Source organism: Rhizobium sp. P28RR-XV (assembly GCF_012641385.1).
GTDB lineage: Bacteria > Pseudomonadota > Alphaproteobacteria > Rhizobiales > Rhizobiaceae > Rhizobium.
Map to the genome: position 1 here is coordinate 1 of NZ_JABAIG010000009.1, position 56,656 is coordinate 56,656.

A 56,656-nucleotide genomic window follows, 5' to 3' on the forward strand; every position below is an offset into this window, starting at 1 on the left:
CGCATCGGTCTCGACGCTCTCAGGGAGTGGATCATCCACAATCCGGAAAAAGCCTTCTCTGCATGGACGCAAAATGCCCCCAGAAGACCCCTGAGAAGTCCGAGTAAAGTTTGAGTCGTGTACTGTGTTCCGTGAAGAGCTGAACCGTTCTAGCCTGCCTTCGCCACCATTGTCTGGAAGAAGCGCTCAAGGTGATTGATCACATAACCATTGAAGTCAGCGATCTGCAGAAGAGCAAGTCGTTCTATGAGAAGGCCCTGGAGCCGCTAGGGTATCGCCTTTCCTTCGGAAAGGAGGGCGTATTCTGGGCATTCGATGTGGGCGACGAGAGCTTGTTCGAGATCCAGCACACCGGCAGCAAACCGCCTTTGACGCGTTTGCATGTTGCTTTTCGCGTTCAAACCAGGGCGGAGGTCGACGCCTTTTATTCCGCCGCTCTTGAGGCGGGTGCCAAGGACAACGGCGCTCCCGGTCCGCGTCCCGAATATACGGCGAATTACTACGCCTGCTCGTTCTCGATCCTGATGGCTACAATATCGAAGCCATGATCAACAAGCCGGGGTCTTGAGGCCGGATCAAGGTCAAAAACGGCCCCTCGTCTTCAGCGTCTCCGCCAGCGTTTCGCCGAAGATCGAAATCGGCCGCGCCAGCCGTCCCGCCGGCGGGCGATGCACCAGCCAGTTGACGACTTTCGGGCTGAAATCGGGCGGCTCGATGATCTCGACCGCATTGCGCCAGCGGCTGTCGGCCAGTGCGGCAGGTGTCAGCACGCCGATGCCGAGGCCGCGCGCCACCAGTGACATGCGCAGATCGGCGCTCATCGCCTCGACGGCGACCTCGAAGGGCAGGCGCTCGGCTTCGAAGCGGTGATGAATGAAGGCGCGGAAGCCGCAGCCGCTCTGGTTCATGATCCAGGGGAAGCGGGAGAGTTCTTCAAGCTGCGGTGCCTTGGGGACGCCAAGCGACGGCGCGGCGACGAGGATGACGCTGTGGACCCCGAGCACATCGCCGACGACATTATCAGGCGGCTCGACGCCCTCCGCTAGGCAGACGGTGGCCGCATCCAGTTGGCTATGCGCGACTTGCTCGATGAGTTGTGGCGACCAGCCCGAGACGATGCGCAGCGTCAATTGTGGAAACTGGCCGCGCAGCTGGTCGAGCGGAGCCGAGAGCGCCGCCTCCGAGAGATAGGGCATGATGCCGAGGCGGAATTCGCCACCGATCGCACCGCCGGGCGAAACGCCAGCCTTGAGGTCGTCGAGCGAGCGCAGGACGCGGCGTCCATGCTCATAGGCCTCGCGCCCCGCCGCCGTCGGCTTGAGGGGCTTCGATTGCCGGTCGAGCAGGGCAATGCCAAGGCTGTCTTCCAGATTCTGGATACGCCGGGTGATGCCGGGCTGCGTCAGATTGATGCGCGCTGAGGCGGCAACGATCGAGCCCGTTTCGACCACCGCGACGAAAGCTTCCAGATCGTGAATGTTCATGATGAACGAACTCGCATAATCATTATCATTTTATTTCAATTGCCGCATTATGCAGCAAGGCGATAAACATGACAATCAATATTATCAGAAATCATTGGAGAGGTCATGTCCCAGGTGCCCGAATGCATTGCGAGTGAAGACGAAGACGATGCGCTAGAGGCCGTTGCCGCTCCCTCGACATTGCTGTTTGCCGTCGCCACCGGTGTCATTGTCATCAATCTTTTCGCGCCGCAGACGCTGGTCGGCATCATCGGCCCGTCGCTGGGCTTTTCGGAAAGCGGCGCCGGTCTGGTGGCCATGGCGTCGCTGCTCGGTTATGCCACCGGCCTCTTTTTCCTCGTGCCGTTGGCGGATCTGATGGAAAACCGGCAGCTGGTGTTGCGCATGCTTCTGTCGGCCTTGGTCATGGCCGTTGCCGCCACCCTCGCGCCGACGGGTTGGAGCCTTCTGATCTTCCTCTTTCTGCTGGGCGCGGCCTGTTCGGCAATCCAGATCCTCGTGCCGATCGCAGCAGCCATGGCGCCGCCAGAACATCGCGGCCGGGTGATCGGCAATGTCATGAGCGGCCTGATGGTCGGCATATTGGTGTCCCGACCACTGGCGAGCCTGATTGCCGATTTCTGGGGCTGGAGGAACTTCTATGCCATGAGTGCCGCAACGCTCGCGCTTTTGGCGGCTATGCTGGCCTTACGCCTGCCCGAACGGCGGCCTTTGGTCAGTACCAGCTATAGAGCCCTAATCGGCTCGCTCTTCCAGCTGCTGCGGGAAGAGCCGGTGCTGCGGCTGCGCGCCTTCACCGCCGCCATGATGATGGCGAGCTTCAGCCTCTTCTGGACTTCCGTTGCCCTGCGTCTGGCGCAGCCGCCATTTTCCCTTGGCCAGTCCGGCATCGCTCTGTTCGCGCTGGTCGGGGCGGGCGGCGCCGCCGCCACCTCCGCTTTTGGCCGGATGGGCGACCGCGGCTGGACGCGGACGGCGACGCTTGCCGCGCATCTGATCGTGCTCGCCGCCATGGCGCTGGCCACCTGGGCCGGCGAGATAAGCACCGGTGACTCAGTTGTATTGCTAATCTTTCTGGGTCTGAGCGCCGTGATGCTCGATGTCGGTGTGACCGGCGACCAGACGCTCGGACGTCGCGCCGTCAATCTTTTGAAGCCGGAAGCAAGAGGGCGCATTAATGGCCTCTTCGTTGGCATCTTCTTCCTCGGCGGCGCCCTGGGCTCGGCGCTTGCCGGTACGGCGTGGGATTTCGGCGGTTGGATTGCCGTCTGTGCGGCGGCGGCTGGCTTCGGGCTGATTGCCTTGATCGCCGGCCTTGCGGCGCGTGCATGAACTATGCGGAGAGGGGACAAGCATTTGCAGCCTCGCCTCCGCATCGCCATCGTCATGCCCTAACCCTTCAGGTGGGCGTCAGACGGGTATGACAGAAGGCGCCCTTGTCAGGAGCGTCTGAATGCGCGGCATTGCATGGTTTTACAGGTTGAGAGCAATCTTTCGGAGCGGTGTGCTCAAGATCGCTCGTAGTACGAAAGTTCCGTTCGGCACCAGGATCATCTGGAAGCGCGGCGATGTTCGTATTGGCGAGCGGGGGAGTTTCCGCAAGGGTGTTGTCATCGACGCGCAAGAAGGCAGCATCGAAATCGGCAATCACGTTTCCTTCAACGATTACAGCATTTTGCTGGGCCGCGGCGGCATCTCCATCGGCAACGACGTGCGCATCGCAGCACATGCGATGGTCGTCTCTTTCGATCATAATTTCGATGATGTTTCGCAGCCTATCCGCCTTCAGGGCGTGACGAAGAAACCGATCGTCATCGAAGATGACGTCTGGATCGGGGCGGGAGCCAAGATCCTCGGCGGCGCCCATGTCGCCAAGGGATGCGTCATCGGCGCCAATGCCGTCATCAAGGGAAAAACCGAGCCCTACGGCATTTATGTCGGAGCTCCGGCAAGACTTGTGAAGCGGCGCGGAGAAACCGGCGATCGCGGATCGGGAAGGGTCGAACAATTCGCCCGCGCAAAAAAGTAGTCGCGGGCGCTGCCGCCATCCCTGCCAAGCGCGATATTCCCCCTGCGGCATGACTCTGCTAAATCATATCGGTGAATCAGAAATGTGCATCCACGACAGGAGGCCGATCAAGACCATGCGTGTTTGCCTTTCGTGGCCGATCTCCATGGCCCGTCTTATGATGCATGCGGCATTGATCGCCGCCTCCTGCGCCTGGCCGGTTGCCGCCCAGGAGGCGAAACCACCGAACCTGCCGATCCTCTTCGATGCGCGCGAACGCCTGCCGAAACCCGATCTGTCGACGCTGGTCAGGCTGCGTTTCCTGACCTCGATCGATTTTCCGCCCTTCAACTTTCTCGATCAGAACGGCAAGCTCACGGGCTTCCATGTCGAGCTTGCCCGCAAGATCTGCGACGAACTCGATATATCGGACAAGTGCCAGATCCAGGCCTTGCCCTTCGATGAATTGCAGGGCGCACTTGCGGCCTCGCAGGGCGATGCGGTGATCGCGGGCGTCGCGGTCAAGCCCGAGCTGCGCAAGAGCTTCGCCTTCTCGCGCCCCTTCCTGATGCTGCCGGCCCGCTTCATGCGCAATCTCAAGGCATCGATCAGCGGCACCACGGCTGCGTCGCTTTCGGGCCATTCGGTCGGTGTCGTCAGGGCTACGATGCATGAAGCCATGCTGGCCGCCTTCTTCCCCGCAATCAAGCCGGTGCCGTTCGACGACAAGGATACACTGCTCGCGGCCGTCAAGGATGGCAAGATCGATGCCGCCTTTGCCGACGGTCTGCAGCTTTCCTTCTGGGTCTCGTCGCCGGAGGCGGAAAAATGCTGCGCCTTGTTTGATGGCCCCTACCTGTCGCAGCAGTTCCTCGGCGAAGGCATGACCATCATGCTGCGCCAGCAGGATGCCGATCTGACGGCCGCGATCAACCACGCCCTCGCCACGCTTTCGCGCGACGGCAGGCTGCAGGAAATCTATCTGCGCTATTTCCCTTACGGGCTCTACTGATCAGAGCAATTCCAGGAAAGTAACCAGCTGTTTTCTGTCCGGAATGCGTAAAGCAGGAAAATGCTTCAGGCCTTGCGATAGCGGGCAATGGCGCTGCGTTCTATGGCGGCGCAGGTGAGCTTGTCCAGGCCAAAACGGTCGCGAAGCAGGCTGAGCAGGCGCAATTCCTCGGCCTTGACCGACAGGTCGGCCGAAGCGACTTCGACGGCAAGCGCATAGGCGGTGTCGTAAAGGCGCGCCGGCAGTGTATCGCGCACGGTTTCGAGCACGATATCCAGGCCCTCATTGTTGGAAAGCAGCTTGGCGCAATCGCGGGAGACGGAAATCAGCTTCTCGTCGTCGAACCCCTTGAAAACAGGCAGGGCGTGAATGAGCTCTCCAATGCGGCTGAGTTCCCGGTCGTTCATCGTGCGGTCGACGGCCGAGGCCAGTACCATGACGTAGATCAGGGCCTCGTGAGCGGAAAGCGGCTTGTTCATGACAGGCGAAGTCCTTTGAATTTGGCAGACTGAAAAGTCGCGCGTCTCATGGCAAAAGTTACTGCATAATTCCTTAAATCGAAATCGATTTAAGGAATTATGCAGCAGGTTTAAAGTGCTACGGCGACCTTTGCTCGTCACATATGACGCGCGGCGCTGTAGTGGCGGAAGCAAGCGTCAGATCGGATTGAGCGGATTTTCCTTGGCCGGCGGCGGCGCAAGCGTCGATTTCCCGTTCTTGCGTGGATCGTCTCCGTACATGCCGCGCTTCTTCTGCTTGGCCTCGTCGACAAGGGACGCAAGCGGCGAGCCGGGTTCCGGATCAGCCCAGCCGAAGCGGACGAGCCAGGCGCTGAGATCGACGCGGACATAGCGGCACTCGCCCTTGACCATGCCCTTCCAGGCGGGGTCCGGCACATCGCAATCGATGGAGCGGCCGCGCAGATACATGCGGAAGGCCGTGCGCGCGGCCTGGCCGCAGGGCCAGCTGTCGCCGCTCGGGCCGGTGCACATCCGGTCGACGTCGGTCGGAATGATCCCGCTCAGCTGCACGCTCCTGCCGGCAAGGGTCAATATGCCCGCCTGGTCGGCGAAGGGGCGGACAAGCTCGATCGTCGTCTGCCCCTGCGGCTTGGATGCCGGATCGAGTGAAGTCTGTTGCGACTCGGGCTTGGGTTGGGCCTGCTGCGGCAACTGTGGGGGAAGGGTCCGATGTTCGGCTGCCGACATTTCCCTATCGATCTGGTCGGCCGGTATCCGGTTGTCCGAGACGGGGTCGGCTTCCGCCTGCTCGGCAGTGGCCGCTTTGTTCGAGGCGGCCTCCGTTGGTTGAGGCGTCTGGGCGGCCGCCACCGCAATAACGGATAATTCCGGATTGCTGTCGGTGGCCGTTGCTGGCTGGGTCGTCTTTTCGTTCGTGGCTTCTTGCGTGGAATTGGCCACCTGCGCTGCCGACTGATTCTTTGGTTGCGATTTGTTCGATGCCGTATCGCCCCGCTTGGCCGTTTCGGCGGGCTTCACTGCCTCGGCAACCTCTGCGGGCATTGCGTCGGTCCCGGCAGTCTCCGTTGGCGCGGTCGTGATGGACTTGTTCTCAGCCGTCGTCGCGCTGCCGCCTCGACCAGGCAGGGCGAAGCCATGCTCACCGATTTGAACCGCGACGAGGGTCAACCAAGAACCGGCGATCGCGCTTACCACGCCTGCAAGCCAAATATTACGACGCATAACGAGAAAACTTTCCTATTGGCTGGCCCATATGATCCGGGCAATCCATTCCACATCCGCAAGATCGAAGCTGCGGTTGGGGTGTTCGGAGTTGAGCGACAGGAGTTCTATCGACTTCGCGCTCTGCCGCAGCAGGACCTTGGCCATAACCTCACCCTCGCGGGTCTTCACAACGACACGGTCATTTTTCCTGATCTGAGCGCCTGGCTCGACGATCAGAATATCCCCGTCGCGATAGAGCGGCAACATGCTTTCGCCCTGGACCTCGAGCGCATAGACACCAGCCCTCTGCCCGGCCGCAACGGGAAATTCCACCATGTCCCAGCCCTGACCGGCCGGAAAGCCGCCGTCGTCGAAGAAGCCGCCGGCGCCCGCCTGGGCAAAGCCGATCAGCGGTATGGCATTTCCAGCCGGCGAAATCCCGTGCATTGTCTTGGTGCCCGACGGTTCGCCTGGTCGGATGAAGCTCAGGAACTGATCTAAGCTGGCTCCGGTCGCATCCAGCACCTTGGCGATCGATTCCGTCGACGGCCAGCGCAGGCGCCCGTCCTGGCTCAATCGCTTCGACTTGTTGAAGGAAGTGGCGTCAAGTCCGGCGCGGCGTGCGAGGCCTGAAGGGGTCAAGGCATGCCGCTCGGCAAGCCGGTCGATCGCACCCCATATCTGCTCGTGTGACAGCATTGCCGCTCAGGATCCGTGCGCCGGCTCGCCCGGCGCTCAACTCTTCAAAAGGTTAACCGAGGCATGTTGGCGAGTAAAGGCCGGCATAGGAATAGGATCCTTTATCCCGTGCTTTCACCATGCGGCCTTTTGCCGGCTTCAGGTCTTCTGCGGCTGCGGCTTGGTGTCCGGCTGCTCGTTTTGGAATTCCTTCGCCATGCCCATGAAGCCGCGCATGAATTTCTGCATGATGCCGAGCGTGCGGTCGACCTCGGCGTCACTGGGCAGGCTCGATCCCTTGTCCGAAGCGACCGTCTTTTCCAGCTTCGTCACGCGATCGGCGAGGCGGTCGAGTTCGTCGTCATAGGCGGCGCGCTCGTCGGCGGCCATGCGGCAGACGAGATTGCCGCCCTGGTCCTGGCAAATGGACATGGCGCCCGTCTGCTTGTCGAGGCGGATGAAATGATCGCCGCTGCGCTCAAGCTGAAAGCGCGCCGCGTCAGGTTCGGCTGAAAGAGCCGGCGTGGACAGAAGAAAAGCAGCGGGCATCAGCATGGCCGCTAGACCGATTTTCAGTTCCTTCGTCATGTCATCCTCCGGATTTTCTGCGTTAAATCCTAAATCCATTACGGAAACCGTGGACATGGGCTGCCGTTTTCGTGCAAAGCCCTATCAGGACAGCTTTACATGGGGATGATGACTGCCATGCCAGTGGTTTACAAGATCGTGCCGGACACGCTCTGGCAGCAAGCCAGACAAACCGGCGTTTTTCATGGCGCGGCGATCGATCTGACCGACGGCTTCATTCATTTCTCTACCGCGAAGCAGGCAAAGAAAACCGCGGAGCTTTATTTCACGGGGCAGACCGGCCTATTGCTGGTGGCGATCGACGGCGACGCGCTCGGCGACAAGCTGGTGTTCGAACCCTCGCGCGGCGGCGATCTCTTCCCGCATCTCTATGCGCCGCTGCCGCTTTCGGCCGTGCTCTGGGAAAAGCCGCTGCCAATTGGCGACGATGGCGCGCACGTCTTTCCGGAGATGGCGGAATGATCGGCGCCTTTCGTGATCTCGGCCGGCGCGGCCTGTTCCTGTTCGATCCGGAAACGGCGCACGGCATGTCGATAGCGGCGCTGAAATCCGGCCTCGTACCGGCCTGCCGCGTCAGCACCGATCCCCGCCTGCGCCTGACCGTGGCCGGCCTCGATTTTGCCAATCCCATCGGCATGGCGGCCGGCTATGACAAGAATGCAGAGGTGCCGGAGGCATTGCTGAAGCTCGGTTTCGGTTTCACCGAGATCGGTACGGTGACGCCGAAGCCGCAGTCAGGCAATTCGCGCCCGCGCATCTTCCGCCTGGTCGAGGACGAGGGCGTCATCAACCGCCTCGGCTTCAACAATGAGGGTCATGAAGCAGCGTTTCAGCGCCTAAAGACGATTCGCGGCAACGGCATCATCGGCGTCAATATCGGCGCCAACAAGGATAGCGCCGACCGTATCGCCGATTACGTCGCCGGCATCCGCCGCTTCTATTCCGTGGCGCGTTATTTTACGGCCAATATTTCCTCGCCGAATACGCCGGGCCTGCGCGATCTGCAGGCGCGCGAAAGCCTGTCGGCCCTCTTGTCGGCCGTACTTGCGGCCCGCGACGAGGAAGCGGTAAAGGCCGGTAAACGTATCCCCGTCTTCCTTAAGATCGCGCCGGATCTGACCGAGGAGGGCATGGACGATATCGCCGCCGAAGCCTTGTCTCACGGGCTCGACGGTCTGATTGTCTCCAACACCACGCTTTCGCGCGACGGGTTGAAGGACCAGCGACAGGCCAAGGAGGCCGGCGGTCTTTCCGGGAAGCCGGTCTTTGAAAAATCGACCGCGGTGCTGGCCAAGATGCGCCGCCGCGTGGGCGCGGCGCTGCCGATCATCGGCGTTGGCGGCGTGTCGTCGGCGGAGACCGCGCTGGAAAAGATCAAGGCCGGCGCCGATCTCGTGCAGCTCTATTCCTGCATGGTCTACGAGGGGCCGGGATTGCCGGGCCGGATCGTTACGGATCTCTCGAAGCTGCTCGATCGCGAGCGTGCCGGTTCGATCCGCGACCTGCGCGATACCAGATTGGATTACTGGGCGAACCGGAACGTCTGATCGGCCCGCTTCTTCAAGCCCATGGCCAGGAAGATGCCGCGAAACAGCAGGAAGGCGTTCATGGCCATCCAGAGGCCATGATTGCCGAGCGTCGGCACGAAGACGGCCAGCGCCATCAGATAGCCGCCGAAGGAGAGCAGCATCTTGTTGCGCATCTCGCGCGACCATGTGGCGCCGATGAAGACCCCATCCATCAGGAAGGCGAGCGCGCCGGTCAAGCCTGTGATCGCCGCCCAGGGAAGGTAGGTTCCGGCCGCAACGCGGACCTCTTCAGAGGTGGTCAGCAGGCGGATCAGGGTAGGGCCGACGGTGAAGAAGAAGATGGCGGCGGCAAGCGCCAGCCCGAAGGACCAAAGCCCGGTCAGCTTCAGCCCGCGCTCGAAGGCCGGCCGATAATTGGCGCCGATCGCGCGGCCGGTGATCTGCTCTGCGGCATTCGCCAGCCCATCGAGATAATAGCCCGACAGCAGAAAGAAGTTCATCAGCACCGCATTGGCGGCCAGCATCACGGCGCCGAAGCTGTTGCCGATGCGCGTCATCAGCGTGAAGGCGCCGATAAGCACGAAGGTCCGGATCAGGATATCGCGGTTGAGCGCGAACAGTTGCGTGAGCTTGGCGCGTGAGAACAATTCCGCCCGCGGTGGGCGATCCTCGCCGGCAAAGCCGCGCAATACGATTCCAAGCCCCAGCAGCATGCCGCTCGCTTCGCCGATCAGCGTGCCCCAGGCAACGCCGGCCACACCCCAGCCGAGCCAGAGGCCAAGCAGCACGGCGAGCACGATATTGACGCCATTAATGACCGTCTGCAGCAGTAGCCCGATGCGGCCCTGGCCGCGGCCAAGCACGAAGCCGAGCAGCGCGTAATTGGCAAGGGCTGCCGGCCCCGAAAGCATGCGGATGGAGAAATAGGTCCGCGTTGCCTCGGCGATGCCGCCTTGCGGCCCCATCAGCGTGATGCCGAGCCAGAGCAGGAGGGGCGACAGAAGGACGATCAGGAGGCCGCAGCCGAGCGCCGAGATCAGGGCGCGCCAGAAGACGGCCTGCTGTTCGTGCTTATCGTGGCGGCCATAGGCCTGGGCGGTCAGTCCCGTCGTCGAGGCGCGCAGAAAATTGAAGCTTGCGAAAATGAGATCGAAGAGCACCGCACCGATCGCAAGCCCCGCCAAGGCGTCTGCCTGACCCATGTGGCCGACGACGGCCGTGTCGACCAGACCGAGCAGGGGTGTCGTCATGAAGCCGAGCGTCATCGGAAGCGCGATTGACAGCACAAGCCGATGCGTCACGTCGAAGGGCAGGACCCTTACGCTCCTCTGCTGGACATCCATGTTACCTTACGCCTCCTCAGTTCGAGGAAAGCACCATGGACCAATAGGGCCTGTCACCGGAAGAGGGGGTATAGGCAAGAGCGACGCCGAGGCCGTCATATTTGCCGAGCATGTTGTGCAAATGCTTCGGCGAATTGATCCAGGCCGTCACCGCGGCGCTCACGTCGTGCTGGCCTTCGGCGATGTTCTCCGCTGCCGGCAGCTTGACGCCGCTTGCCTTGACGCGCTTGCCGAAATCGTCGCCGATACCGATCAGGTGTTCCATCTTGCCGGCATTGGCCATGCGCCGCGCCTGATAGACGGCGGCGGTGCTGGCGGCGCTATCGATCCTCAATGGCGGCAGGCCGTTCTTGGCGCGAAGCGCATTGACAAGTGGCAGGGCCGAAGCGGTTTGGTCGCTGGCCGGGATATTGGAAACCCGGGCAGGCGGCGTGGCGCAGCTGGCGACGGATGCGGTGAGCGCAAGGGCGGCGAGGCGCAGCGCATCGCGGCGCGTGTAGGTCAGTGTCTGGGAGGTCATGTCAGCGGCGATAATTGAACAGACGAAGGATGATAAAGATGGGAATGACGATGGATGCGCCGAGCAGCACATAATCGCCGAACTCGCCGAGCGCAGCGAAACCGCTGTGCCAGAGGTCGAGGAAGAAGCGGCGGACGCCATAGAGGAAATCGAGCGGCCGCCAGCCGAAGAACTTCATCACGAAGCCGACGACGAGCGACACGATGATGAGCTTCACCAGCGTGCGGCCGGGCGAGTCGCCAAGGAATCTGTTCACCTGATCGGACATGCAGACGTCTCCATGATGGCAGTCGGTGGTGCTTGAGATAGGGTCGGGGCCTGCGACTCGCAAGCACTTTTGCCAGGCGCGCATCTCAAACAAGCGTCTGCCTGAAATAGGACTTGAGTTTTTTTGTGGCCGCGTTCAAAGGCGAGCGTCAAACAGGATGAAACACATGCTGCCGAGCCAGCTTTCCTCCGGCGATGTCATTGCCGACCGCCGTGCCGATTATGCGAAGATGCTTGCCGAAAGCGGCGAGCCGGCGAGTGCTTCCGAGCTGATGGAGCAGGCGCTGGAGCTGGCGCCGCGCTGGGCAGCGGGCTGGTTCACGCTTGCAACCTATCGCGAGAAGGCCGGCGATGCGCCGGGCGCGATCGCCGCGCTGAACGAAGTGCTGGCGCTGGATGCGGGTGACGTCTTCGGCGCCCGCCTGAAGCTTGCGGTTCTCGGCGGCGCCGATGTACCCGACCAGCCGCCGAGCCTCTATGTCGAGCGGTTGTTCGATGATTATGCCGACCGTTTCGAAACCTCGCTTGTCGGGAAGCTCGGCTATAGCGTGCCCGGCAAGCTTGCGGCGTTGATTGCCGAGACCGCCGGTCTTCCGAAACATTTCCGCCTCGCCGTCGATCTCGGCTGTGGTACCGGCCTTCTCGGTCCGGAAATTCGCGCCCATGTCGATTTGCTTGAGGGTTACGATTTGTCGAAGGGCATGCTGGCCAAGGCGGCTGAAAAGGGCGTCTACGACCATCTCGGCCAGGCCGACCTGTCGCAGGAGCCGGAGCTGTCAGGCGTTTTCGATGCCGGGCTGGCGCCCGGCCGCGCCGATCTGATCACCGCCGCCGACGTGCTGATGTATCTGGGCAATCTGCATGGCGTGATGGCGATTGTGCGCAAGCTTTCCGCCGATGACGCCGTCTTCGCTTTCTCGGTCGAGGATGCGCAGCAGCCGGACGGCTATGTGCTGCGCGACTCGCTGAGGTTTGCGCATTCGGAAGCCTATATAAGGGAAATGCTGGCCGATCACGGCTTCGTCGTGCGGGATCTTACCCGCAGCGTCATTCGCATGGATGGCGGCAAACCGGTCCATGGCATTCTGTTCATTACCAGTAAATCGGCTTGATTATTCGAATCTTGCGAATTTCAAATAGGTCAGCATTACTTACGTATTTTCGCTTGCTTATCGCCTGAGTTTTCAGCAAAAAGCCTTGAAACACAGGGGAAAGCACATGGCGAACGCGAAGAGCGCTTTTGGCGTCTGGAATACATCCGCGACCCGGCATTCGTGGGTCGAGGACATTCAGGGTATCATTTGCGGCAGCCTGATTTCGTCGCTCGGGCTGTTCTGCCTTTCCAGCGCCGGTCTTTTGACCGGCAGCACCGCCGGCATCGCTTTTCTGCTGCATTACGCGATCGGCGTGAATTTCGGCCTGGCCTTCTTCGTCGTCAACTTGCCCTTCTTCTATCTGTCGCTGAAACAGCTTGGCCCGGCCTTCACCATCAAGACCTTCGTCGCGATCGCCCTGACCTCGCTGCTGACCAACCTGCAGCCGCTCCTCTTCGATGTCGCGCATATCAATGCGCTGTGGTCGGCGGTCCTCGGCGGCATTCTGCTCGGCTTCGGGCTGCTTGCGCTCTATCGCCATCGCGCCAGCCTCGGCGGCGTCGGTATTCTCGGGATTTATCTGCAGGAGCGGTTCGGCATCAGGGCAGGGCTGGTGCAGCTTGCGATCGATCTATGCGTGCTCGCGGTCGCTTTGGCGGTGACCACGCCCTTTGTGGTCATCTGCTCGGTGATCGGGGCAATCGCGCTCAACCTCTTCGTCGCGATCAATCATCGTTCGGATCGCTACATCGCCCTGTGACTGGGCTTGTAATGGACGGGTGCCTTACTGCTTGCGGCCGGGATCGGTCTCGGTGATCGCCTCTTCGTGATACCAGCTGTCGAATGCAGCCGTCGCAATGGTCGGGCCGATATCCGGGGTAAGGTTCACCTTCGGGCGCTGGCTCGCCGCCGTGGCGCGGGCCTTGACGGGAAATTGATAGATCTTTGCCGTTTCGCTTTGAGCACTGATTGCCATTCGATGTCTCTCCCTTTTGGTGTCTAAGCGGGCGCGCTTAAAGAGACAGCTCATATATAACAAAGTCGAATGCGGATTTCAGCATTTTGCTCAAAAAAAATGCTGAACGTTGAAATTATAGGCAATTTCATCGCCATTACATTGCGTTACTCTAGTATGCGCTGCCGATTTTCCGGGCCAGGCCGAATCGGCGGGCCTGCGACAAGTTGGCAGCTTTCGGCAGTTCCCCGGTTTTCGACTCGAAAGGAAATCCGGCGTTTAGCTCGCTGAAACCGGTAGGAGAGCGGCAGACGTGCAAAATCTTTAACGGTCGCGTCGGCATTTCCCGGCGATCTGGCACGGCAAATGCATCTCCCCTAGCAGCCGTTCGTAGCGAGGAATTTTCCGGCGGGCGCGCCGGGCCAAGTTTTTCCTACTTCGCTTGATTAACTGTTATGAGGTGCGTAATGACGAAATTTAAGCTCGAGTATATCTGGCTCGACGGGTACACCCCGGTACCGAACCTGCGCGGTAAAACGCAGATCAAGGAATTCGACGCATTTCCGACGCTCGAGCAGCTTCCGCTTTGGGGCTTCGACGGTTCGTCGACGATGCAGGCGGAAGGCCGCAGTTCCGATTGCGTGCTGAAGCCCGTCGCGATCTATCCGGACCCGGCCCGTACCAACGGCGCGCTCGTCATGTGCGAAGTCATGATGCCGGATGGCGTTACCCCGCATTCGTCCAACAGCCGCGCCACCATCCTCGACGACGAAGACGCTTGGTTCGGCTTCGAGCAGGAATACTTCTTCTACCAGGACGGCCGTCCTCTCGGCTTCCCGGAATCCGGCTACCCGGCTCCGCAGGGTCCGTACTACACCGGCGTCGGCTACAAGAACGTCGGCGATGTCGCCCGCGAGATCGTTGAAGAGCATCTCGACCTTTGCCTCGAAGCAGGCATCAACCACGAAGGCATCAATGCCGAAGTGGCCAAGGGTCAGTGGGAATTCCAGATTTTCGGCAAGGGCTCCAAGAAGGCCGCCGACCAGATCTGGATGGCACGCTACCTGCTGCTGCGTCTGTGCGAAAAATACGGCATCGACATCGAGTTCCATTGCAAGCCGCTCGGCGACACCGACTGGAACGGCTCGGGCATGCACTGCAACTTCTCGACCAAGTTCATGCGCGAAGTCGGCGGCAAGGCCTATTTCGAAGCCCTCATGGCTCAGTTCGACAAGAACCTGGATGCCCACATCTCCGTCTACGGCCCGGACAACCATCTGCGTCTGACCGGCAAGCATGAAACGGCTCCGTGGAACAAGTTCAGCTATGGCGTTGCCGACCGTGGTGCTTCGATCCGCGTTCCCCACTCCTTCGTCAAGAACGATTACAAGGGCTACCTCGAAGATCGTCGTCCGAACTCGCAAGGCGACCCCTACCAGATCGCTTCGCAGGTTCTGAAGACCATCTCGGAAGTTCCGACAGCTGGCTTCGGCTCGGTTGCTGCCTAATAGCTTTCATGCTTGCCTGCCAAGCACGAGAGAGCCAATAAATGACGCGGGGCCTTCGCCCCGCGTTTTTCGTTTTGGAATTTTATCAGGCGCGGCTGTCGCTCAGTCCCTCTTGGACCTCCGCTGCTAACCCCCCACGGTCCGTCATTCTCGGGCTTGACCCGACGGATCCACGCCCAAGCTACCGACCATGTGAGAGGGTTTTTGGTGTGTATCGCATCAAGGATGCGCTCTCGCCGGCGGCGTTTTTGCCGCGCTGACCTCCCTGTGCCTGGATCCTCGGGTCAAGCCCGAGGATCACGGCGTTCAAGGGAGGGCTCTGGGCATAACATGCTCAGAGAAGTAGGCTCAAGCAGCCTTGCTGGCCGCATCCAACGGATGCTGCGAGCGGAAGCCGACGGCAAGGCGGTTCCAGATATTGATCGTGCCGATCGCTACCGTGATCTTGACGATCTCCTCTTCGCTGAAATGCTGCTTCAGCGGCTCGAAATCGGCGTCCGGTATGCCGGTCTGGGCAATCTTGGTGACGGAGTCGACCCAGCGCAGCAAAGCGCGCTCGCGGTCGTCATAGACGGGCGATTCCCACCAGACGCACATCAGGTTGATCCACTGTTCGCTCAAGCCATCGTGCCGGGCTTCCTTCACATGCATGTCGACGCAGTAGGCGCAGCCGTTGATCTGCGAGGCGCGAAGCTTGATCAGGTGGATGAAGCGGCGCTCGAGTCCACAGGACTGGACGAAATTTTCCAGCGCGACGACGGCCTTGTAGGATTCGGGCGAGGCTTTTCCGAAATTGAAACGAGGATGCATGGTCTTCTCCTTGGGTTCAAGTTTTTGAAGGTTCAGCTTTTGTCTTGCGCTCATGAAGCGCGAGAAAGGCGCAGCCTCTCGCGGCTATGCCGCCGTCCGTATCCGTCTCTGTCAGATCGATCAGCACGTCGGCGATGCTCGTTTTGGCCAGTTCAGCCCGATAGACGCGCTCGGCCGCCAGCATGGCGGCATTGATGCCGCAGGGCTTGGTAAAGTAACGTCCCGGCAGCGGATTTGGTCCGCGTTGCCGGATTTCGGCGCAGCGAAAGGCAGGCGCCGGACCTTCCGCTGCCAGCACGATGTCAAGCAGGCTGATCGCCGCCGGCTTGCGCGCCAGCCGGTAGCCGCCCTTCGGGCCCGGCACGGTGTCGAGAATGCCGGCGCCCGAAAGACCCTGCAGATGCTTCAGAAGATAGCTGACCGAAACGCCGTGAAATTCCGCAAGGGCAGCTGCCGAAAGCACGCCGCCATCGGACAATCCCGCCAGCATGCCAACGCAATGAATGGATTGTTCGACACCGTCTCCGAGCTTCATTTTCAGCCTCTCTAATCGTGGATAATTTTTATCCGTGATTATGATGGGAGTCAAGTTGGAAATGCGAACGTCCCGACACGCCGTCATCCTCGGCCTTGGCAAAGGAACGTCTAACTCGTACTCGTGCTTCTCCAATCCCCCGCTTCCTATCCTCCACATTTCAACTACATTCAGCCCGTGGACCAGATCGACGCCGACCGACCCCTTGCCCTGCCTGCCCCCTTCACCCGCTGGTTCGCGGAAAAGGGCTGGCAGCCGCGCGCTCATCAGCTGGAATTGCTAGCCCGCGCCGAAGCGGGTGAAAGCACGCTGCTGATTGCGCCGACCGGAGCGGGCAAGACGCTCGCCGGCTTCCTTCCGTCGCTGACGGATATCACCCGGCGCGGCAAGATCCCGCCGGGCTCGGCTTTCACCGGCATCCACACGCTTTACATTTCGCCTTTGAAGGCGCTCGCCGTCGATATCGAGCGCAACCTGATGAAGCCCGTCTCGGAAATGGGCCTGCCGGTGTCGGTCGAAAACCGCACGGGCGATACGCCAAGCGGCAAGCGGCAGCGCCAGAAGCTCAATCCGCCCGATATCCTGCTGACGACGCCCGAGCAGGTGGCGCTGCTGCTCGCCAATCGCGAAGCCGAGCGCTTCTTCAAGGATCTGAAATACATCGTCTTCGACGAGTTGCATTCGCTCGTCACCTCAAAGCGCGGTCATATGCTGTCGCTGGGCCTTGCTCGCATCCGCAGGCTGGCGCCCCGCGTCCAGACCATCGGCCTTTCGGCGACGGTTGCCGACCCCATGGACCTGCAGAAATGGCTGGCGGCGCAGCAGCCGGGGGAGGAGCGCCATGCCGGCCTCGTCATCGTCGAAGGCGGTGCCAAGCCGGATATCTCGATCTTGTCGACGGAAGAGCGCATCCCCTGGTCCGGCCACTCCGCCAAATATGCGATCCCCGATATCTATCGCGAGCTGAAGGCGCATCGCACGACGCTGCTCTTCGTCAACACGCGCTCGCAGGCCGAAATGCTCTTTCAGGAGCTATGGTCGGCCAATGACGACAATCTGCCGATTGCGCTTCATCATGGCTCGCTCGATGTCGGCCAGCGCCGCAAGGTGGAAGCGGCCATGGCGGAGAACCGGCTGCGTGCCGTCGTCGCCACCTCGACGCTCGATCTCGGCATAGACTGGGGCGATGTCGATCTCGTCATCCATGTCGGTGCGCCGAAGGGTGCAAGCCGCCTTGCCCAGCGCATCGGCCGCGCCAACCACCGCATGGACGAGCCGTCGAAGGCGATTCTGGTGCCGGCCAATCGCTTCGAGGTGATGGAATGCCAGGCAGCGCTCGACGCCAACTATATCGGCGCGCAGGATACGCCGGCGATCGGCGTCGGCGCGCTCGACGTTCTCGCCCAGCATGTGCTCGGCATGGCCTGCGCCGAGCCCTTCGATATGCTCGAACTTTATGATGAGGTGCAGAGCGCCGCCCCCTATGCCGAGCTCTCCTGGGAAACCTTCGAACGCATCGTCGATTTCGTCGCCACCGGCGGCTATGCGCTCCGGACCTATGAGCGCTATGCCCGCATCCGCAAGATGGCGGACGGGCGCTGGCGTGTCTCCAATCCGCAGGTCGCCCAGCAATATCGCCTGAACCTCGGCACGATAGTCGAAGAAGCGATGCTGAACATCCGTATGGTGAAGCGCAATGCGCTTGGTTCGCTCGGAAGAGGCGGTGCGCCGCTCGGCAAAGTCGAGGAATATTTCGTCGAGCAGCTCTCGCCCGGCGATACCTTTCTCTTTTCCGGCAAGGTGCTTCGCTTCGAAGGCATCCGCGAGAGCGAATGCCTGGCCTCGCAGGCCTTCTCGCTGGATCCGAAAATCCCTTCTTATGCCGGCGGCAAGTTTCCGCTGTCGACCTATCTCGCCGATCAGGTGCGGGCGATGATCGCCGACCCCGACCGCCGGCACCGCCTTCCGGATCAGGTGCGCGACTGGCTGGAGATTCAGAAGGACAAGTCGCTGCTGCCAAAGCGCGACGAGTTTCTCATCGAGACCTTTCCGCGCGGCAGCCGCGCCTACATGGTTGCCTATCCTTTCGAGGGGAGGCTGGCGCACCAGACGCTCGGCATGCTCCTGACCCGGAGGCTGGAGCGGGCGGGCGCCAAGCCCATGGGGTTCGTCGCGACCGATTATTCGCTCGGCATATGGGGGCTGGAGGATATGGGGCTGATGATCGCCAACAGGCGGCTCAGTCTTTCCGACCTCTTCGACGAGGATATGCTCGGAGACGATCTCGAGGCCTGGCTCGACGAATCCTTCCTTTTGAAACGCACCTTCCGCAATTGCGCCGTGATAGCCGGCTTGATCGAGCGCCGGCATCCGGGGAAGGAAAAGACGGGCCGCCAGGTGACCGTCTCGGCCGATCTGATCTACGACGTGCTGCGCAGCCACGAGCCAGACCATATTCTGCTGCAGGCGACGAGGCAGGATGCGGCAACCGGACTTTTGGATATTGGCCGTCTTGCGGATATGCTGAAGCGAATCAAGGGCCATATCACCCATCGCGCGCTGGACCATATTTCCCCGCTCGCCGTGCCGGTGATGCTGGAAATCGGCAAGGTGCCGGTGCCGGGCGAGGCTCACGATGTCCTGCTTGCCGAAGCGGCTGACGATCTGATCCGCGAGGCGATGGAATAGAGTATGATGCCGAGCCGATGGGCGGCGCGGCACCGTGCGAACGGACGAATGAGGATAGACCGACGTGATCAACAGGCTGGCGCTGGCGCGGGACTTGAATGGCCAAGACGCCGGTGGACGTGCGTTCGCCGCGGGCGTCGAAACCGTCGTTCAAGGCGTGGCCGCCGTCTGCGATCCGATGGGTGCACTCCATCTGCCGGATAGCGGCATTCTCGTCGCCTCCGATCTGCATCTGGAAAAGGGCGCGGCCTTCGCCCGTCGCGGCATGCTGCTGCCGCCCTACGATACGCTGGCGACGCTGACCGTGCTTGCCGCCGTCATCTCCCGCTACGATCCGAAGCTCGTCGTCTCGCTCGGTGACAATTTCCACGACCGGGTCGGTTCGCGGCATCTGCCGGAAGAGTTTCGCAGCCTCATCGTCAATATGGCGCGTGGCCGCGAATGGATCTGGATCAACGGCAATCACGATCCGGACGGCACGGTCGATCTGCCTGGGCACTCGGTCGACGAAATGCATTATAGCGGATTGACCTTCCGCCATGAACCGAGGGTGGGGCGGCAGGCCGGCGAGATCGCCGGCCATCTGCACCCCTCCGCCACCGTTCGGAGGCGGGAGAAATCGGTGCGCCGCCCGTGCTTCGCAACGGATGGCGCCCGCCTGCTGATGCCAGCCTTTGGCGTGATGACCGGCGGCCTCGATCTTCGTCATAAGGCCATGGCCGGCCTCTTCGAGCGGGAAAGCCTGATCGCCCACCTGCTCGGCCGCGACCGCATTTATTCCGTAAGGTTCGGCAACCTCTCGGCCTAAGCTACTTCGCGGGTTCGTAACGCAGGATGACGGCCCCCGTCTTGAGGGGCGTGGAGTCGATGAGCTTCATCGGCCGTTGTTCGGCTGCCAGCTTGAAGTGCGGATTGCCCGATCCCAGCACGACGGGAACGAGGCAGATCCGCAGCTCGTCCACCAGCCCCGCCTTGAGGAGCACATCCGTCACCTCGGCGCTGCCGAAGACGAACATGGTCTTGCTAGGCTCTTCCTTTAGCTTCTTCACTTCAGTGACAATGTCACCGACGACGCGGGTATTGTTCCAATCCGCCTTGTCGAGCGTCCGCGAGGCGGCAATCTTGGCGATGCCGTTCATGTAGGCGGCGATATCGGATGTTTCCGTCGCGGTCGGCCAATAGGCGGCCATGCCTTCATAGGTCTTGCGGCCGAAGATCAGCAGATCGCCTTCCTTGCCGAGCTCTTTCGCATAGTGTTCCAGCTCATCGCCCCAGGCGAGCATGTGAAAATCGAGGTCCCAGGGCTTGTTTCCTTCGAAATAGCCGTCGAGCGTCATGAGATTCCAGATAACAAGCTTCCTCATCACTTTTCCTCCGTTTTGATAACCATGTCATAATTAAAACTGGTTGCTAAAAGCAAGTAGTTGCAAGCTAGTCAAACTGATGGCAAAATGCAAGTGGTTTTTGGAGATCATTATGGACGCGCTGCATCGTTCCGGCTGCCCGATCAATCTGACGCTGGAAATCCTCGGCGATCGCTGGAGCCTGATCGTCATCAGGGACATCATGTTCGGCAATCGCCGGCATTTTCGCGAGCTGCTGCAGAAGTCGCAGGAGGGGATCGCCTCCAATATCCTCGCCGACCGCCTGAAGCGGCTGGTGGAGCGCGGCCTGCTGACCCGTGGGGATGATCCGACCCACAAGCAGAAGGCCATCTACAGCCTGACGGAAATGGCGATCGATCTCGTGCCGCTCTTTGCCCATATGGGCGCCTGGGGGCGCAAGCATCTTCCGGTGTCGGAGGAACTGTCGATCCGGGCGGAGCTTCTGGAGAATGGCGGTTCGACGCTCTGGGAGGATTTCATGGACGAGCTGCGCGTCAAGCATCTCGGCAAGGAGCTGCCGCCAGGCACCCCTTCGGTGCTCGGCCGGCTGACCGAGGCCTATCTCGAAGTCGTCAATCGCAGGAAAAGCGGCTGATCAGTTCTTCCGGAACATGAAGCTCGCACCCCATCCGGTGACGAGGGCCAGCAACACGGAGAACACGCCATAGGCGATCGGTTGCTGGTGCGCGGCATCGGTAATGGTCTGTTCTATGCCTGTTTTGATGACGCGCAGCGGTAAGGATTTCTCGCTCAGGAACTTGCCGCTCTTGAAGAGGTAGGCGCGCACCGTGTGCACGCCATTCGGCACATCGGCGGGAATTCTGAGCGTCGCCTTGAACAGCGAGGAGCTGACGAAGCGCACGCCTGCCGGGTCGCTTTCATAAAGGCCGCCTGTCTTCTGCAGCCGCCGGAAGGCGTTGCGGAATTCCGGTACATCCCCGACATTGCCGACGAAGCCGAGCGGCGTCAGCGGAATATGCTCGACGCCGATACCGCGATCGCTGAGTTCGAGCGGTGTGGTGATATTATCGACGGCGCGCGTGCTCGACAGCGAGTAGGCTTCCGGCACATGCTCGAACGTCATCGAACGGGTATTGACCCAGATGCCGAAGACCCGTTCCTTCCGGCGCACCGTGGCGTTTTCGCGCGGGCCTTCCAGCACGACGACGATGTCATACTGGCCGATCGCCAGAAGCAGCTGGTCGGTATTGGACAGGGCGCCGAAAATCGTCAGATCGGCGCCGGTGAAATCGGAAGTGATGGCGATCTCGCTCGTCGAGGTGCCGATCTCCATCGTCTCTCGCGCCGTGGTCGAGGTCGTCGGCTGGTCGAGCATCACCTGCGCTCGGGCCATAAGCGGCGCAAGCAGCAGTGTCACGGCGATGAGCAGCCCGAAACCTCTCATCGGCTCACGCCCTCCATGACGACCGAATAGAAATCGGCCGGCGTTACCACCAAGGCGATCGCCAGGCGAAGGCCGACGGCCAGGACGAGCAGGCCGAGTAGGGCACGCAATTGCTCGCCGCGCAGCCTCTGGCCGACGCGCACGCCGTATTGTGCGCCGATCACCCCCGCCACCATCAGCAGGAAGGCCAGGACGACGTCGACGGAATAATTGGTGGCCGCCTGCACGATGGTGGTAAAGGCAGTCACGAAGATGACCTGGAACAGCGAGGTGCCAACGACGACATTGGTCGGTACGCGCAGCAGATAGATCATTGCCGGGACGAGGATGAAGCCGCCGCCGATACCCATCGGCGTCAGCATGCCGACGAAGAATCCGAGGCCGATCACCGGGATGGCGCTGAGATAGAGCTTGGATTTCTTGAACCGCAGCTTCAGCGGCAGCCGCTGCACCCAGTTGTGGTGGCGCGGCTTGCCGGTCGAAGGCGGCAGTTTGCCGGCCGCCCGGCGCATGGCCCTGACGCTCTCCCACAGCATCAGCGTTCCCACCGTGCCGAGCAGCAGCACGTAGATCAGGGAAATGATCAGGTCGATCTGGCCGAGCCGGCGCAGCAGGACGAATAGCCAGAGGCCGAATGTCGCGCCCACCAGGCCGCCGGCAAGCAGGATCGCGCCCAGCTTCAGGTCGAGCGAACCGCGGCGGAAATGCGTGAGCGCGCCCGAAACCGAGGAGGCGACGACCTGGTTGGAGCCGGTGGCGACCGCGACAACAGGTGGGATATTGTAGAAGATCAGGAGAGGCGTGATGAGGAAGCCGCCGCCGACGCCGAACATGCCGGAAAGAAACCCGACGGCGGCGCCCATGCCGAGAATAAGGAGGATATTCACCGACAGTTCTGCAATCGGCAGATAGATCGTCACGCGCTGTTCCCACCTACAGGCGGCCGATGGCCGAGCCTGAACCATTTTCCCCTTTTAAACGGCGGATTCTAATCTGAAATCCTTGCCAGAGCCTTAGGAAAAGCCGTGCCGTTTCAGTTTTCGAATAGCCGGGCTCACTCTAGCGCGGCTTTTTTCGCATTTCTGTGACGTTGCGCTCGGAGGGGAAGAATGACGTGGAGTGAGGCTGCGCGAGCCCTGCCAAATGAAACATGCCGGTGTGGTCGCACCGGCATGTTCGATAAGCTGCTTTTCGTAAAGGATCTCGGGCCTACTTGTTGCGGGCCAGAAGCTCCTTGACCACCTGATCGGTCACCCGTCCGTCCGCCGGCAAGCCCACGGATTTCTGGAAGCTCTTCAGGGCGGCCACCGTCTTGTCACCCATGGCGCCATCCGGCGCACCGGCGTCGAAGCCGCTTTTGTTGAGGATGGCCTGGATGTTGCGGATGGCCTTCTTCATGTCGATGGAGGCCGTGTTCACGCCCTTGCCCGTAGCCCATTCGTCGGGAATGTCGGTGCCGTTGGCCTTGGCATCGGCCGGCTGAACCTTCCAAAGGTCGACCTTGGCGCGGGCGCTTTCGAGGTCGGCCGGCTTCATCGCATTGGCAACTTCATCGCGCTTCTGGGCGGCGTCCTTGTCGCCGCTCTTTGCGGCGATCGCAAACCACTTGTAGGATTCCTGCAGGTCCTGTTTCACGCCGTTGCCGCGTGCATAGAGGATCGCGAGGTTGAACTGGCTGTCGGAGACGCCGAGATCGGCGGCGCGGGTAAACCAGCTTGCGGCGGAATCATAGTCCTGCGGTCCGGCCGTGCCCGAAGCAAAAAGGACGGCAAGATTGTGCATGGCGCTGGCATTGCCCTGATTGGCCGCCTGCCCGTAATATTGCTTGGCCTTGACGAGATCGCGATCGACGCCGTTGCCCTTCTCATACATGCTGGCAAGGCGGTACTGCGCGGGCGCATAGCCCTTTTCGGCCGAAAGCTGATACCAGCTTGCCGCCTGCTTCATGTCGGCCGCGACGCCGCGTCCATCCGTGTAGCGTGCGCCAATTTCGAAGAGCGCCACAGGGTCGGCCGATTTGGCGGCTGCGACGAGCGATGGCGGCTGGATGCCGTCGGGCACCGCGATCTCCGGCGCCGCCGGGGCAGCAACGGGAGCTGCGGCCGCCTTGTCCGGCTGGACGAAAGCAGCCGTCTGCTGCGCGGGTGCGGCGGTGCCGGCAGGGGATAAGGTCTCGCTTGCCGCCTGGTTGCCGTCGAGCGGCGCTGCTGCCGTCAGGTGATGGCTTGCGGGTGCAGGCGCCGGATTGGCGGGCGCGCTTGCAGCTTGAGTGTCCGTTGTCTCGGTCGAGCCTGCGGGTGCTGCAGCCTGGTTGACTGCGGGCTGCAGCTTGTTATCGGCCGGGTTCACCGTCGCCACGACGTTGCTGCCCGCGGCATTGGCCGGCGGCGCGATCATCGAGGAGACTTCGGCAGGCGGAGGCGCCTTGTGACCGCGCGTCAGCGTGTTGACCAGTGGGAAGGCCATGATGGCGAGAAGTGCCGCGCCGACGGCCAGCAGGATCGGCCGGCGGAAGCGCGAGAATGCCCCGCCTTTTTTCGCGTCCTTCTTGGAGACGGGAGCCGAGCGCTGCGTCTGGTCGACTTCCATGGCCGCCGCCTGTGCAGCGCGCCGGGCAGCCGCGATATAATCAGCCCGCTCGTTTTCCGTCGGTTGACGCGCATTTCCGCTGCGCGACGCATTCTGGCTGGCGCGTACGCGCTCGAGAATCTTCTTGATATCGGGTGCGCCGGAGCCCGGCTCCAGCAATTCGTTGGCCTCTTCGCCGGGCATCAGGTCGGCCGGATCGATCGATGGGGCCTGCTCGATCACGGGACGGTCCGGCGGGAAGATCGGCTCGGCCTTTTCCGGCGTGAAGAAGCGCTTGCCGAGGCTGGCGAAGAGGCTGGTCTTGCCGCTCTTGGCGGCAGCCTTGATTTCAGCCTTCGTATTGGCGTCGGTCGCCTGTGCGACGGCGGCTTCGGAGGAGATGGTGGCTTCGGCAGACGCGACCGTGCGGATGATCGGCCCAGCCTTCTGCTGTTGCGCGGCCATCGGCGGCTTTATCGCCGGAGCAGCCTCTTGGGCGAAAACGTCGCTTTCGAATGCCGCGGCCGGCATCAGAGGCGCCGGCCTGCGATGTTCCATGTGGTCGAGCCGGTCGGCGATCTGCAGCAGCGTATCGTGCAGCGCTTCGAAGGTGCGGTGCGTGCGCTCGTCGCTGGCGCGGCTGATGTCCTCGAGATGGCGAAGGTCCTCGGCAAGTGCCGCCAGCGCGGACATGTCGGCGGCCTGCACGCCATTGCCCGTCATGCCTCCGCGCGAATAGGCCTCGACGACGGCTTCCGCCGCATGGCGTGCCGCCTCGATGACATATTCGTCATTGGTCGCCATATAGTCTTCGATCGCGCTCATCCGGTGGTCGAAATCCGAGGTCATGCGATCGGCCATGGCCCGTGGCTCGTTCGTCAACAATGTCGAGAGGTTGGCGATCTGCTCTTCGAGACTGCGTAGCGCCTGCATATCCGTGGGCGGTGCGGCCGTGCTGGCCTCCAGCCGTGCCGCAATGTCGGAGAGGCGTCCCTCCAGCCGGCGAACCAGGCCGTCATCGATGCCGGCAGCCGGAAGCGGCGGATGGAAATCCATCTCGTCGATGCGGCGGGCAAGGTAGTCCAGCCGGTCCGCCAGCGCATTGTCGACGGACCCATGTTCCAGTGCATCGATCTTGTGGGAGATATCGGCGAGGTAGCTGACGAGTTCGGGCTGCGGCGCCGCCTTCTGCGAGTGCTCCATCAGATACGAGAGCTGGTCGAGGCGTTCCTCGAGGCGGGCGACGGCCTTGGCGCTGCCCAGCTCGTCGATGCGCATGGCGAGCGCCTCGAGACGGCCGGAAAGGTCGTCAGCCGGCTGGCGCCGCGCCGCATCGCGGCCCATCAGGTCGATTTGGTCGGCAAGGCCGCTCAGGCGGCCTTCCAGCCGCTGCATGGCCTGATCCTGCGGCTGCATCATGGAGCCGAGGCTCTCCATCGCGGTCGCGATCGTCAGCAGCTTGTTTTCCAGCGCATGCACGGCCGGGCTGTCGTTCATGCCGCCGAGCTGCTGCTTGATGTCGTCAAGGCGATAGGCAAGCGAAACGAGCTCGTCCTGCAGGCCCGTCGTATCGATCGCCTTCACCTGGCGCCCGACATGATGCAGGGATTCCTCGCGGGCGAGGCCGTCCATCAGCGAGCGCAGCTCGTCGAATTCGGCTTTCAGGCCCGCCGTTTCCGGCTGACCGGCGAGCTGGTTGATGCTGTCGGCGAGCCGGGCCATGTCCTCGCGGACATCGGCGACGAAATGCTTGTCCTCGGCATTTTCGCGAATATCGCGGATTTCGGCGCGCAAGGCGCCGACCTCGCGGGTCACGCTCTCGGCGATGTCGCGCTTCAAATCCTGGCGAAGGTTGACGAGTGCCTGTGCGATGTCGACGGAGTTTTCAGCCGAAGGACGCATCGGCTGGCGCTGGGCATAGGCATCGGGCAGACGCCGCGCCGGCTGCGGCTCGGCATGCGCAACGTCCTCGCGGCGCGCCTGCAGCCGTTCGCGGTTTGCTTCCAGCGCGCGTTGACGCTGGCGGATCTCGGCAAGCGGATCGGAGCGAGGATCGCTCTCGGGACGTTCGTTGCGCACGGGGCGTTCATAGGGTCGGCTGGCGAGCTGCTCGCGTTCGGCGCGCGGCGGCATCCGCTCCGCTGCTGCTGCGCGTTCCGGCGCGGGTGCATAGCCGGCGACGGCATGCTGGCGCGTGTCGCGGGAGGCGGCCGTACCCATCAGCCCCTCGATGCGCGCTTCCAGCCCTTCGATCGTGCGGCTCAGAGCATCCAGGGACGCCCAGTCGCCCGTGCCGGTAGGATTTGATCGCGATCCGCTCATATCTTTGCTCGCTTCGAACTATGGACCACCCGGGCCAATATACTGACGGAAAGAAGACGTCGTGGCTTTGCCGCACCGCCTGCATCCCACCGTTCGGAAAGGGATAAATGTATTGGCTTTCCTCAAACCGAGCTGCAAAACGGCGCGCCTTCAAAGGATAAGTTGAAGAAGCGCGAAGCACTGCCGCTCAACTCGTACAATTTACAAAACGTGGTAAACAACTCGTTAAGTTTGTGGGAAGTCTTAACCTTTTATTTCGGTTCTGCTGTCTCGCGGCCCGATATTCTTGTGAGCAGGCAGTACATGTAGGCTGCCGGATAGGGTTCGCGGCGCGTGGGTATCAGCCATCCCCTCGATCGCCTTCACCAAAATTTCAACATCCTTTCGAAATTTGACGTTTACGCAAACGTCAATATTTTGTAAGGATAGCCAGTGGCCGGAATCTGAGGTCCGGCGGCGAATTGGAGGAATTCGAGAAATGCCAGTCTATAAGGCCCCGGTGAACGATACACTCTTCGTCCTGAACGATGTGCTCGGGCTGGAGCGCTATAACAATCTCCCGGGCTATGCCGATGCCACGCCCGACATGATCGAGGCGATCGTCGGCGAGGCGGCCAAGATGTCGGAGGAAGTGCTCTTCCCGCTCAACTATTCCGGCGATCAGGAAGGCTGCGTGCGCCATGACGATGGCACGGTCTCGACGCCGAAGGGATTCAAGGAGGCCTATCGCGCCTATCGCGAAGGTGGCTGGCTCGGCCTGGCGGTGCCGGAGGTGTTCGGCGGGCAGGGGCTTCCCTATGTGCTGCACTGCGCCGTCGGCGAATATACCTCCGCCGCCAACATGTCGCTGATGATGTATCCGGGCCTGACACAGGGCGCGATCGCCGCCATCCTCGTCCACGGTTCGGACGCGCAGAAGCAGACCTATCTGCCGAAGATGGTCGAGGGCACCTGGTCCGGCACCATGAACCTCACGGAACCGCATTGCGGAACCGATCTCGGCCTGCTGCGCACCAAGGCGGTGCCGCAGGCAGACGGCAGCTACAAGATTTCCGGGCAGAAGATCTTCATCTCCGCCGGCGAGCACGACATGACTGACAATATCGTCCATCTCGTCCTCGCCCGCATCGAAGGCGCGCCTGAAGGCACCAAGGGTATCTCGCTGTTCATCGTGCCGAAATTCCTCGTCAAGCAAGACGGTTCGCTCGGCGCGCGCAATCCGGTCTCCTGCGGCGCGATCGAGCACAAGATGGGTATCCACGGCAACGCCACATGCGTCATGAATTATGACGAGGCCACGGGCTTCCTGATCGGCGCCGAAAACAAGGGCCTCAACGCCATGTTCGTCATGATGAACGAGGCGCGTCTCGGCGTTGGCCTGCAGGGTCTCTCCGTCGCTGAAATCGCCTATCAGAATGCCGCCAACTATGCCCGCGAGCGCATCCAGGGCCGTTCGCTTTCCGGCCCGAAAGCACCGGACAAGAAGGCCGATCCGATCATCGTCCATCCCGATATCCGCCGCTCGCTGATGACGATCCGCGCCTTCAACGAAGCCGGCCGCGCCTTTCTGCTTTGGACGGCGCTGAAGTCCGATATCGCCCATCGCTCTCCTGATGAGAAGGAGCGTCAGTCGGCCGACGATATCCTTGGCCTTGCGACGCCGATCCTCAAGGGTGTCATGACCGACAAGGGCTTCGAACACGCCGTCATGGCGCAGCAGGTCTTCGGCGGCCATGGCTATATCGAAGAGCATGGCATGAGCCAGTATGTCCGCGATGCCCGCATCGCCATGATCTACGAAGGTGCCAACGGCATCCAGGCTCTCGATCTCGTCGGCCGCAAGCTGGCGCTGAACGGCGGCCGGGCGGTTATGGCGCTCTTCAAGGAGATTGGCGATTTCTGCGAGGAAAACCGCAACGACGAGCAGATGGCTTTCTACACCAAGCATCTGAAGAAGGGCTTGAACGACGTTCAGGCCGCGACCATGTGGTTCATGCAGAACGCTATGGCCAAGCCCGACAATGCCGGCGCCGGCTCGACCGACTACATGCATCTCTTCGGCCTCGTCGTCCTCGGCTACATGTGGGCGAAGATGGCAAAGGCGGCGCAGACGGGCCTTGCGAACGGCGACAGCGCGCGCGAGGATTATCTGAAGAACAAGCTTGTCACGGCGCGGTTCTACATGGAGCGCATCATGCCGGAAACGGCATTGCGTAAGACCCGCATCGAAACCGGCGCCGACACGATGATGGAAATGGCGGCGGAAGCTTTTTGAGTTCTACCGTCTCCCCGAGGGGAGAAGGGGAATTCGCGGCTTTGGTCGCTATATACTGAGTTCGAAGGCGGCTTGCCGCCGCAGGGAGATGAGACATGACCGAGGTTTTCATTTACGACCATGTGCGCACGCCGCGCGGGCGGGGCAAGAAGGATGGGGCGCTGCACGAAGTGCCGTCCGTCCGCCTCGCCGCCAAGACGCTGGAGGCGATCCGCGACCGCAACGGCCTCGATACCGAGACGGTGGACGACATCATCATGGGCTGCGTCGATCCGGTCATGGAAGCCGGCGCCGTCATTCCGAGGGGCGCCGCCTTCGAGGCAGGCTATTCCACAAAGGCCCCCGGCATGCAGATCTCGCGCTTCTGCGCCTCCGGCCTCGATGCCGTGAATTTCGGCGCAGCCAAGATCGCGCAAGGGGCTGACGATATAGTCATTGCCGGCGGTGTCGAAAGCATGTCGCGCGTTGGTTTGGGCATGTCCGGCGGTGCCTGGTTCATGGATCCTTCGGTCAACTTCCCGGCCTATTTCATGCCGCAGGGCGTATCGGCCGATCTCATCGCCACCAAATACGGCTTCTCCCGCGACGACGTCGATGCCTATGCCGTCGAGAGCCAGAAGCGCGCCGCCAATGCCTGGGAGAAGGGTTATTTCAACAATTCCGTCATTGCGGTCAAGGATATCAACGGCCTGACCATTCTTGACCGCGACGAGCACATGCGCCCCGGCACGGACATGCAGGCGCTCGCCTCGCTCAATCCGTCTTTCCAGATGCCGGGCGAAATGGGCGGCTTCGAAGCCGTCGGCATCCAGGCGCATCCGGAAGTGGAGCGCATCAACTACGTCCATCACGCTGGCAATTCCTCGGGCATCGTCGATGGCGCCGCCGCCGTGCTGCTCGGCTCCAAGGCAGGCGGTCAGAGCATGGGGCTGAAGCCGCGCGGCCGTATCAAGGCCTTTGCCAATGTCGGCTCCGACCCGGCGCTGATGCTGACCGGCCCGGTGGACGTCACCGAAAAGCTCCTGAAGCGCAGCGGCATGTCGCTTGCCGACATTGATCTCTTCGAGCTCAACGAAGCCTTCGCCGCCGTCGTGCTGCGCTACATGCAGGCTTTCGAGATTCCGCATGACAAGATCAACGTCAACGGCGGCGCCATCGCCATGGGCCATCCGCTCGGTGCTACCGGCGCGATGATCCTCGGCACCGTGCTGGACGAGCTGGAGCGCCGCGATCTCAACACGGCGCTCGTTACACTCTGCATCGGCGCCGGCATGGGCACCGCCACGATCGTCGAACGCGTCTGAGGAGGGGAAACCAATGACTTACACGAATTTCACCGTCGAGACCGACGCGGACGGCATCGCACTCGTTACCTGGGACATGCCCGGCAAGTCCATGAACGTCTTTACCGCCGAAATTCTCGAAGAGCTGAACGCCATCATCGACGCGACCGTCGCCGATGCCGCCGTCAAGGGTGTGGTCTTCACCTCGGGCAAATCCTCCTTCTCCGGCGGCGCCGATCTGTCGATGATCAAGTCCATGTTCTCCTTCTATCGGGAGGAGAAAGCCAAGGATCCGGCCGCGGCAACCCAGAAGCTCTTCGATCTAGTCGGGCGCATGACCGGCCTGTTCCGCAAGCTCGAAACCTGCGGCAAGCCCTGGGTTTCGGCCATCAACGGCACCTGCATGGGCGGCGCCTTCGAGCTATCGCTCGCCTGCCACGGCCGTGTCGCTTCCAGCGCCAAGAGCGTCAAGATCGCCCTGCCAGAGGTCAAGGTCGGCATTTTCCCCGGCGCTGGCGGCACGCAGCGCATCGCGCGGCTGACGGATGCGCAATCTGCCCTGCAGATGATGACGACCGGCCAGTCGCTGACGGCGGCGCGCGCCAAGGCGATGAACCTGGTGCATCAGGTGGTCGAGCCGGATCAACTGATCCCGGCCGCCAAGCAGATGATCAAGGACGGTTTGAAGCCTGTCGCTCCCTGGGACGAGAAGGGCTTCAAGGCGCCGGGTGGCGGCATCTGGACGCCAGCGGCGGCTCAGCTCTGGCCGGCGGCGCCGGCGATCCTGCGCCGCGAGACCTCAGGCAATTATCCGGCCGCACTCGCCATCCTCAAATGCGTCTACGAAGGCCTCCAGGTTCCGTTCGATACCGGCCTGAAGATCGAGCAGCGCTACTTCACCCATGTTCTGCAGACCACCGAAGCCTATTCGATGATCCGCTCGCTGTTCATCTCCATGCAGGAACTCGGCAAGGGCGCCCGCCGCCCGGCCGGGCAACCGAAGACGGAGCTGAAGAAGGTCGGCGTCGTCGGCGCCGGCTTCATGGGTGCTTCCATCGCCTATGTCACCGCGGCCGCGGGCATTTCGGTCACGCTCATCGATCGCGATATCGATGCCGCGACCAAGGGCAAGGGTGTCGGCGAGGGTCTGGTCAAGGATTCGATCGGTAAGGGAAGGCTGACGCAAGACGAGGGCGCAGCCCTGCTTTCCCGCATCACGCCATCGGCCGATTATTCCGATCTGAAGGATTCCGACCTTGTCATCGAAGCGGTGTTCGAGGATCGCGAGGTCAAGAAGGCCGTTGTCGAGGCCGTCGAAGCCGTGCTGCCGGCCGGCGCCGTCTTCGCGTCCAACACCTCGACGCTGCCGATCACAGGTCTTGCCAAGAATTGCAAGCGCCCCTCCGATTTCATCGGCATCCATTTCTTCTCGCCGGTCGAGAAGATGATGCTGACGGAAGTCATCTTGGGCAAGGAAACCGGCGATCATGCGCTCGCTGTCGCACTCGATTACGTCGCCGCCATCAAAAAGACCCCGATCGTCGTCAACGACACACGCGGCTTCTTCGTCAATCGCTGCGTCTTCCGTTATATCCATGAAGCCTACGACATGCTGATTGAAGGCGTGCCCGCGGCGATGATCGAGAATGCCGCCAAGATGGCCGGCATGCCTGTGGGACCTCTGGCGCTGAACGACGAGGTCGCCATCGATCTTTCCTACAAGATCCTGAAGGCGACTGTCGCCGATCTCGGCGAGAAGGCGGTCGATCCGCGTCACATGCAGCTGATCAGCCGTCTTGTGGAAGGCGAGGGCCGTCTCGGCCGCAAGAATTCCAAGGGCTTCTACGACTATCCGCCGAAGCCGGCCAAGAAGTCCCTCTGGCCGGGCCTGAAGGATCTCTATCCGCAGAAGAAGGCCGATGAGGTCGATGTCGGCGTGCTGAAGCAGCGCTTCCTCGCCACCATCGCGCTCGAGGCGGCTCGCACCATCGAAGAGGGTATCGTCACCGATCCGCGCGAGGCCGATGTCGGCTCCATCCTCGGCTTCGGCTTCGCCCCCTATACCGGCGGCGCGCTGTCCTACATCGACGGCATGGGCGTCAAGGCTTTCGTAGAGCTTTGCGAAAAGCTGGCAGCTACCTACGGCCCACATTTCCAGCCGACCGCGCTGCTGAAGGATATGGCCGCGAAGGGCGAGACCTTCTACGGGCGCTTCGATCCCTACGGCGCCAAGAAGGCGGCTTGAACCAACAAGCCATAATGGCAACAAATAATGGGTCGCTCCTGTCGGGAGCGGCCCTTTTCGTTCGTCCTCTGCCTGGGTCTAATCAAACCGAGGAGAATGACATGATCGAGATTATCGGCAATCACGACGAGGCAGAAGCCATCAACGCAATGCTTGCAAGCTGGGCGTCCGCGCTTGGCAACAAGGACGCCGCCGGCGTCGTCAGGCATTTGAGCGACGATACTGTCAGCTTCACCTTGGCCGCACCTCTGGTGCACAAAGGTAAGGGCGAAAAGGGCCTGGAAGCCTGGTTTTCGACCTGGGAAGGACCGATCGGCGGCGATGCCGTCGATGTGAGACTGACCGTCGGCGGGGATGCCGCCTTCTGGACCGGCCTTGTACATATGACCGGCAGGAAGACGGACGGCGTCGAAGGCGATCTATGGTTTCGCCAGACACTCGGCCTCAGAAAGGAGGCAGGCATCTGGAAGATCGTTCACGAGCATACGTCGGTGCCGTTTGCGATGGACGGCAGCGGCCTTGCCGAACTTGAGCTTAAACCGTAAGCATAATCTTACCATACACTTAGTGGTTTCTCTCGATCGGTGCGTAATGCCAGCACACCCCAGCCGACGAGCAGAAGGATCGCCGCCGCGTAGATATCTGCGGCTTCAGCAAATCCGAGTGCCCTCGACAGGAAGCCGGCCAGGATGGCGGGCAGGCTGAAGGCAAGATAGCTCTGGATGTAGAAGGCAGAGAGCAGCCCGGCGCGCTCGTCCGGCTTTGCCAGCGGCATGATGCTGCGAACCGTGCCGAGGAAGGCCGCGCCGAAGCCCGAGCCGGCGATCAGCGTTCCCGCGGCGAGGATTGAGACCTCGGCTGCATGCATGCCGGCGATAACGGTCAGTATGCCGAGCGTCATGGTCGGTATGCCGAATCTCATGATCGTGGTGGCGGATTTCTTGCGTAGCAGGAAGACGGCGGCAGCACCGCTGATCGTCAAGGCCGCGACCACGGAGCCGCCGACCAGCGGCGCCGTGCTGCCGGTCGTCGTGCTGACAAGCGAAGGCACCAGCGACAGATAGAAGCCGGCAAGCGCCCAGACGGCGATGTTGATCGGCGTCAGTGCCAGCAGCGTCCGGCGCGCCTGCTCGGGAACGGCAACTTTCGGCTTCAGTGATGCGACTAAGCCGGCTCGTCGGTTCGTTGTCTCAGGCACCAGCCATAGAAGCACGGCTTGCAGGATGAGAAGGACGAGTGTGACGATATAGACGAGCAGGGTCGGCGCCGGCGCAAACTGAACCAGGAAGCCCGTGGCGAGCGCACCGATCGCCATGCCGACAAGCGGGGCAAGGCTGTTGGTGATCGATCCCTTGATCGGATCGAGATCGACAAGGGCGGCACCGATGGAACTGACCGCGGTGCCTGTCGCAAAGCCCTGCACGATGCGGGCGGCAATCAGCCAATCCGGACCCCTGGCCATTAAAAATAGCGCTATCGCCACCATATTGAGGAGGATCGAAGCGAAGATAACCGGGCGACGGCCGAGATGGTCGGAAATCGAGCCGACGATGAGCAGCGCGGCGAGAAGGGAGAAGGCGTAGACGGCGAAGATCACCGTGAGCAGCACCGGCGAGAAGGCGAAGGCTTGCTGGTAAAGGCGGTAGAGAGGTGTCGGTGCGGACGAGGCGGCCAAAAACAGGGCGCTGGTCGCGGCATAGTAGGACGGCGCCAGGCGTCTGGCTGGCGAAATCGGTGCGCTGGCGGTGGAATGGGGCGAGGTCATCGACTATATCCTAGCCTAAAGCTAAAAGATTGCGTTAGGCGCATATAGGATGCCCAACGTACAAAAGCAAATAATTTGCCTTAGTGAATGGCGCCTGGTCATTCACCAGCGGCAAAAGGGAAAGATTGGCAAAGGCTTATGGGCTACAGAGAAAATCCCCGCCCCGGCGGGCGCAGTGCCAGAGTGCAGGCGGCCGTGCATCAATCCGTCCGCGACATGCTGGCGACGATGGATCGCGCCGACATCACCATCCCTTTGATCGCGCAGCGCGCCAATGTCACGCCTTCTACGATCTATCGCCGCTGGGGCGATCTTCAAGAGCTTCTGGCCGACGTTGCCGCCTCGCGCCTGCGGCCGGAAGGCGATCCGGCGAAAATAGGCAGCCCCCGCGAGGATCTGGAAGCCTGGGCAGAGCAATATGCCGATGAAATGGCCTCCGGTGTCGGGCGGCAAATGCTGCGCGACATTCTTTCGGCCGCCGACGTGGCGAATGCTGAGAAGTGCAGCGGTTATACGCAGCAGCAGCTTGCTGTTTTCATTACACGCGCCAAGGAGCGAGGCGAGCCGTTTCCGGCTCTGACGGAACTGATGGACCACGTCATTTCGCCGATCATATATCGCATCCTTTTCGACCAGGCTCCCGGTCCGGATTATGTCCGTAAGTTGATCGCGAAGGTGATGTCGAAGGAACGTTAAGGATCTGAAGGATGGCCGTGAACGCGAAGCGACTCATCGAAGGTGCTTTGAAATCCATATCCGACTGCCCGTATTGCGTTGCTCGCAACTGACGAACACGTGCCTCGCGATATGCGCGGTAAAATTGCCGAGCCTATGGAATTATCGTGGGATATGCGCGTCTGGATAGGCTTCTGTGCCACTTTGCTGTTGAAAAATAAGGAAAAAGATGGTGCTAATCACCGACAGTGAATTCAACGGCAACGCGAAGGGGACTGCTCAATGCTTAATGAATTCAAGGCATTTATCGCCCGCGGCAATGTCATGGATCTCGCGGTCGGCGTGATCATCGGCGGCGCTTTCGGAGGTATCGTGAAATCGTTGGTTGACGATATCATCATGCCGATCGTCGGCGCGATCTTTGGCGGCTTCGACTTCTCGAACTATTTTATCGGCCTGTCCTCGGCGGTCAATGCGCCGACGCTCACCGCCGCCCGCGCGCAGGGCGCGGTTTTCGCCTATGGCAATTTCATCACCGTCCTCATCAACTTCCTCATCCTCGCCTGGATCATCTTTCTGATGGTCAAGGGCGTAAACACGCTGCGCACCCAGGTCGAGCGCAAGGAAGACAAGATTGCGGAGGCAGCACCGCCGCCGGCCGACGTTCAGCTGCTGACGGAAATCCGTGATCTTCTCGCGAAACGCTGAGGCTTGGCTCCGCCTCTTTTAAAAGCCTCGGTCCCGCAAGGGCTGGGGCTTTATTCATCACCAAAATCGATCATTCGCTAAGGCAAAGTCATGGGATTTGTCCGCCACTCTGCTTTATGAAAGCGGAAACCGGAGACTTTGCATGTCGATACTAGATAGCCTCAGCCCGCGCGCCCTCGCAGCCCCCGAAAGCGGGATCGTCGAAGTCGTCAATTATGCCCGCGGCCGCGAGGGCCTGCTGCCGCTCTGGGTCGGCGAGGGCGATCTTCCAACGCCGGATTTCATCAATCGCGCCGCCATGGCCTCGCTCAATGCCGGCGAAACCTTTTACACCTGGCAGCGCGGCATTCCGGAGCTGCGTCAGGCGCTCGCCGATTATTATGGCCGGCATTTCGGCACCTCGCTGCCGATGGAGCATTTCTATGTCGTTGGTTCCGGCATGCAGGCGATCCAGCTTTCCGTGCAGGCGATCACCTCTCCCGGCGACGAGATGATCTATCTCTCGCCGGCCTGGCCGAATATCGCTGCTGCTTTGGAGATATCAGGCGCCCGCTCCGTTCCCGTGCCGCTGGAATTCGAGCACGGCAAATGGTCGCTCGATCTCGGCCGGCTGGAGGCGGCGATCACGCCGAGGACCAAGGGCCTGTTCATCAATACGCCGTCCAACCCGACAGGCTGGACGGCGACCCATCAGGATCTCCGGGATATTCTGGCTCTGGCGCGCAAGCATGATCTGTGGATCATGGCCGACGAAATCTATGCGCTCTACTATTATGCCGGCGGTCGCGCGCCGAGTTTCCTGGACGTCAAGGAAGCCGACGACAAGATCCTCTTCGTCAATTCCTTCTCGAAAAACTGGTCGATGACCGGCTGGCGCGTCGGCTGGATCGTCGCGCCTGCCGAACTCGGGCAAGTGATCGAAAACCTCGTGCAATATTCGACCTCGGGCGTGGCGCAATTCATGCAGAAGGGTGCCGTGGCAGCGCTGAACGAGGGCGATGATTTCGTCCGCTCCAACATCGCCAAGGCGACCCGCTCGCGCGATATCCTCTGCGATGCGCTGATCGCCACCAATCGCGTGCAGACGCTGAAGCCGGATGGCGCGCTCTATTCCTTCCTGAAGATCGACGGCGTCACCGACAGCCGCAAGGCCGCCATCGATATCGTCGACAAGACCGGTGTCGGCCTTGCGCCCGGAACTGCCTTCGGAAAGGGCGGCGAGCTGTTCATGCGCGCCTGCTTCCTGCGTGATCCCGTGCAGGTGGCGGATGCGGCGGAAAGGCTGAGCCGGTATATTCAGGGGTTGTAGGAGCGGCCTGCGCGCTGCAACTAGCAGCGTTCGCTTTGGCCGGTCCTGATACCCCCCTCTGTCGCTTTCGCGACATCTCCCCCACAAGGGGGGAGATCGGAAACTCGTGGCGGCTTCTCGAACCCAACCAACATCGCATCTGTTGACTCCGAGGCTCATCGCTTTTGTGGGGTGTGCGACAAACTCCCAATGATCTCCCCCCTTGTGGGGGAGATGTCCCGATAGGGACAGAGGGGGTACTCTTCAAATCCCTCATAATAGTCAGCGCGCACCCAATCCATAAAATGCAATCGATCCGCGAAAGCCCAGCCTAACCATTCCCGCAATCTTTCCCGCCAGGCCTCCCGCTTTTAATCGATTTCGCAGGGGAAGCGGCCTCATATGGGGCCGGTAAGACTTGGCGGGGACGCGAAGAATGACGGTCTTGGTGACGGGCGGAGCCGGTTATATCGGCAGCCACATGGTCTGGAGATTGCTGGACGCGGGCGAGGACGTGGTGGTTCTCGATCGCCTGTCGACGGGTTTCCGTTGGGCTGTTCCACCGGCTGCCCGCTTCTATCTCGGCGATATCGCCGATGAAGCGCTCCTGCAGACGATTTTCGCTGAAAACCATATAGAGGCCATCATTCATTTCGCCGGCTCGGCCGTTGTTCCGGTGTCGATCGAGGACCCTCTTGCCTATTATGAGAACAATACCGGCAAGACCCGCATCCTCATGAGCGCCGCCGTCAGGGCTGGCATCCGCCATTTCGTCTTCTCTTCCACTGCCGCGGTCTACGGTCAGCAGCCGGCGGACAGGCCGGTCAGCGAAAACGCGCCGTTGCGGCCGGAATCGCCCTATGGCCAATCCAAGCTGATGTCTGAACTGATGCTGCGTGATGCCGCCGCAGCCTATGATTTCCGCTATGTGGCGCTGCGCTATTTCAATGTGGCCGGCGCCGATCCCGAGGGGCGGGCGGGCCAATCGACCAACGGTGCCACCCACCTGATCAAGGTCGCCTGCGAGGCGGCGCTCGACCGTCTCCCTCAGGTGGAAATATACGGTACGGACTATCCGACGCATGACGGTACCGGCGTTCGCGACTATATTCACGTGAGCGATCTCGTCGAGGCGCATCTGATGGCGTTGCAGCATCTGCGCGACGGCGGCCGTTCATTGGTCGCCAATTGCGGCTACGGTCAGGGTTATTCGGTTCTGGATGTGCTCAATATGGTGATGCGCGTCCATGGCCGCGCCTTTCGTATCCATATCGCGCCGCGCCGTCCCGGCGACATGGCCAGCATCGTCGCGGATGCGGCGCTTGCCCATCGCGAACTGGGCTGGACGCCGAAATACAATTGCCTGGAAACGATCGTGCGCTCGTCGCTGGATTGGGAGCTTCGTCTTGCCGAACGCTCCGATTTCGATGCTGCCGAGCTACTGCATAGCTCCTTAAATCGGAATCGATTTAAGGAAAAAATTATGCAGCAGATTTAAAGCGCTACAGCGCCGCTGCAAGCATCCTGTAGCAGGGCGAGCAGCGTCAGCCTTCGGTATTTCTCCAGGGGCCTAGAAAGGCCGGCGCGTTCTTGCGCACGGCTTCCGCCAGAAAATCGATGACGGTGCGCACGCGTGGCGACTGGCGCAGGTCGCGGTGGCATGTGATCCAGTAGTGGCGTCTGAGATCCACCTCATGCGGCAGGACGACCTGCAGGTCCGGATGCTTGCCGGCGATGAAAAACGGCAGCACGCACAGCCCCTGGCCGTTCTTCGTCGCCGTCAACTGCGCAAAGATGCTCGAGCTCTGGAATTGCGGCCTGATGCGGGGATGGACATCGTCGAGATAATCGAGGCCCGGCGCGAAGATCATATCCTCGATATAGCCGATGAAGGCGAAGTCAGGCAGGTCGTCGCGGCTTTCGATCGGTGGATGGCGGGCGAGGTAATCGCGCGATCCGTAGACCTGCAGGTGATAGTCAGTCAGCTTTTCGGTGAAGTAGGGTCCAGCCTTCGGCGGGTCGAGCACCACGACGATATCGGCTTCCTTGCGCGAGAGCGACATGATCTGCTGGATGGTGATCAGCTCCAGCGAGATATTCGGATGCCGGGCGGTGAATTCGGGCAGCACGCCGGTGAAGAAGAAGTTTGAAAAGCCCTCCGGCGCACTGATGCGCACGACACCCCTTTGTGCCGCTGGTCCTGCGGAAAGATCGGCGCGAAGGCGTTCGGTCTCCTGCTCCATGTGCTCGGCAGTATCGACGAAGCGCTGCCCCATGCTGGTCAGCATGTAGCCGCGTGGATTGCGTTCGAAGAGCTTGACCTTCAAGGCAAATTCCAGCCGGTCGATCCGGCGCGAGACCGTGGCGTGGCTGCTGCGCAATTGCCGCGCCGCGGTCGAAAGCTGCCCGGTTCGCGCAACGGCGAGGAAAAACTGCAAATCGTCCCAGGTAAAGTGCGGCGTGCGCTTCATGCATCCTCCTCTGTTCAAAAATGAACAGACATTGTTTGGAATTAATTGCAATCGCGACTTGCGTCAACGCGCGAATTCCGTGATCTTGCCCGTCGGGAAAAGTCGTTTTGAGGAAAGCGGCTGGCCAATTTTGAACAGATTCGTTTTTGCCAAATCTCTGGGAGGAGAGGATATGCGAAAGAGTCTTATTACGTCCGTTGCATTTCTGCTTGCAGCCAGCACCGCGGCCTTCGCCGCCGGTCCATCCGATGGTGTCGTCAAGATCGGCATTCTCAACGACCAGTCCGGCGTCTATGCGGATTTCGGCGGCAAATCGTCGGTAGAGGCCGCCAAGATGGCCGCCGAGGATTTTGGCGGCAAGATTCTCGGCGTGCCGATCGAGATCGTCGACGCCGACCACCAGAACAAGCCCGACATCGCCTCCAACATCGCCCGCCAATGGTATGACCAGGACAAGGTCGACGCCATCATGGAGCTGACGACCTCTTCGGTCGCGCTCGCCGTGCAGGCGGTCGGCAAGGAAAAGAAGAAGATCGATATCGTCACGGGTGCGGCGACGACGGATCTCACCGGCAAGCAGTGCTCGCCCTACGGCTTCCATTGGGCCTATGACACGCATGCCCTGGCCGTCGGCACCGGCGGCGCGCTCGTCAAGCAGGGCGGCGACACCTGGTTCTTCCTGACCGCCGACTACGCCTTCGGCTATTCGCTCGAGCAGCAGACCGGCGATTACGTCAAGGCGAGCGGCGGCAAGATCCTGGGCTCCGTCCGCCATCCGCTGTCGACGAATGATTTCTCGTCCTTCCTGCTGCAGGCCCAATCGTCGGGCGCCAAGGTCATCGGTCTTGCCAATGCCGGCCTCGATACCTCCAACGCCATCAAGCAGGCCTCGGAATTCGGCATCACCCAGGGCGGCCAGCATCTGGCGGCGCTGCTCTTCACGCTGGCCGAAGTCCATGGCCTCGGCCTGCAGGCGGCTCAAGGCCTGACGCTGACGGAAGGCTATTACTGGAACCTTGATGACAAGAGCCGTGAATTCGGCAAGCGCTTCTTTGCCCGCACCGGCAAGATGCCGAACATGATCCATGCCGGCACTTATTCCGCCGTGATGCAATATCTGAAGGCGGTGCAGAAGGCAGGCACCGACGATACCGAGGCCGTCGCCAAGGAACTGCATGAAATGCCCGTCGACGATTTCTTCGGTCGCGGCGGCACGGTCGGCGCCAACGGCCGCATGATCCACGATATGTATCTGCTTCAGGTCAAGAAGCCTGAAGAGAGCAAGGAGCCGTGGGATTATTTCAATGTGCTGGCAACGATTCCCGGCAAGGAAGCCTATATCGATCCGGCCAAGAGCGGCTGCAACCTCGTCAAGCAATAGGGCTTAGACCAGCTTATGGCGATGTCCGCGACACATCAGCAGGAAGAGCCCCGGGTGGTCCTATCCGCCCGGGGACTGCGCCGCGATTTCGGCGGCTTCACCGCCGTCAAGAATGTCGATCTCGACGTGCATCACGCCCGCGTCCACGCGTTGATCGGCCCGAACGGCGCCGGTAAGACGACGGTGTTCAATCTGCTCACCAAGTTCCTGCAGCCGACGCATGGCACGATCACGCTGCTTGGCACCGATATCACCCGGACGAGACCCGACAAGGTCGCACGCATGGGTCTCGTGCGTTCCTTCCAGATTTCGGCCGTCTTTCCGCATCTGACGGTTCTGGACAATGTTCGTGTTGCATTGCAGCGGCCAAGCAATCTCGCCCATCAGTTCTGGCGCCCGCTTTCGGCCCTTGACAGCCTCAACGCCCGTGCCGAGCAGCTCCTAGTGTCGGTAGGCCTCTCGAAGGAGCGCGATGCCATCGCCGCCGACCTTTCCTATGGCCGCAAGCGCGTGCTGGAGATCGCGACCACGCTTGCGCTCGATCCGAAAGTGCTGCTGCTCGACGAGCCGATGGCCGGCATGGGGCTGGAGGATGTGAATACCGTCTCCGCCATCATTCGCGATGTCGCGCGCGACAGGGCAGTCCTCATGGTGGAGCACAATCTCTCCGTCGTTGCCGATATCTGCCACCATGTCACAGTTCTGCAGCGCGGCGAGATCCTGGCCCAGGGCGATTATGGCACCGTCAGCCGGGATCCGCGCGTCCGCGAAGCCTATATGGGCACGGAGGAGGCTTGACGATGGCCCCACTTCTGGAAGTTCAGGGCCTCAATGCCTGGTATGGCGAAAGCCATATCCTGCACGGCGTCGACATGCGTGTGGGCGAGGGGGAAACCATCACCATCCTCGGCCGCAACGGCGTCGGCAAGACGACGACGCTGCGCACCATTGTCGGCATCGTCCGCGCCCGCAAGGGCAGGATCACCTTCGCGGGCAGGGACATGATGCAGGTGCCGCTGCACAAGACGGCGCATCAGGGCATTGGCTTCGTGCCAGAGGAGCGCGGCATCTTCTCGACGCTCAGCGTCTATGAAAACCTGATGCTGCCGCCCGTCGTCGCCGCTGGCGGCATGACGCTCGATGAGATCTTCGAGCTGTTTCCCAATCTGCATGAACGGCGCAACAGTGTCGGCACCAGGCTTTCGGGCGGCGAGCAGCAGATGCTCGCCATGGCCCGCATTCTGCGCACCGGCGTTCGCATGCTATTGCTCGACGAGCCTACGGAGGGTCTTGCTCCCGTTATCGTCCAGCGCATCGGTGAGGTCCTGCAGAAGCTAAAGGGCCGTGGCATGACCATATTGCTCGTCGAGCAGAATTTCCGCTTCGCCAGCCGCATCGCCGATCGCTTCTACGTGATGGATCACGGCCAGATGATCTCGGAATTTCCGGTCGGCGAACTCACAGAGCGCATGGATATGCTGCATAAGGTTCTGGGGGTCTGAGCCATGACGACGATATTCGGCATTCCCGCCCAGGCGCTTCTCGGTCAGTTGCTGATCGGTCTCATCAACGGCTCCTTCTATGCGCTCCTAAGCCTCGGCTTGGCGATCATCTTCGGCATGCTGCGGGTGATCAATTTCGCCCATGGCGCGCTCTATATGCTCGGCGCCTTCACGGCGTATCTGCTGCTTGCCTATGCCGGCATCGGCTATTGGCCAGCCCTCGTTCTGGCACCGCTGATCGTCGGCCTGTTCGGCGCGCTGGTCGAGCGTTTCTGCCTGCGCCGGCTCTACGGGATCGATCCGCTCTACGGATTGCTCTTCACCTTCGGCATGGCGCTGACCATCGAGGGAACCTTCCGTTATCTCTATGGCTCCTCCGGCCAGCCCTATGCCGTCCCGACGGAATTGGCGGGCGCGAGGAATATCGGCTTCATGTTCCTGCCCGTCTATCGCGGCTGGGTTGTCATCGCCTCGCTGGTCGTCTGCATCGGCACCTGGCTGCTGATCGAGAAGACGAAGCTCGGCGCCTATCTGCGTGCCGCGACCGAGAACTCCACGCTCGTCCAGGTTTTCGGCGTCAACGTGCCGGTGTTGCTGACGCTCACCTACGGCTTCGGCGTCGCGCTCGCCGCCTTTGCCGGTGTGCTGGCCGCGCCGATCTACCAGGTCTCGCCGCTGATGGGATCGAACATGATCATCATCGTCTTTGCCGTTGTGGTCGTCGGCGGCATGGGCTCGATCATGGGCGCGATCGTCACAGGGTATATGCTTGGGATTGCCGAGGGCCTCACCAAGGTTTTCTATCCTGAAGCCTCGAATATCGTCATCTTCGTGATCATGGCAATTGTGCTGCTGCTGAGGCCTGCAGGTCTCTTCGGTCGGGAGGCGTGATATGGCTGGATTAATCAGCTTGAGTTCCAAGGAGCGTCCGAAGCTTTCCGTGCAGAAGCTGCTTTTGGTCGTCGGCCTCGTCGGCTTGATCTGGGCGCCGTTCTTCATCTACCCGATCTTCGTCATGAAGGTGCTCTGCTTCGCGCTGTTTGCCTGTGCCTTCAATCTGCTGCTCGGCTATGCCGGCCTGCTCTCCTTTGGTCATGCCACCTTCTTCGGCGGCGCGGCCTATTTCACGGCCCACGCGGTGAAGGAATGGGGCCTCCCGCCCGAACTGGGCATCCTGATCGGCGTTGCCGGCGCGTCGCTGCTCGGTTTCGTCATGGGCTTCGTCGCCATCCGCCGGCAGGGCATCTATTTCGCCATGATCACGCTGGCGCTGTCCTACATGTTCTATTTCTTCTGCCTGCAGGCGGAATTCACCCATGGCGAGGATGGCATTCAGTCGGTGCCGCGCGGCTACCTCTTCGGCGTCCTCGATCTCAACAACTCCTTCAACATGTATTACTTCGTCCTTGCCGTTTTCCTGATCGGCGTGCTGATCATCTGGCGCTTCATCAATTCGCCCTTCGGCATGATCCTGAAGTCGATCCGCGAGAACGAGCAGAGGGCGATCTCGCTCGGCTATTCCGTCGCCCGTTACAAGCTCGGCGCCTTCGTCATGTCGGCCGCACTGGCCGGCCTTGCGGGTGCCGTCAAGGCGCTGGTCTTCCAGTTCGCGACACTCACCGATGTCGCCTGGCAGATGTCCGGCGAGGTCATCCTCATGACGCTTCTCGGCGGCATCGGGACGCTGATCGGCCCGCTTTTCGGCGCGGGTTTCGTGGCGACGCTGGAAAACTACCTCGCGACCTCTGAGTTCCCGGTCACCATCATCACCGGCATCGTCTTCATGGTTTGCGTCCTGCTCTTCCGCCGCGGCATCGTCGGCGAATTCTATGCCTCGCGGCTGGGACGGAAATTGGGGTTTGAATATCGGCGGTGACTGCTTGATTTTCCTTCTCCCCGTAAGCGGGGAGAAGGTGCCCGGAGGGCGGATGAGGGGCCGCACGGACTTCCAGCGAATACGGAATTTGCAGGGTCTTCCTGCCCCTCACCCTAACCCTCTCTTTGCGCGCAGGGAGAGGGGACGACAGAGTTTTTGGAATGGATCGTTTCGACTACATCATCATCGGCGCCGGCAGTGCCGGCTGCGTGCTGGCCAACCGGCTTTCGGCCGACCGCAACAATAGGGTGCTGCTCCTGGAAGCCGGCGGCAACGATAATTACCACTGGATCCACATTCCGGTCGGCTATCTCTATTGCATCAACAATCCCCGCACCGACTGGTGTTTTACCACGGCGCCGGAAGCGGGCCTCAACGGCAGGTCGCTCAGCTATCCACGCGGCAAGGTGCTTGGCGGCTGCTCCTCCATCAACGGCATGATCTACATGCGCGGCCAGGCCCGCGACTACGATCTCTGGCGCCAGCTCGGCTGCGCCGGCTGGGGCTGGGACGACGTGCTGCCCTATTTCATCAAGTCCGAGGATCACTATCGCGGCAAGGACGAGATGCATGGTGCCGGCGGCGAGTGGAGGGTCGAGAAAGCGCGCGTGCGCTGGGCGGTGCTCGATGCCTTCCAGGCCGCAGCCAGGGAAGCCGGCATCCCCGAGACGCCGGATTTCAACCGCGGCAACAATGAAGGTTCGGGCTATTTCGACGTCAACCAGCGCTCCGGCATTCGCTGGAACACCACGAAAGCCTTCCTGCGCCCGGCGATGAAGCGCGGCAATCTCACCGTCTATACCAAGGCACAGGTCCGCCGCCTGATCGTCGAGGGTGATGCCGTGACCGGCGTCGAATTCCAGCATGACGGCGTGGCCAAATGCGCTTACGCGAACAAGGAGACGGTACTATCGGCCGGCTCGATCGGCTCACCGCATATTCTCGAGCTCTCGGGCATCGGCCATGGCGATGTGCTTAGCAAAGCCGGCATCGAGGTCGTGCGCGAGGTTCGGTCCGTCGGCGAAAACCTGCAGGATCATCTGCAGCTTCGCCTCGCCTACAAGGTGACCGGCGTGCCCACTTTGAACGAGAAAGCGACGAAGCTGATCGGCAAGGCGGCGATCGGTCTCGAATATCTGGTTCGCCGCTCAGGCCCGATGGCGATGGCGCCGAGCCAGCTCGGCATCTTCACTCGCTCCGGGCCTGACAAGGAAACGCCGGATCTGCAATATCACGTTCAGCCGGTCTCGCTCGACAAGTTCGGCGATCCCGTCCATCCCTTCCCGGCGATCACCGCCAGCGTCTGCAATCTCCGCCCCGAAAGCCGCGGCTCCGTGCATCTGCGCAGCCCGGATTTCGCCATGCAGCCGGCCATCAGCCCGAATTATCTCTCCGCTGCACGAGACCGGGAGATCGCCGTGCGCTCCATTCGCCTGACACGGCGGATCGTGGCGCAGCCCTCCTTCGCCCGGTTCCGGCCGGAGGAATTCAAGCCTGGACCGGCCTATGAGACGGATGCTGATCTGGAGCGCGCCGCCGGCGATATCGGCACGACGATCTTCCACCCGGTCGGCACTTGCCGCATGGGGAGCGACGTCCAAAGTGTTGTGGACCCCCGCCTGCGGTTGCGGGCATTGGCAAGGCTGCGCATCGCCGACGCCTCCGTCATGCCGTCGATCACATCGGGCAACACCAACTCGCCAACCATCATGATCGCCGAAAAGGCAGCCGAGATGATCCTTGCCGATAACCGCTGAGCGCCTATTGATAGAGCAAGGCGAGGACAGGAGATTTGCATGGACAGCACCGAAGAGGTCATCATCGAGCGTCGCGGGTCGGCTGGGATCATCCGGCTCAACCGACCGAAGGCGCTGAACAGCCTGACGCTGCCGATGGTGCGGGTCATCGCTTCGGCTTTGGAAGATTTCGCCGCCGATCCCCTGGTCGCAAGCGTCATCGTCATGGGCGAGGGGGAGCGCGGCTTTTGTGCCGGCGGCGATATCCGCCTGCTGCACCAGAGCGGCAAGGAGGGTTCCGGCGGAGCGGAAACCTTTTGGCGCGAGGAATTCCGGCTCAATCATGCCATTTCGCGCTATTCTAAGCCTTATGTCGTGCTGATGGACGGCATCACCATGGGCGGCGGCGTCGGCCTTTCGGCGCATGGCAGCCATCGCGTCGTCACCGAGCGCACACGCCTTGCCATGCCGGAGACTGGTATCGGCTACTTCCCGGATGTCGGCGCCACATGGCTGCTGCCGCGCGCGCCGGGCGAAGCCGGCACCTGGATGGGACTGACCGGCCTTGCCATCGGGGCCGCCGATGTCATCCACGCCGGCTTTGCCGATCACTATGTGATGTCGTCGGCGCTGCCGGCGCTGATCAATGCAGTTGCGTCACTTCCCCTCTCGGCCTCTCCGGAAGAGGTGCACGTAGCGATCAGGGCAATGGCGACGGATATCGGCGAGAGCCGGCTTGCGGCAAATCGCGATGTGATCGACCCCGCCTTTGCAGGCGATACAGTCGAAGAGATCCTGCGGACATTGGCGGGCGAACAAGGAGAGTTCGCCACTGAAGCCGCCGGCGTGATCGCCGGCCGGTCGCCGACGAGCCTGAAGCTGACCTTGCGGCTGCTGCGGGCAGGGAGGGCAAGTGCCGATCTCGCCGAATGCCTCAATCGCGAACTCGGCGCCTGCATGGGCATATTGTATAATCACGATTTCTATGAAGGCGTGCGCGCCGCGGTCATCGACAAGGATCGCAATCCGAAATGGTCGCCGGCCAGCCTTTCGGAGGTGACCGTTGCCGATATCGACCGCTTCTTCGTCGCAGCTGAACCGCCGCTTTTCGAAAACTAGGATGGTTCGGCTCATCGCGGAATTTCCGAACCGCTCGGCACCCTTTCTGGAATTGCTTCAACGGATCATGGGAGGAAAACATCATGACACGGATCGCATTCATCGGCCTCGGCAATATGGGAGGCCCGATGGCCGCCAATCTCGTCAAGGCCGGCCATGCCGTCACCGGGTTCGACCTCTCGCATGATGTGCTGAAGGCAGCGGAAGCGTCGGGTGTGAAGGCCGCCAACGTGCTGACGGAGGCCTTGGCCGATGCCGAAGTGGTCGTCACCATGCTGCCGAAGGGCCAGCATGTCCTCACCGTCTGGACCGACGTGCTGCGGTCCGTGCCGAAGGGAATCCTGCTGATCGACAGCTCCACCATCGACGTCGACAGCGCCCGCAAGGCACATGCGATGGCCGGCGAAGTTGGCTGCCTTTCGCTCGATGCGCCGGTCTCCGGCGGCACGGGCGGAGCGGCCGCCGGCACGCTGACTTTCATGGCCGGCGGCTCCAGAGAGAGCTTCGCCGCCGCCAAGCCGTTGCTCGAGGTGATGGGCAAGAAGATCGTCCATTGCGGCGATGCCGGAGCCGGCCAGGCCGCGAAGATCTGCAACAACATGATCCTCGGCATTTCCATGATCGGCGTCTGCGAAGCCTTCGTGCTCGGCGAGAAACTCGGCCTTTCGCATCAAGCGTTGTTCGATGTCGCCTCGACGTCGTCGGGCCAGTGCTGGTCGATCAATACCTATTGCCCCGTGCCCGGCCCGGTGCCGACCTCGCCTGCCAACAACGACTACAAGCCCGGCTTTGCGGCAGCCTTGATGCTTAAGGACCTGCGCCTGTCTCAGGAAGCGGCTCTATCGAGCGGTGCATCGACACCTCTGGGCGCGGAAGCGGCGCAGCTCTACGCGCTCTTTGAAAAGCTCGGCAACGGCGGCCGCGATTTTTCGGCGATCATCGAGATGTTTCGCGAGGCGAATTAAGGATTGGTGGATAGCTGGCCGGGGTGAGGGGCCAGGCATTAAGAGGCGAGATCGACGAACATGCCTGACCTGCCGATCTCAATCGCTACCACTTACCGCCACATGCCACGCATGCGCGCCCCAACATCGACCCTTACCTGCCGCGCCCGAATGGCGGCGGGGCTTTCGGCGCGCGCCTGCGGCCAGCCGCAGACCTCGAAAAACTGCAGCAACGTCGCCGGGATGAAGCGCGTGCGCGAAGCGAAGACATGTTTGTCCCCCTGCGCATGCTGGCCATGCACGAAGAAGCGCTGCGGAATGACGAGATCGAGATTGTCCTTAGCCCGCGTCATCGCGACATAGAGCAGCCGTCGTTCCTCCTCGATTTCGGCGGATGAGCCGACGGCGAGATCGGCGGGAATGCAGCCGTCGACGGCGTTGAGGATGAAAACCTTTGTCCATTCCTGTCCCTTGGCGGAATGGATGGTCGAGAGGATCAGATAGTCCTCGTCGAGCAGCGGCACGCCGGCCTGATCACTGGTGGCGTCAGGCGGATCGAGCGTCAATTCGGTAAGGAAGCGCTCGCGCGAGCCGTAGCCCGCGGCAATCTGTTCGAGCTGGACAAGATCCGCCTGGCGCGTCGCGGCATCTTCATGCGCGCGTTCCAGATGCGGCTCGTACCATTGGCGGACCAGGCTGATTTCCGCCGGCCATCCGGCCTTGCCGCTTTTGACCTCCCGCATCGTCTCGACGAAAGCGGTCCAATCGTCCCCGGTGCGTGGAGGTGGCGGTAGCTCCGTGAGTGCCGTGATCGGGCTCGCCTCTTCGCCGATCTGGTCGAGCACGCGCTGTGCCGTCGATGGGCCGACGCCGGGCAGAAGCTGCATCAGGCGGAAGCCCGCCACGCGGTCGCGCGGGTTTTGCGCGAAGCGCAAAGCCGCCAGCATGTCCTTGACATGGGCGCTGTCGAGAAATTTCAGGCCGCCGAACTTGACGAAGGGAATGTTGCGCCGGGTGAGCTCCACCTCCAGCGGGCCGCTATGGCTCGAGGTGCGGAAGAGCACGGCCTGCTGCTTCAGCCTTGCGCCGCCCTCGCGATTTTCCAGCACTTGGTCGGCGATGTAGCGCGCCTGATCGGCCTCGTCGCGCACCGTCACCAGCCGCGGGCGCTCCGTGCTCTGCCGCTCGGTGCGCAGGTTCTTGGTGAAGCGCTCCGAGGCGAGATCGATCACGGCATTGGCGGCGGCAAGGATCGGCTGCGTCGAGCGATAGTTGCGGTCGAGCGTCACGATATCGGCCGATGGCGTGAAAGCCTTGGGGAAGTCGAGAATGTTGCGCACGGTCGCGGCACGGAAGGAGTAGATCGACTGCGCGTCGTCGCCGACGACGGTCAATCCGCGGCCATCCGGCTTCAGGGCGAGCAGGATGGAGGACTGCAGCCGGTTGGTGTCCTGATATTCATCAACCAGCACATGATCGAAACGGCTGCCGATATCCTCGGCGATCAGCGGCTCCTGCAGCATGTGCGCCCAATAGAGCAGCAGGTCGTCGTAATCGAGCACGTTCTGCACCTGCTTCGCTTCGACATAACAGGCGAAGAGATCGCGCAGCTGCTGTTCCCACATGGCGCACCAGGGGAAGAAGTCGCGCAGCACGCCGTCGAGCGACGCTTCCGCGTTGACGGAGCGCGAATAGATGGCAAGACACGTTGCCTTGGTCGGGAAGCGGTTCTCCGTCTTGGAAAAACCAAGGTCGTGGCGCGCAAGGTTCATCAGGTCGGCGCTGTCTTCCCGGTCGTGGATCGTAAAGGCCGGATCGATGCCGATCTGCTCGGCATAGTCACGCAGCAGGCGCGCGCCGATGCCATGGAACGTGCCGGTCCAGGCAAGCGCATCGGCGGTGATGCCGGCATTCGCGCCCAGCACCTCGCGACAGATCCGCTCGACACGGCGGCCCATCTCGGCGGCGGCGCGGCGCGAGAATGTCATCAGCAGGGTCCGGCGCGGATCGGCGCCCTTGACGATCAGATGCGCCACGCGATGGGCAAGCGTATTCGTCTTGCCGGAGCCGGCCCCGGCGATGACGAGCAGCGGTCCGGCGACGTGGCCATTACCCGCGGTCGTGCCGTGTTCCACCGCCAGCCGCTGCTCCGGGTTCAATTTTTCCAGATAGGCGGCAGTCATCAATTCTCCTGGATGGACGAGGAAGCCGGGCACGATCCGCGACGAATCGCAGGCGTGAAAATATCTGAGCGTTCTATGGATGTTCCGAATCGACCGAACCTGTCAAGTTTGGGGAAATTCCCTCGTCGATGCGAAGTTTTGCGCAAGAATTTCATTCGGATTTGGCCGATGTGGCTCGAAAAGGACTTTCTTCGTTCTTATGTATTATTGTAGTGCGGTATTCTTGAGTATGGGTTTTCGCAGTGCGTTGAGTGAAGGTTCCCGAAGATGAACGAGACGATCGCCACTGGGTTGCGCCTGCCTGGCGGACTGGTGGCTCTGCCGGATGGGCGCATTGCACTTGTCGAGACGGACCCAAGTCGCCGTTATCTGAAGCTTTTCGACGCGAGCGGCGCCTACGAGGAGCTGTGTCGGATCGGCGGCAGCCCGACCGGAATTGCGATCGATGGGGATGGCTGTTTCTGGGTGGCCGGCGGCCCGGAGAATTCGCTCATCAAGCTCTCGCCGCAGGGGCGGGTTCGTCAGCTGGTAGAGGGGAGTGCCGACGGCCCGTTTCTCCATCCGAACTCGCTTGCTTTCGGGCCTGACGGCCTGCTTTACATGACCGATTCCGGCATCCGCCTGGCCGATCTGCTGGAAAGAGGGCACATCCATCCTGATTTTTTCAAGGCCGCCTATAATGGCTGCGTCTATCAGATCGATCCCGCCGAAGGCCGGGTGATTCGCGTCCTGGCCGCCGGCCTGCTGCTTGCCAGCGGCGTCGCCTTCGGACCTGACGGGCTGCTTTATTACAGTGAGATGTTGACTGGAAAAATCCATCGGCAGATCGTCGGCGGGCGCCAGGAGATGTTCGCGGAATCGATGACATCGCCCGCGGTAAACGTGCTGCGCGGGCCATCGGGCCTGGCCTTCGATCGCAGCGGCACGCTCTATTGTGCCATGTCCGGCCTTGGCGAAATTTGTCTGATCGATACCGAGGGGACGATGGCCGGCCATATCCGCACCAATGGCCCGCGACCGGGCGGCATCGCCTTCACTGTCGATGGCAAGCACCTGCTGGTCAGCGAACAGGAAAAAGGTGTCATAGAGAAGATAACGGCGCCCCGTCCGGGCCTGCCGTTGCATATGCCGTTTATTTCCTGAAGCGTCTGCGATCTTCGGGCGGCACTCGGCATGCTTTCATCGGGCTGACGGACATGCCCGGCGCCCCGGGCATGTCCTATTCTCATATATTGACTGTTTATTCAGCTGCGGGGATCTGCTTGTTGTCCTTGCCGGACTTATCATCCGGCTTGGCGTCGTTGGCGACCACCTTGGCATGGCGGCGGCGCCAATCGCCGAGGAATAGCAAGATCGGCGCCGCGATGAAGACCGACGAGGCGCCAGCGACAAGTATGCCGAACACCATCGGGATTGCGAAGCTGGAGACGGCGCTGCCGCCCCAGATCGCCATCGGCACCAGCGCCAGGAAGGCGGTGGCGTTGGTATAGAGGCTTCGCGCCAGGGTTTCGTTGATCGACTTGTCGATGATGTCGCGCAGCGGCATCGACTTGTAGAGCCGCATGTTTTCACGCATGCGGTCATAGACCACGACCTTGTCGTTCACCGAATATCCCACAAGCGTCAGGATCGCGGCGATGGCTGTCAGGTTGAAATCGAGGCCGGTGATCGCGAAGAAGCCGATCGCCTTGGTGACGTCGAGTACCAGCGTGACGATGGCGCCGACCGCGAACGGCCATTCGAAGCGATACCAGATGTAGAACAGCATCGCCAGGCTTGCGATCACGACCGACAGGATGCCGGCCCAGGCAAGCTCGCCCGAGACCTTCGGACCGATGACATCGGTGCCTTCGATCGTCGCGCTTGGATCGATCTTGACGATTTCCGCCTTGAGCTTGGTCACCGCGGCTGTCTGCGCCTCTTCGCCGCCGTCCTGGCGCTGGGCGCGGACAAGGAGGCTGCTGTTGTCGCCGAAGGACTGCAGTGCGATTTCGCCGAGGCCGAGCGTGTTCAAGCCCTCGCGGAACGTAGACAGATCGGCTGCGTCCTTGGTCTTGACCGACATCTGGATGCCGCCGCGGAAATCGACGCCGTAGTTGAGGCCCGGATGGACGAACAGTACCACCGAGGCGATCGACAGGATCGCCGAGACGGTGACGCCAAAGAAGCGGGCCTTCATGAACTGGATGTGCTTGTCATAGGGGCTGAAGGGGATCAGCGGCCTGATGTTGAGCACCTTCAGCTTGCGGCGACGGGTGATGGCGATCATCACGACGCGCACGAAGGCGACGGAGGTGAACATCGAGATAATGAGGCCGAGACCCATGGTCACGGCAAAGCCGCGAACAGGGCCGGAGCCGAAGTAGAACAGGATGGCGGCGGCGATCAGGGCCGTCATGTTGCCGTCGATAATCGTCGAATAAGCCTTCTTGAAGCCGTTATCGATGGCGGCGAAGGCGCCACGGCCCTTGCGGGTTTCTTCGCGGATGCGCTCGTTGATGAGAACGTTGGCATCAACCGCAAGGCCGATACCGAGGACGACGCCGGCGATGCCGGGCAGCGTCAGCGTGGCGCCGACCAGCGTCAGGGCCGAGAAGGTCAGGATCGTGTGGATGAGCAGCGCAACATTCGCGAGAATTCCCCAGGCGCCGTAGAGCACGAAGATGAAGGCGGCAACCAGGACGAAGCCGATCAGGCCGCTATAGATGCCCTTTTGGATCGCGTCGCTGCCAAGGTCGGCGCCGACCGTGCGCTCTTCGATGACGGTGAGCTTCGCCGGAAGGGCGCCGGCGCGCAGCAGGGCTGCGAGCGTGGTGGCACTGTCTGCGGTGAAGTTGCCGGAGATCTGGCCCGAACCGCCGGTGATCGGCTCGCGGATGTTCGGCGCGCTTAGAACCTTGTTGTCGAGGACAATAGCAAAGGGCTTGCCGACATTTTCGCGGGTGATTTCTGCAAAGCGGTTGGCCCCGGCGCTATCGAAGCGGAAGGTGACGAGCGGCTCATGCGTGTTCGGATCGAAGCTGACGCGGGCATCCGTCAAACGGTCACCGGAGAGCTCGATGCGGTCGAGAACCGGATAGCTGTTGCCCTTGTCGTCCTTGAGAATGGTGACGCCGGGGCCGGGATTGTTCGGGTCGACATTGTCGGCAAGCAGGTGGAAGGACATCTTCGCGGTCGAGCCGAGGAGCTCGCGCAGGTGCGACGGATCCTGTGCACCGGGAAGCTGGACGAGAACGCGGTTTGGACCGACGCGCTGAATGGTCGGCTCGGCAACGCCCACCTGGTCGACGCGCTTGCGGATGACTTCAAGGCTCTGCTGAACGGCGGAATCGACGTTGGCGGAGATGCCTGCCGGCGAGAAGGACATGGCGATCGTTGCGCCGTTTGGCTTGATGTTGAGATCGGACTGGCCGGCCGAGAGGCCCGAGGTGATCGTATTGGCCAGCGTCTGCAACTGCGTCACCGCGTCACCGCTCTGCGAGGCATCGTTGAGCGTCACGACAATCTGGTCGCCGTTGCGCACGACCGAACGGACCTGGATGTTCTTGTCGCGCAGCACGCGGCGTGCGTCCTGCTGCAGCGACTGCAGCCGGCCATTCGTCAGATCCTTCTCGTCGACTTCGAGCACGAGATAGGAGCCGCCGCGAAGGTCGAGGCCGAGGGATACCTGGCTATGCGGCAGCCAGGACGGGATTTTGCTGAGAACCGCCGGCGGCAGCGCATTCGGGAGGGCGATAAGAAGGCCAAGCAGGATGACGACTGTATAAAGTGCCACGAGCCATGGTGAGGTGCGCATGGGTATTATCCTTGAAAATACGCTGATGCCGGCGGTCGACCGCTGGCGGACTTAAGGTCATGTCGGAGATGCGGCGCGTCGGCGCCGATCGCTTACGCGAAATCGCTCGGAGGGCCGCGTGCGAAATAGGCGCTAAATGCCAGGGATTCGAGCCGGGCAGCATCGCCTGGATGGCCTGGCTGCCAGGGCATGGCCGGATAGCCGAGAGAGGGAAGGGAGGCGAGTATCGCCGGTCCAATATCGTGCCAGGTAGCTTTCGGCGCTGCCAGGCGGTCGGCAACGACGATGCCGCGCACCGGATCCCGCAGGGAAAGGTAGAGCGGCTGGCTGTCCTTGCCGGAAGAAAGAGCATCCGCATCGGCTCGCGCGGCCAGATTGCCGCCACCGAGCGCCAATCCGACATAGGCGAAAAACGCGACGAACAGCGAGGCGATCACGCGCGCTCCGGCGCGGTGCGTCCTGTCGTCTCTATCTTCGCTGTCGGCAATGCCGAATTCGAGCGGGCTCAACAGTCAGAAATGCCTTTGTTCCTTTGCCGGCGCGAACGCCGACGGTGCGGTCATGATATCAGGACGCCTCGCGTCTTCCCACTGCATAATTCCTTAAATCGATATCGATTTAAGGAATTATGCAGCAGATCAAAAGTGCTTTAGCGACCTTTGCGCGTCACATGTGACGCGCGGCGCTATAGTGCGGCATGTCATGATGCACTTGCGCGAATGGGTCAACAGTCCCGGCTCGGTTTCTTAATTTTCCGTCGCTCCCGTTCCGGCGGCGGCTGACGGTTTGGGTGCCAGGCAGGATGCCTGAACGCGATAGGCATGAAGCGTTTTGCCTTTCATCTCGCCATAGGGCGGCGACCAACTCTTGATGAGGTCTACCTGGCTTTCCGGGCATTCGAACGGGCCGTTGTCGATATACAGCACCCGCCCGGTCACGTCGCCCGGCATGGAGAAGTTCTGCTCGTAATAGTTGTTGGGAAAGCCGCCGAAATTGCGAGCATAGATCCGGAAAGGCTTGCCCTTCAGCGTATAGAAAAGATCGGCGAGGGTATCGCGATCCTCGGCCACGATAACTGGTGTCTTCGCGTCCGTCGCTATGTCGGCGATTTCCTGGCTGATGATGGTGCGGCCGACATAGCGCTTCATGACGAGATCGCCGTTCGGCAGCTTGATGTCATAGGCAAAGACCGTCATCACCGGGATCACGAAGGCGACGACGGCGCCGATGATCAGCGAGGTGCTCAATCCCTTCTTCGTCAGGCGATAGAGTATCCAGACGGCGAGTATGGTGCCGGCGGCATAGGCGCAGACGGCCCAGTTGGCGTAGGCCTTGGCGAACAAGGCCTGCAGCGTGATGAGAGCCACGACGGGTACCGACAGCCAGAACAGCAGCTTTTCCCGGTCGTCGCTCTGTCCGCGGATCAGCCGCCAGGTCGCCCACAGCAGGGCATAGAAGACGACCGGACCGACCACGCCGAATTGCGCGCCGAAGAAGCCGAGCCCGCTGAGCATATGCTTCAAAAGGCCGCTGTTGCCACCATCCTTGCTCCATTGGGCAATATTCTCGGTGTGCTTTATGGTCGCCGCATCATGGGCGAAATTCCACCAGAGATTGGGCGAAACGACGATGGCGCCGACGATGGCGGCAATGGCGACGTCCCGCCAGGCGATGCGCGCCGAGCGCATTGTCAGCATGGCGATGCCGACCCCCGGCAAAAGGAAGAGCACCGAATATTTTGTCAGGAAGGCGATGCCAAGGCTGGCGCCGAGGATGAAAGCCTCAAGCGCCGAAGACCGCCTGGTCAGGCCGAGAAAGGTCCAGATCGCGATCGTCACGAACAGGATCTGGATCGTGTCGGTCGAGACCAGCACGGCCGAAAGTGAAGCGGCCGGAAGGGTGGTGAAGATGACGCCGACCCACGGCGCAATCTCGCGTCCCTCCTCGCCCTCGATCAGCCGCCGCGTGGTGCACATGAGCATCAGGGCGGTGGCGAGATGGAAGAGCGGCGCCGAAATGCGGATCCAGAATGTTGAGTCCGACCCGGAAATCGCGTTGAAGAAGCGGATGACCCAGGCGATCATCGGCGGCTTGGAGTAGTAGCCGAAATCGAGGTTCTGGCCCCAGAACCAATATTGCGCCTCGTCGACAAAGAGGTCCGTCCTGTTGACCAGCAACATGAGGATACGCCAGAGCGTTATTCCGAAGATGATTGCGAGGGCCACGCGCAGAGAAAGTTTCTGGGCAGTCGTTCGAGAATGGGTCGTGTCGAGCATTAATGGATGGGTCTCGGTGCCTGATCGTGAGGCTTAATACGGAACTATTGAGACCAAAGCTAGCTCCTGGTCATCCAGAAGACAGCGATGCTGGTCGGCATGGCCGCGAAGCGCCATGCATCCGATTTTGAAATCCGAGATGTGTTGCAGCGCGCCTAAAGGACGCGTGAAGCGGCTTTCCCGCGCGTCTCCTCGATGCGGCACAGAAGCATGAACGCCGCGAGCGTCAGGCCGGCCATCAGCGAGGCGGTCAAACCAAGAACAATCATTGCTCTCTCCGTATCGACATCGAAGCTGTCTATCCCCTGAGCAGTAAGATATGAAGCTTGCTCGTGACTTGCGATCCGCGTTTCTACCGGTCGAAAATATATATCTGAAAGTAATGCCTAATTTAGGGCGAAGTACTGCAGAGCACGCCTTCTTCCGTCATTAACCTTCGGGCAAGGAATTAACCATAAACATTGAAGTTGAACGTCGGAATGGGAAAATTGTGACTCGTTCTCACCAGGCATGAAGCCGCCCCGTCGTACCGGGTCTGATCCGGTATCCACTTCATCAAACAGGTCCGCAGCAGACTTTGATGAACGAGCGAGCTTCAGCGCCGCGATCGATCGATCGAAGGCGATGACAGCCTTTCCTCGCCTCCTCATTGCGCCTGGCGCGGATCATCAGCGGTTTCGCCGGCGCTTGGGCGCGCGGCAGTTCGGCGGGGACGGTATTGGCGCAGGATTCGCCATCAGATCAGGCAG

General features: G+C 61.5%; 50 protein-coding genes and 1 pseudogene (1 of these 51 cut by a window edge). 30 read left to right on the forward strand and 21 right to left on the reverse strand.

Annotation, left to right across the window (positions count from 1 at the left end; translation table 11 throughout):
* Window positions 1-191 precede the first annotated feature (191 nt).
* Window positions 192-568: pseudogene (locus HGP12_RS19345) on the forward strand (VOC family protein).
* 13 nt (window positions 569-581) lie between these two features.
* Here the strand turns inward: HGP12_RS19345 and HGP12_RS19350 are convergent.
* The gene (locus tag HGP12_RS19350; protein WP_168841094.1) at window positions 582-1,484 is read right to left on the reverse strand and encodes a LysR family transcriptional regulator; all 903 of its coding nucleotides are present in this window, start codon (window positions 1,482-1,484) and stop codon (window positions 582-584) included.
* Between the two features lie 105 nt (window positions 1,485-1,589).
* Here HGP12_RS19350 and HGP12_RS19355 point away from each other — a divergent pair, with 105 nt between their 5' ends.
* The 3 genes from HGP12_RS19355 to HGP12_RS19365 all read left to right on the forward strand — a co-directional run bounded on the left by HGP12_RS19355 (window position 1,590) and on the right by HGP12_RS19365 (window position 4,504).
* Entirely contained in the window at window positions 1,590-2,816 is a 1,227-nt protein-coding gene (locus tag HGP12_RS19355; RefSeq protein WP_168841093.1) for an MFS transporter, read from the forward strand.
* Window positions 2,817-2,937: 121 nt separating this feature from the next.
* Window positions 2,938-3,513 (forward strand): acyltransferase, encoded by a 576-nt coding sequence (locus HGP12_RS19360; protein WP_168879621.1) that lies wholly within the window; start codon window positions 2,938-2,940, stop codon window positions 3,511-3,513.
* A 145-nt stretch (window positions 3,514-3,658) separates the two neighbouring features.
* Window positions 3,659-4,504, forward strand: a complete 846-nt coding sequence (locus HGP12_RS19365) for a transporter substrate-binding domain-containing protein (protein ID WP_246703486.1) — start codon at window positions 3,659-3,661, stop codon at window positions 4,502-4,504.
* Between the two features lie 65 nt (window positions 4,505-4,569).
* Here HGP12_RS19365 and HGP12_RS19370 read toward each other — a convergent pair whose 3' ends face one another.
* The 4 genes from HGP12_RS19370 to HGP12_RS19385 all read right to left on the reverse strand — a co-directional run bounded on the left by HGP12_RS19370 (window position 4,570) and on the right by HGP12_RS19385 (window position 7,455).
* The gene (locus tag HGP12_RS19370) at window positions 4,570-4,983 is read right to left on the reverse strand and encodes a tellurite resistance TerB family protein (protein WP_112343752.1); all 414 of its coding nucleotides are present in this window, start codon (window positions 4,981-4,983) and stop codon (window positions 4,570-4,572) included.
* Between the two features lie 177 nt (window positions 4,984-5,160).
* Window positions 5,161-6,207 carry a thermonuclease family protein gene (locus HGP12_RS19375; protein WP_168841090.1) on the reverse strand — a complete coding sequence of 349 codons (1,047 nt, stop codon included), beginning with the start codon at window positions 6,205-6,207 and terminating at the stop codon, window positions 5,161-5,163.
* 15 nt (window positions 6,208-6,222) lie between these two features.
* A complete protein-coding gene (locus HGP12_RS19380; protein ID WP_168841089.1) occupies window positions 6,223-6,888 on the reverse strand; it encodes a helix-turn-helix transcriptional regulator in 666 nt (221 codons plus the stop codon).
* A 138-nt stretch (window positions 6,889-7,026) separates the two neighbouring features.
* Window positions 7,027-7,455 (reverse strand): hypothetical protein, encoded by a 429-nt coding sequence (locus tag HGP12_RS19385; RefSeq protein ID WP_168841088.1) that lies wholly within the window; start codon window positions 7,453-7,455, stop codon window positions 7,027-7,029.
* Between the two features lie 105 nt (window positions 7,456-7,560).
* Between HGP12_RS19385 and HGP12_RS19390 the strand changes: the two genes are divergently transcribed.
* Both HGP12_RS19390 and HGP12_RS19395 read left to right on the forward strand, forming a co-directional pair.
* A complete protein-coding gene (locus HGP12_RS19390; RefSeq protein ID WP_168841115.1) occupies window positions 7,561-7,917 on the forward strand; it encodes a DUF952 domain-containing protein in 357 nt (118 codons plus the stop codon).
* Entirely contained in the window at window positions 7,914-9,002 is a 1,089-nt protein-coding gene (locus HGP12_RS19395; protein ID WP_168841087.1) for a quinone-dependent dihydroorotate dehydrogenase, read from the forward strand. The genes HGP12_RS19390 and HGP12_RS19395 overlap by 4 nt, the downstream gene beginning before the upstream one ends.
* Here HGP12_RS19395 and HGP12_RS19400 read toward each other — a convergent pair.
* The 3 genes from HGP12_RS19400 to HGP12_RS19410 are packed head-to-tail and all read right to left on the reverse strand — an operon-like array spanning window position 8,978 to window position 11,115.
* Entirely contained in the window at window positions 8,978-10,327 is a 1,350-nt protein-coding gene (locus tag HGP12_RS19400; RefSeq protein WP_168841086.1) for an MATE family efflux transporter, read from the reverse strand. The genes HGP12_RS19395 and HGP12_RS19400 overlap by 25 nt on opposite strands.
* 16 nt (window positions 10,328-10,343) lie before the next feature.
* On the reverse strand, window positions 10,344-10,847 hold the full coding sequence (locus HGP12_RS19405) for a CAP domain-containing protein (RefSeq protein ID WP_168841085.1): 504 nt from the start codon (window positions 10,845-10,847) through the stop codon (window positions 10,344-10,346).
* Between the two features lies 1 nt (window position 10,848).
* Window positions 10,849-11,115: a DUF6460 domain-containing protein gene (locus HGP12_RS19410; protein ID WP_168841084.1), complete on the reverse strand. Its 267-nt coding sequence runs from the start codon at window positions 11,113-11,115 to the stop codon at window positions 10,849-10,851.
* 166 nt (window positions 11,116-11,281) lie between these two features.
* Between HGP12_RS19410 and HGP12_RS19415 the strand changes: the two genes are divergently transcribed.
* Both HGP12_RS19415 and HGP12_RS19420 read left to right on the forward strand, forming a co-directional pair.
* Window positions 11,282-12,226 (forward strand): methyltransferase domain-containing protein, encoded by a 945-nt coding sequence (locus HGP12_RS19415; protein WP_168841083.1) that lies wholly within the window; start codon window positions 11,282-11,284, stop codon window positions 12,224-12,226.
* A 106-nt stretch (window positions 12,227-12,332) separates the two neighbouring features.
* Complete coding sequence (locus HGP12_RS19420) at window positions 12,333-12,968, forward strand: YitT family protein (RefSeq protein ID WP_168841082.1); 636 nt, start codon at window positions 12,333-12,335, stop codon at window positions 12,966-12,968.
* Window positions 12,969-12,992: 24 nt separating this feature from the next.
* Here the strand turns inward: HGP12_RS19420 and HGP12_RS19425 are convergent, their stop codons facing one another.
* Complete coding sequence (locus tag HGP12_RS19425) at window positions 12,993-13,184, reverse strand: DUF2735 domain-containing protein (RefSeq protein ID WP_168841081.1); 192 nt, start codon at window positions 13,182-13,184, stop codon at window positions 12,993-12,995.
* 446 nt (window positions 13,185-13,630) lie between these two features.
* Between HGP12_RS19425 and HGP12_RS19430 the strand changes: the two genes are divergently transcribed.
* Window positions 13,631-14,671 carry a glutamine synthetase beta-grasp domain-containing protein gene (locus HGP12_RS19430; RefSeq protein ID WP_168841080.1) on the forward strand — a complete coding sequence of 347 codons (1,041 nt, stop codon included), beginning with the start codon at window positions 13,631-13,633 and terminating at the stop codon, window positions 14,669-14,671.
* A 348-nt stretch (window positions 14,672-15,019) separates the two neighbouring features.
* Here HGP12_RS19430 and HGP12_RS19435 read toward each other — a convergent pair whose 3' ends face one another.
* Window positions 15,020-15,481, reverse strand: coding sequence for a carboxymuconolactone decarboxylase family protein (locus tag HGP12_RS19435; protein WP_168841079.1), 462 nt, complete (start codon window positions 15,479-15,481; stop codon window positions 15,020-15,022).
* A gap of 16 nt (window positions 15,482-15,497) precedes the next feature.
* On the reverse strand, window positions 15,498-16,016 hold the full coding sequence (locus HGP12_RS19440) for an Rrf2 family transcriptional regulator (RefSeq protein ID WP_168841078.1): 519 nt from the start codon (window positions 16,014-16,016) through the stop codon (window positions 15,498-15,500).
* 177 nt (window positions 16,017-16,193) lie between these two features.
* On the opposite strand from HGP12_RS19440, the gene HGP12_RS19445 reads away from it, so the two are divergent.
* Together HGP12_RS19445 and pdeM are read left to right on the forward strand one after the other, a co-directional pair.
* On the forward strand, window positions 16,194-18,704 hold the full coding sequence (locus HGP12_RS19445) for a ligase-associated DNA damage response DEXH box helicase (protein ID WP_168841077.1): 2,511 nt from the start codon (window positions 16,194-16,196) through the stop codon (window positions 18,702-18,704).
* A 64-nt stretch (window positions 18,705-18,768) separates the two neighbouring features.
* Window positions 18,769-19,512: a ligase-associated DNA damage response endonuclease PdeM gene (gene pdeM, locus HGP12_RS19450; protein ID WP_168841076.1), complete on the forward strand. Its 744-nt coding sequence runs from the start codon at window positions 18,769-18,771 to the stop codon at window positions 19,510-19,512.
* A 1-nt stretch (window position 19,513) separates the two neighbouring features.
* Here the strand turns inward: pdeM and HGP12_RS19455 are convergent, their stop codons facing one another.
* Window positions 19,514-20,068 (reverse strand): dihydrofolate reductase family protein, encoded by a 555-nt coding sequence (locus HGP12_RS19455; protein WP_168841075.1) that lies wholly within the window; start codon window positions 20,066-20,068, stop codon window positions 19,514-19,516.
* A gap of 112 nt (window positions 20,069-20,180) precedes the next feature.
* Between HGP12_RS19455 and HGP12_RS19460 the strand changes: the two genes are divergently transcribed.
* Entirely contained in the window at window positions 20,181-20,684 is a 504-nt protein-coding gene (locus HGP12_RS19460) for a helix-turn-helix domain-containing protein (RefSeq protein ID WP_168841074.1), read from the forward strand.
* Here HGP12_RS19460 and HGP12_RS19465 read toward each other — a convergent pair whose 3' ends face one another.
* The 3 genes from HGP12_RS19465 to HGP12_RS19475 all read right to left on the reverse strand — a co-directional run bounded on the left by HGP12_RS19465 (window position 20,685) and on the right by HGP12_RS19475 (window position 26,384).
* Window positions 20,685-21,494, reverse strand: a complete 810-nt coding sequence (locus HGP12_RS19465) for a TIGR02186 family protein (RefSeq protein WP_168841073.1) — start codon at window positions 21,492-21,494, stop codon at window positions 20,685-20,687.
* Complete coding sequence (locus HGP12_RS19470) at window positions 21,491-22,414, reverse strand: sulfite exporter TauE/SafE family protein (RefSeq protein WP_168841072.1); 924 nt, start codon at window positions 22,412-22,414, stop codon at window positions 21,491-21,493. Before HGP12_RS19470 ends, HGP12_RS19465 begins: the two co-directional genes overlap by 4 nt.
* A gap of 289 nt (window positions 22,415-22,703) precedes the next feature.
* A complete protein-coding gene (locus HGP12_RS19475; RefSeq protein WP_168841071.1) occupies window positions 22,704-26,384 on the reverse strand; it encodes a peptidoglycan-binding protein in 3,681 nt (1,226 codons plus the stop codon).
* 478 nt (window positions 26,385-26,862) lie between these two features.
* Between HGP12_RS19475 and HGP12_RS19480 the strand changes: the two genes are divergently transcribed.
* The 4 genes from HGP12_RS19480 (at window position 26,863) to HGP12_RS19495 (ending at window position 32,732) form a co-directional block, all read left to right on the forward strand.
* Window positions 26,863-28,659, forward strand: a complete 1,797-nt coding sequence (locus tag HGP12_RS19480; protein WP_168841070.1) for an acyl-CoA dehydrogenase C-terminal domain-containing protein — start codon at window positions 26,863-26,865, stop codon at window positions 28,657-28,659.
* Window positions 28,660-28,754: 95 nt separating this feature from the next.
* The gene (locus HGP12_RS19485; RefSeq protein WP_168879622.1) at window positions 28,755-29,963 is read left to right on the forward strand and encodes an acetyl-CoA C-acetyltransferase; all 1,209 of its coding nucleotides are present in this window, start codon (window positions 28,755-28,757) and stop codon (window positions 29,961-29,963) included.
* 13 nt (window positions 29,964-29,976) lie between these two features.
* On the forward strand, window positions 29,977-32,187 hold the full coding sequence (locus tag HGP12_RS19490) for an FAD-dependent oxidoreductase (protein WP_168841068.1): 2,211 nt from the start codon (window positions 29,977-29,979) through the stop codon (window positions 32,185-32,187).
* 101 nt (window positions 32,188-32,288) lie between these two features.
* Window positions 32,289-32,732: a YybH family protein gene (locus HGP12_RS19495; protein ID WP_168841067.1), complete on the forward strand. Its 444-nt coding sequence runs from the start codon at window positions 32,289-32,291 to the stop codon at window positions 32,730-32,732.
* 8 nt (window positions 32,733-32,740) lie between these two features.
* On the opposite strand, the gene HGP12_RS19500 is transcribed toward HGP12_RS19495, so the two are convergent.
* Window positions 32,741-33,952 carry an MFS transporter gene (locus HGP12_RS19500; protein WP_168841066.1) on the reverse strand — a complete coding sequence of 404 codons (1,212 nt, stop codon included), beginning with the start codon at window positions 33,950-33,952 and terminating at the stop codon, window positions 32,741-32,743.
* A 138-nt stretch (window positions 33,953-34,090) separates the two neighbouring features.
* Here HGP12_RS19500 and HGP12_RS19505 point away from each other — a divergent pair, with 138 nt between their 5' ends.
* The 4 genes from HGP12_RS19505 to galE all read left to right on the forward strand — a co-directional run bounded on the left by HGP12_RS19505 (window position 34,091) and on the right by galE (window position 38,121).
* A complete protein-coding gene (locus HGP12_RS19505; protein WP_168841065.1) occupies window positions 34,091-34,648 on the forward strand; it encodes a TetR/AcrR family transcriptional regulator in 558 nt (185 codons plus the stop codon).
* A 261-nt stretch (window positions 34,649-34,909) separates the two neighbouring features.
* Window positions 34,910-35,335: a large conductance mechanosensitive channel protein MscL gene (gene mscL / locus HGP12_RS19510; RefSeq protein WP_168841064.1), complete on the forward strand. Its 426-nt coding sequence runs from the start codon at window positions 34,910-34,912 to the stop codon at window positions 35,333-35,335.
* Window positions 35,336-35,477: 142 nt separating this feature from the next.
* Window positions 35,478-36,644, forward strand: a complete 1,167-nt coding sequence (locus HGP12_RS19515) for a pyridoxal phosphate-dependent aminotransferase (RefSeq protein ID WP_168841063.1) — start codon at window positions 35,478-35,480, stop codon at window positions 36,642-36,644.
* Window positions 36,645-37,059: 415 nt separating this feature from the next.
* On the forward strand, window positions 37,060-38,121 hold the full coding sequence (gene galE, locus HGP12_RS19520; protein ID WP_168841062.1) for a UDP-glucose 4-epimerase GalE: 1,062 nt from the start codon (window positions 37,060-37,062) through the stop codon (window positions 38,119-38,121).
* A gap of 46 nt (window positions 38,122-38,167) precedes the next feature.
* On the opposite strand, the gene HGP12_RS19525 is transcribed toward galE, so the two are convergent.
* Complete coding sequence (locus HGP12_RS19525) at window positions 38,168-39,094, reverse strand: LysR family transcriptional regulator (protein ID WP_168841061.1); 927 nt, start codon at window positions 39,092-39,094, stop codon at window positions 38,168-38,170.
* 172 nt (window positions 39,095-39,266) lie between these two features.
* Between HGP12_RS19525 and HGP12_RS19530 the strand changes: the two genes are divergently transcribed.
* The 8 genes from HGP12_RS19530 to mmsB all read left to right on the forward strand — a co-directional run bounded on the left by HGP12_RS19530 (window position 39,267) and on the right by mmsB (window position 47,673).
* Window positions 39,267-40,475 (forward strand): ABC transporter substrate-binding protein, encoded by a 1,209-nt coding sequence (locus HGP12_RS19530; protein WP_168841060.1) that lies wholly within the window; start codon window positions 39,267-39,269, stop codon window positions 40,473-40,475.
* 15 nt (window positions 40,476-40,490) lie between these two features.
* Window positions 40,491-41,273, forward strand: a complete 783-nt coding sequence (locus tag HGP12_RS19535) for an ABC transporter ATP-binding protein (protein ID WP_168841059.1) — start codon at window positions 40,491-40,493, stop codon at window positions 41,271-41,273.
* Window positions 41,274-41,275: 2 nt separating this feature from the next.
* Window positions 41,276-41,977: an ABC transporter ATP-binding protein gene (locus HGP12_RS19540; RefSeq protein WP_168841058.1), complete on the forward strand. Its 702-nt coding sequence runs from the start codon at window positions 41,276-41,278 to the stop codon at window positions 41,975-41,977.
* 3 nt (window positions 41,978-41,980) lie between these two features.
* The gene (locus HGP12_RS19545) at window positions 41,981-42,868 is read left to right on the forward strand and encodes a branched-chain amino acid ABC transporter permease (RefSeq protein ID WP_168841057.1); all 888 of its coding nucleotides are present in this window, start codon (window positions 41,981-41,983) and stop codon (window positions 42,866-42,868) included.
* A 1-nt stretch (window position 42,869) separates the two neighbouring features.
* Window positions 42,870-43,853, forward strand: coding sequence for a branched-chain amino acid ABC transporter permease (locus HGP12_RS19550; protein WP_168841056.1), 984 nt, complete (start codon window positions 42,870-42,872; stop codon window positions 43,851-43,853).
* Between the two features lie 161 nt (window positions 43,854-44,014).
* Window positions 44,015-45,610, forward strand: coding sequence for a GMC family oxidoreductase (locus tag HGP12_RS19555; protein WP_168841055.1), 1,596 nt, complete (start codon window positions 44,015-44,017; stop codon window positions 45,608-45,610).
* Window positions 45,611-45,649: 39 nt separating this feature from the next.
* The gene (locus HGP12_RS19560) at window positions 45,650-46,708 is read left to right on the forward strand and encodes an enoyl-CoA hydratase/isomerase family protein (protein WP_168841054.1); all 1,059 of its coding nucleotides are present in this window, start codon (window positions 45,650-45,652) and stop codon (window positions 46,706-46,708) included.
* Window positions 46,709-46,791: 83 nt separating this feature from the next.
* A complete protein-coding gene (gene mmsB / locus HGP12_RS19565) occupies window positions 46,792-47,673 on the forward strand; it encodes a 3-hydroxyisobutyrate dehydrogenase (protein WP_168841053.1) in 882 nt (293 codons plus the stop codon).
* Between the two features lie 92 nt (window positions 47,674-47,765).
* Here the strand turns inward: mmsB and HGP12_RS19570 are convergent, their stop codons facing one another.
* The gene (locus HGP12_RS19570; protein ID WP_168841052.1) at window positions 47,766-49,835 is read right to left on the reverse strand and encodes an ATP-dependent helicase; all 2,070 of its coding nucleotides are present in this window, start codon (window positions 49,833-49,835) and stop codon (window positions 47,766-47,768) included.
* A 267-nt stretch (window positions 49,836-50,102) separates the two neighbouring features.
* Between HGP12_RS19570 and HGP12_RS19575 the strand changes: the two genes are divergently transcribed.
* Window positions 50,103-50,978, forward strand: a complete 876-nt coding sequence (locus HGP12_RS19575; RefSeq protein ID WP_168841051.1) for an SMP-30/gluconolactonase/LRE family protein — start codon at window positions 50,103-50,105, stop codon at window positions 50,976-50,978.
* A gap of 97 nt (window positions 50,979-51,075) precedes the next feature.
* On the opposite strand, the gene secD is transcribed toward HGP12_RS19575, so the two are convergent.
* From secD to HGP12_RS19590, 3 genes are all read right to left on the reverse strand, one after another.
* Complete coding sequence (gene secD, locus HGP12_RS19580; RefSeq protein ID WP_168841050.1) at window positions 51,076-53,631, reverse strand: protein translocase subunit SecD; 2,556 nt, start codon at window positions 53,629-53,631, stop codon at window positions 51,076-51,078.
* 92 nt (window positions 53,632-53,723) lie between these two features.
* Complete coding sequence (locus tag HGP12_RS19585; RefSeq protein ID WP_168841049.1) at window positions 53,724-54,140, reverse strand: hypothetical protein; 417 nt, start codon at window positions 54,138-54,140, stop codon at window positions 53,724-53,726.
* A 237-nt stretch (window positions 54,141-54,377) separates the two neighbouring features.
* Window positions 54,378-55,907 (reverse strand): glycosyltransferase family 39 protein, encoded by a 1,530-nt coding sequence (locus HGP12_RS19590; RefSeq protein ID WP_168841048.1) that lies wholly within the window; start codon window positions 55,905-55,907, stop codon window positions 54,378-54,380.
* A gap of 718 nt (window positions 55,908-56,625) precedes the next feature.
* Between HGP12_RS19590 and HGP12_RS19595 the strand changes: the two genes are divergently transcribed.
* Window positions 56,626-56,656: the start of a globin-coupled sensor protein gene (locus HGP12_RS19595; RefSeq protein WP_168841047.1), read on the forward strand. It continues 1,616 nt past the right edge of the window; 31 of the gene's 1,647 nt are visible here — the first part of the coding sequence; the start codon lies at window positions 56,626-56,628; its stop codon lies beyond the right edge, outside the window.

Bases quoted from the DNA above. Each gene is read 5' to 3' on its own strand.
- mmsB (WP_168841053.1), top strand. From the start codon at position 46,792: ATGACACGGATCGCATTCATCGGCCTCGGCAATATGGGAGGCCCGATG.
- HGP12_RS19415 (WP_168841083.1), top strand. From the start codon at position 11,282: ATGCTGCCGAGCCAGCTTTCCTCCGGCGATGTCATTGCCGACCGCCGT.
- HGP12_RS19545 (WP_168841057.1), top strand. From the start codon at position 41,981: ATGACGACGATATTCGGCATTCCCGCCCAGGCGCTTCTCGGTCAGTTG.
- HGP12_RS19555 (WP_168841055.1), top strand. From the start codon at position 44,015: ATGGATCGTTTCGACTACATCATCATCGGCGCCGGCAGTGCCGGCTGC.
- mscL (WP_168841064.1), top strand. From the start codon at position 34,910: ATGCTTAATGAATTCAAGGCATTTATCGCCCGCGGCAATGTCATGGAT.
- HGP12_RS19570 (WP_168841052.1), bottom strand. From the start codon at position 49,835: ATGACTGCCGCCTATCTGGAAAAATTGAACCCGGAGCAGCGGCTGGCG.
- HGP12_RS19500 (WP_168841066.1), bottom strand. From the start codon at position 33,952: ATGACCTCGCCCCATTCCACCGCCAGCGCACCGATTTCGCCAGCCAGA.
- HGP12_RS19490 (WP_168841068.1), top strand. From the start codon at position 29,977: ATGACTTACACGAATTTCACCGTCGAGACCGACGCGGACGGCATCGCA.
- HGP12_RS19420 (WP_168841082.1), top strand. From the start codon at position 12,333: ATGGCGAACGCGAAGAGCGCTTTTGGCGTCTGGAATACATCCGCGACC.
- HGP12_RS19350 (WP_168841094.1), bottom strand. From the start codon at position 1,484: ATGAACATTCACGATCTGGAAGCTTTCGTCGCGGTGGTCGAAACGGGC.
- HGP12_RS19480 (WP_168841070.1), top strand. From the start codon at position 26,863: ATGCCAGTCTATAAGGCCCCGGTGAACGATACACTCTTCGTCCTGAAC.
- HGP12_RS19375 (WP_168841090.1), bottom strand. From the start codon at position 6,207: ATGCGTCGTAATATTTGGCTTGCAGGCGTGGTAAGCGCGATCGCCGGT.
- HGP12_RS19400 (WP_168841086.1), bottom strand. From the start codon at position 10,327: ATGGATGTCCAGCAGAGGAGCGTAAGGGTCCTGCCCTTCGACGTGACG.
- HGP12_RS19460 (WP_168841074.1), top strand. From the start codon at position 20,181: ATGGACGCGCTGCATCGTTCCGGCTGCCCGATCAATCTGACGCTGGAA.
- galE (WP_168841062.1), top strand. From the start codon at position 37,060: ATGACGGTCTTGGTGACGGGCGGAGCCGGTTATATCGGCAGCCACATG.
- HGP12_RS19540 (WP_168841058.1), top strand. From the start codon at position 41,276: ATGGCCCCACTTCTGGAAGTTCAGGGCCTCAATGCCTGGTATGGCGAA.
- HGP12_RS19525 (WP_168841061.1), bottom strand. From the start codon at position 39,094: ATGAAGCGCACGCCGCACTTTACCTGGGACGATTTGCAGTTTTTCCTC.
- HGP12_RS19475 (WP_168841071.1), bottom strand. From the start codon at position 26,384: ATGAGCGGATCGCGATCAAATCCTACCGGCACGGGCGACTGGGCGTCC.
- HGP12_RS19465 (WP_168841073.1), bottom strand. From the start codon at position 21,494: ATGAGAGGTTTCGGGCTGCTCATCGCCGTGACACTGCTGCTTGCGCCG.
- HGP12_RS19410 (WP_168841084.1), bottom strand. From the start codon at position 11,115: ATGTCCGATCAGGTGAACAGATTCCTTGGCGACTCGCCCGGCCGCACG.
- HGP12_RS19505 (WP_168841065.1), top strand. From the start codon at position 34,091: ATGGGCTACAGAGAAAATCCCCGCCCCGGCGGGCGCAGTGCCAGAGTG.
- HGP12_RS19390 (WP_168841115.1), top strand. From the start codon at position 7,561: ATGATGACTGCCATGCCAGTGGTTTACAAGATCGTGCCGGACACGCTC.
- HGP12_RS19395 (WP_168841087.1), top strand. From the start codon at position 7,914: ATGATCGGCGCCTTTCGTGATCTCGGCCGGCGCGGCCTGTTCCTGTTC.
- HGP12_RS19425 (WP_168841081.1), bottom strand. From the start codon at position 13,184: ATGGCAATCAGTGCTCAAAGCGAAACGGCAAAGATCTATCAATTTCCC.
- HGP12_RS19385 (WP_168841088.1), bottom strand. From the start codon at position 7,455: ATGACGAAGGAACTGAAAATCGGTCTAGCGGCCATGCTGATGCCCGCT.
- HGP12_RS19535 (WP_168841059.1), top strand. From the start codon at position 40,491: ATGGCGATGTCCGCGACACATCAGCAGGAAGAGCCCCGGGTGGTCCTA.
- HGP12_RS19405 (WP_168841085.1), bottom strand. From the start codon at position 10,847: ATGACCTCCCAGACACTGACCTACACGCGCCGCGATGCGCTGCGCCTC.
- HGP12_RS19355 (WP_168841093.1), top strand. From the start codon at position 1,590: ATGTCCCAGGTGCCCGAATGCATTGCGAGTGAAGACGAAGACGATGCG.
- HGP12_RS19495 (WP_168841067.1), top strand. From the start codon at position 32,289: ATGATCGAGATTATCGGCAATCACGACGAGGCAGAAGCCATCAACGCA.
- HGP12_RS19430 (WP_168841080.1), top strand. From the start codon at position 13,631: ATGACGAAATTTAAGCTCGAGTATATCTGGCTCGACGGGTACACCCCG.
- HGP12_RS19485 (WP_168879622.1), top strand. From the start codon at position 28,755: ATGACCGAGGTTTTCATTTACGACCATGTGCGCACGCCGCGCGGGCGG.
- secD (WP_168841050.1), bottom strand. From the start codon at position 53,631: ATGCGCACCTCACCATGGCTCGTGGCACTTTATACAGTCGTCATCCTG.
- HGP12_RS19530 (WP_168841060.1), top strand. From the start codon at position 39,267: ATGCGAAAGAGTCTTATTACGTCCGTTGCATTTCTGCTTGCAGCCAGC.
- HGP12_RS19590 (WP_168841048.1), bottom strand. From the start codon at position 55,907: ATGCTCGACACGACCCATTCTCGAACGACTGCCCAGAAACTTTCTCTG.
- HGP12_RS19560 (WP_168841054.1), top strand. From the start codon at position 45,650: ATGGACAGCACCGAAGAGGTCATCATCGAGCGTCGCGGGTCGGCTGGG.
- HGP12_RS19380 (WP_168841089.1), bottom strand. From the start codon at position 6,888: ATGCTGTCACACGAGCAGATATGGGGTGCGATCGACCGGCTTGCCGAG.
- HGP12_RS19370 (WP_112343752.1), bottom strand. From the start codon at position 4,983: ATGAACAAGCCGCTTTCCGCTCACGAGGCCCTGATCTACGTCATGGTA.
- HGP12_RS19575 (WP_168841051.1), top strand. From the start codon at position 50,103: ATGAACGAGACGATCGCCACTGGGTTGCGCCTGCCTGGCGGACTGGTG.
- HGP12_RS19550 (WP_168841056.1), top strand. From the start codon at position 42,870: ATGGCTGGATTAATCAGCTTGAGTTCCAAGGAGCGTCCGAAGCTTTCC.
- HGP12_RS19365 (WP_246703486.1), top strand. From the start codon at position 3,659: ATGGCCCGTCTTATGATGCATGCGGCATTGATCGCCGCCTCCTGCGCC.
- HGP12_RS19455 (WP_168841075.1), bottom strand. From the start codon at position 20,068: ATGAGGAAGCTTGTTATCTGGAATCTCATGACGCTCGACGGCTATTTC.
- HGP12_RS19435 (WP_168841079.1), bottom strand. From the start codon at position 15,481: ATGCATCCTCGTTTCAATTTCGGAAAAGCCTCGCCCGAATCCTACAAG.
- HGP12_RS19440 (WP_168841078.1), bottom strand. From the start codon at position 16,016: ATGAAGCTCGGAGACGGTGTCGAACAATCCATTCATTGCGTTGGCATG.
- HGP12_RS19515 (WP_168841063.1), top strand. From the start codon at position 35,478: ATGTCGATACTAGATAGCCTCAGCCCGCGCGCCCTCGCAGCCCCCGAA.
- HGP12_RS19360 (WP_168879621.1), top strand. From the start codon at position 2,938: ATGCGCGGCATTGCATGGTTTTACAGGTTGAGAGCAATCTTTCGGAGC.